Annotated in this window: 50 protein-coding genes and 1 pseudogene (1 of these 51 cut by a window edge); 30 read left to right on the forward strand and 21 right to left on the reverse strand. The window is 72.5% G+C overall.

Annotation, left to right across the window (positions count from 1 at the left end):
• Positions 1-397, reverse strand: the 5' portion of a protein-coding gene (locus ACZ6K0_RS01365) for a DinB family protein (RefSeq protein WP_469229112.1). It extends 137 nt beyond the left edge of the window; the window shows 397 of its 534 coding nt (coding positions 1-397); its start codon is at positions 395-397; the stop codon falls past the left edge of the window.
• A 600-nt stretch (positions 398-997) separates the two neighbouring features.
• Between ACZ6K0_RS01365 and ACZ6K0_RS01370 the strand changes: the two genes are divergently transcribed.
• A complete protein-coding gene (locus ACZ6K0_RS01370; RefSeq protein WP_469229663.1) occupies positions 998-1,783 on the forward strand; it encodes a class I SAM-dependent methyltransferase in 786 nt (261 codons plus the stop codon).
• A gap of 1 nt (position 1,784) precedes the next feature.
• On the opposite strand, the gene ACZ6K0_RS01375 is transcribed toward ACZ6K0_RS01370, so the two are convergent.
• Together ACZ6K0_RS01375 and ACZ6K0_RS01380 are read right to left on the reverse strand one after the other, a co-directional pair.
• Positions 1,785-4,193 carry an HAD-IC family P-type ATPase gene (locus ACZ6K0_RS01375; protein WP_469229114.1) on the reverse strand — a complete coding sequence of 803 codons (2,409 nt, stop codon included), beginning with the start codon at positions 4,191-4,193 and terminating at the stop codon, positions 1,785-1,787.
• Between the two features lie 229 nt (positions 4,194-4,422).
• A complete protein-coding gene (locus ACZ6K0_RS01380; protein WP_469229115.1) occupies positions 4,423-4,701 on the reverse strand; it encodes a DUF2530 domain-containing protein in 279 nt (92 codons plus the stop codon).
• 146 nt (positions 4,702-4,847) lie between these two features.
• On the opposite strand from ACZ6K0_RS01380, the gene ACZ6K0_RS01385 reads away from it, so the two are divergent.
• Positions 4,848-6,299, forward strand: a complete 1,452-nt coding sequence (locus tag ACZ6K0_RS01385) for an NCS2 family permease (RefSeq protein ID WP_376395990.1) — start codon at positions 4,848-4,850, stop codon at positions 6,297-6,299.
• Here ACZ6K0_RS01385 and ACZ6K0_RS01390 read toward each other — a convergent pair.
• Positions 6,269-6,574 (reverse strand): hypothetical protein, encoded by a 306-nt coding sequence (locus tag ACZ6K0_RS01390; protein WP_469229117.1) that lies wholly within the window; start codon positions 6,572-6,574, stop codon positions 6,269-6,271. The two genes, ACZ6K0_RS01385 and ACZ6K0_RS01390, sit on opposite strands and share 31 nt — an antisense overlap.
• 223 nt (positions 6,575-6,797) lie before the next feature.
• Between ACZ6K0_RS01390 and ACZ6K0_RS01395 the strand changes: the two genes are divergently transcribed.
• A complete protein-coding gene (locus tag ACZ6K0_RS01395) occupies positions 6,798-7,241 on the forward strand; it encodes a MarR family winged helix-turn-helix transcriptional regulator (protein WP_376395996.1) in 444 nt (147 codons plus the stop codon).
• A 27-nt stretch (positions 7,242-7,268) separates the two neighbouring features.
• On the forward strand, positions 7,269-8,606 hold the full coding sequence (locus tag ACZ6K0_RS01400; RefSeq protein WP_376395999.1) for an MFS transporter: 1,338 nt from the start codon (positions 7,269-7,271) through the stop codon (positions 8,604-8,606).
• A gap of 179 nt (positions 8,607-8,785) precedes the next feature.
• On the opposite strand, the gene ACZ6K0_RS01405 is transcribed toward ACZ6K0_RS01400, so the two are convergent.
• On the reverse strand, positions 8,786-9,286 hold the full coding sequence (locus tag ACZ6K0_RS01405; RefSeq protein ID WP_469229120.1) for a GNAT family N-acetyltransferase: 501 nt from the start codon (positions 9,284-9,286) through the stop codon (positions 8,786-8,788).
• 79 nt (positions 9,287-9,365) lie between these two features.
• Between ACZ6K0_RS01405 and thpR the strand changes: the two genes are divergently transcribed.
• The 4 genes and pseudogenes from thpR to ACZ6K0_RS01425 all read left to right on the forward strand — a co-directional run bounded on the left by thpR (position 9,366) and on the right by ACZ6K0_RS01425 (position 12,020).
• Positions 9,366-9,950, forward strand: a complete 585-nt coding sequence (gene thpR, locus ACZ6K0_RS01410; RefSeq protein ID WP_376396005.1) for an RNA 2',3'-cyclic phosphodiesterase — start codon at positions 9,366-9,368, stop codon at positions 9,948-9,950.
• Positions 9,951-10,143: 193 nt separating this feature from the next.
• Positions 10,144-11,133: an aldo/keto reductase gene (locus ACZ6K0_RS01415; protein WP_376396008.1), complete on the forward strand. Its 990-nt coding sequence runs from the start codon at positions 10,144-10,146 to the stop codon at positions 11,131-11,133.
• Between the two features lie 53 nt (positions 11,134-11,186).
• Positions 11,187-11,570: an IS5 family transposase gene (locus ACZ6K0_RS01420; protein ID WP_469229123.1), complete on the forward strand. Its 384-nt coding sequence runs from the start codon at positions 11,187-11,189 to the stop codon at positions 11,568-11,570.
• Positions 11,462-12,020: pseudogene (locus ACZ6K0_RS01425) on the forward strand (IS5 family transposase). Before ACZ6K0_RS01420 ends, ACZ6K0_RS01425 begins: the two are co-directional and overlap by 109 nt.
• Before the next feature lie 16 nt (positions 12,021-12,036).
• Here the strand turns inward: ACZ6K0_RS01425 and ACZ6K0_RS01430 are convergent.
• On the reverse strand, positions 12,037-12,567 hold the full coding sequence (locus ACZ6K0_RS01430) for a MarR family winged helix-turn-helix transcriptional regulator (RefSeq protein ID WP_376396011.1): 531 nt from the start codon (positions 12,565-12,567) through the stop codon (positions 12,037-12,039).
• A gap of 29 nt (positions 12,568-12,596) precedes the next feature.
• On the opposite strand from ACZ6K0_RS01430, the gene ACZ6K0_RS01435 reads away from it, so the two are divergent.
• Positions 12,597-13,016: a carboxymuconolactone decarboxylase family protein gene (locus ACZ6K0_RS01435; RefSeq protein WP_376396014.1), complete on the forward strand. Its 420-nt coding sequence runs from the start codon at positions 12,597-12,599 to the stop codon at positions 13,014-13,016.
• Positions 13,017-13,054: 38 nt separating this feature from the next.
• Here ACZ6K0_RS01435 and ACZ6K0_RS01440 read toward each other — a convergent pair whose 3' ends face one another.
• Both ACZ6K0_RS01440 and ACZ6K0_RS01445 read right to left on the reverse strand, forming a co-directional pair.
• Positions 13,055-13,741, reverse strand: a complete 687-nt coding sequence (locus ACZ6K0_RS01440) for a GDSL-type esterase/lipase family protein (RefSeq protein WP_469229125.1) — start codon at positions 13,739-13,741, stop codon at positions 13,055-13,057.
• Positions 13,742-13,906: 165 nt separating this feature from the next.
• Complete coding sequence (locus tag ACZ6K0_RS01445) at positions 13,907-14,758, reverse strand: alpha/beta fold hydrolase (RefSeq protein WP_376396024.1); 852 nt, start codon at positions 14,756-14,758, stop codon at positions 13,907-13,909.
• Between the two features lie 71 nt (positions 14,759-14,829).
• On the opposite strand from ACZ6K0_RS01445, the gene ACZ6K0_RS01450 reads away from it, so the two are divergent.
• A complete protein-coding gene (locus ACZ6K0_RS01450) occupies positions 14,830-15,828 on the forward strand; it encodes an SdiA-regulated/phytase-like domain-containing protein (RefSeq protein ID WP_376396026.1) in 999 nt (332 codons plus the stop codon).
• A 54-nt stretch (positions 15,829-15,882) separates the two neighbouring features.
• On the opposite strand, the gene ACZ6K0_RS01455 is transcribed toward ACZ6K0_RS01450, so the two are convergent.
• Positions 15,883-16,518, reverse strand: a complete 636-nt coding sequence (locus ACZ6K0_RS01455; RefSeq protein WP_469229128.1) for a peptidase inhibitor family I36 protein — start codon at positions 16,516-16,518, stop codon at positions 15,883-15,885.
• 214 nt (positions 16,519-16,732) lie between these two features.
• Here ACZ6K0_RS01455 and ACZ6K0_RS01460 point away from each other — a divergent pair, with 214 nt between their 5' ends.
• On the forward strand, positions 16,733-17,695 hold the full coding sequence (locus ACZ6K0_RS01460) for an AraC-like ligand-binding domain-containing protein (protein WP_469229130.1): 963 nt from the start codon (positions 16,733-16,735) through the stop codon (positions 17,693-17,695).
• Between the two features lie 94 nt (positions 17,696-17,789).
• Here the strand turns inward: ACZ6K0_RS01460 and serC are convergent, their stop codons facing one another.
• Positions 17,790-18,908, reverse strand: coding sequence for a phosphoserine transaminase (gene serC, locus ACZ6K0_RS01465; protein WP_376396035.1), 1,119 nt, complete (start codon positions 18,906-18,908; stop codon positions 17,790-17,792).
• A gap of 51 nt (positions 18,909-18,959) precedes the next feature.
• On the opposite strand from serC, the gene ACZ6K0_RS01470 reads away from it, so the two are divergent.
• Complete coding sequence (locus tag ACZ6K0_RS01470) at positions 18,960-21,734, forward strand: FAD-binding and (Fe-S)-binding domain-containing protein (protein ID WP_469229132.1); 2,775 nt, start codon at positions 18,960-18,962, stop codon at positions 21,732-21,734.
• A gap of 1,028 nt (positions 21,735-22,762) precedes the next feature.
• Positions 22,763-23,326, forward strand: a complete 564-nt coding sequence (locus tag ACZ6K0_RS01475) for a GNAT family N-acetyltransferase (RefSeq protein ID WP_469229134.1) — start codon at positions 22,763-22,765, stop codon at positions 23,324-23,326.
• Here ACZ6K0_RS01475 and ACZ6K0_RS01480 read toward each other — a convergent pair.
• On the reverse strand, positions 23,313-24,170 hold the full coding sequence (locus ACZ6K0_RS01480; protein WP_376396043.1) for a LysR family transcriptional regulator: 858 nt from the start codon (positions 24,168-24,170) through the stop codon (positions 23,313-23,315). The two genes, ACZ6K0_RS01475 and ACZ6K0_RS01480, sit on opposite strands and share 14 nt — an antisense overlap.
• A gap of 206 nt (positions 24,171-24,376) precedes the next feature.
• On the opposite strand from ACZ6K0_RS01480, the gene ACZ6K0_RS01485 reads away from it, so the two are divergent.
• The 3 genes from ACZ6K0_RS01485 to ACZ6K0_RS01495 all read left to right on the forward strand — a co-directional run bounded on the left by ACZ6K0_RS01485 (position 24,377) and on the right by ACZ6K0_RS01495 (position 26,008).
• The gene (locus ACZ6K0_RS01485; protein WP_376396174.1) at positions 24,377-25,312 is read left to right on the forward strand and encodes an EamA family transporter; all 936 of its coding nucleotides are present in this window, start codon (positions 24,377-24,379) and stop codon (positions 25,310-25,312) included.
• Positions 25,313-25,321: 9 nt separating this feature from the next.
• On the forward strand, positions 25,322-25,699 hold the full coding sequence (locus ACZ6K0_RS01490) for a VOC family protein (RefSeq protein WP_469229136.1): 378 nt from the start codon (positions 25,322-25,324) through the stop codon (positions 25,697-25,699).
• A 126-nt stretch (positions 25,700-25,825) separates the two neighbouring features.
• On the forward strand, positions 25,826-26,008 hold the full coding sequence (locus tag ACZ6K0_RS01495; protein WP_376396049.1) for a DUF1272 domain-containing protein: 183 nt from the start codon (positions 25,826-25,828) through the stop codon (positions 26,006-26,008).
• On the opposite strand, the gene ACZ6K0_RS01500 is transcribed toward ACZ6K0_RS01495, so the two are convergent.
• The 3 genes from ACZ6K0_RS01500 to ACZ6K0_RS01510 form a co-directional block, all read right to left on the reverse strand.
• A complete protein-coding gene (locus tag ACZ6K0_RS01500; RefSeq protein ID WP_469229138.1) occupies positions 26,005-29,976 on the reverse strand; it encodes a hypothetical protein in 3,972 nt (1,323 codons plus the stop codon). The genes ACZ6K0_RS01495 and ACZ6K0_RS01500 overlap by 4 nt on opposite strands.
• Positions 29,977-29,983: 7 nt before the next feature.
• Positions 29,984-30,298: a trypco2 family protein gene (locus tag ACZ6K0_RS01505; protein ID WP_376396055.1), complete on the reverse strand. Its 315-nt coding sequence runs from the start codon at positions 30,296-30,298 to the stop codon at positions 29,984-29,986.
• Positions 30,299-30,449: 151 nt separating this feature from the next.
• Positions 30,450-33,056, reverse strand: a complete 2,607-nt coding sequence (locus ACZ6K0_RS01510) for an FtsX-like permease family protein (protein WP_469229141.1) — start codon at positions 33,054-33,056, stop codon at positions 30,450-30,452.
• A gap of 296 nt (positions 33,057-33,352) precedes the next feature.
• Between ACZ6K0_RS01510 and ACZ6K0_RS01515 the strand changes: the two genes are divergently transcribed.
• The 6 genes from ACZ6K0_RS01515 to ACZ6K0_RS01540 all read left to right on the forward strand — a co-directional run bounded on the left by ACZ6K0_RS01515 (position 33,353) and on the right by ACZ6K0_RS01540 (position 41,106).
• Entirely contained in the window at positions 33,353-34,141 is a 789-nt protein-coding gene (locus ACZ6K0_RS01515; protein ID WP_469229142.1) for a TIGR03084 family metal-binding protein, read from the forward strand.
• The gene (locus ACZ6K0_RS01520; RefSeq protein WP_469229144.1) at positions 34,141-35,880 is read left to right on the forward strand and encodes an acyclic terpene utilization AtuA family protein; all 1,740 of its coding nucleotides are present in this window, start codon (positions 34,141-34,143) and stop codon (positions 35,878-35,880) included. Before ACZ6K0_RS01515 ends, ACZ6K0_RS01520 begins: the two co-directional genes overlap by 1 nt.
• Positions 35,877-37,475, forward strand: a complete 1,599-nt coding sequence (locus ACZ6K0_RS01525) for an acyl-CoA carboxylase subunit beta (protein ID WP_469229145.1) — start codon at positions 35,877-35,879, stop codon at positions 37,473-37,475. Before ACZ6K0_RS01520 ends, ACZ6K0_RS01525 begins: the two co-directional genes overlap by 4 nt.
• A gap of 40 nt (positions 37,476-37,515) precedes the next feature.
• Complete coding sequence (locus ACZ6K0_RS01530; protein ID WP_469229147.1) at positions 37,516-39,399, forward strand: acetyl/propionyl/methylcrotonyl-CoA carboxylase subunit alpha; 1,884 nt, start codon at positions 37,516-37,518, stop codon at positions 39,397-39,399.
• Complete coding sequence (locus ACZ6K0_RS01535; protein ID WP_469229149.1) at positions 39,396-40,529, forward strand: acyl-CoA dehydrogenase family protein; 1,134 nt, start codon at positions 39,396-39,398, stop codon at positions 40,527-40,529. Before ACZ6K0_RS01530 ends, ACZ6K0_RS01535 begins: the two co-directional genes overlap by 4 nt.
• A 97-nt stretch (positions 40,530-40,626) precedes the next feature.
• Entirely contained in the window at positions 40,627-41,106 is a 480-nt protein-coding gene (locus ACZ6K0_RS01540) for a hypothetical protein (protein ID WP_469229151.1), read from the forward strand.
• Between the two features lie 2 nt (positions 41,107-41,108).
• Here ACZ6K0_RS01540 and ACZ6K0_RS01545 read toward each other — a convergent pair whose 3' ends face one another.
• The 3 genes from ACZ6K0_RS01545 to ACZ6K0_RS01555 form a co-directional block, all read right to left on the reverse strand.
• The gene (locus tag ACZ6K0_RS01545) at positions 41,109-41,654 is read right to left on the reverse strand and encodes a hypothetical protein (RefSeq protein WP_376396078.1); all 546 of its coding nucleotides are present in this window, start codon (positions 41,652-41,654) and stop codon (positions 41,109-41,111) included.
• 113 nt (positions 41,655-41,767) lie between these two features.
• A complete protein-coding gene (locus ACZ6K0_RS01550) occupies positions 41,768-41,929 on the reverse strand; it encodes a hypothetical protein (RefSeq protein WP_376396080.1) in 162 nt (53 codons plus the stop codon).
• Positions 41,920-43,050 carry a glycosyltransferase family 2 protein gene (locus tag ACZ6K0_RS01555; RefSeq protein WP_376396083.1) on the reverse strand — a complete coding sequence of 377 codons (1,131 nt, stop codon included), beginning with the start codon at positions 43,048-43,050 and terminating at the stop codon, positions 41,920-41,922. The genes ACZ6K0_RS01550 and ACZ6K0_RS01555 overlap by 10 nt, the downstream gene beginning before the upstream one ends.
• A 482-nt stretch (positions 43,051-43,532) precedes the next feature.
• Here ACZ6K0_RS01555 and ACZ6K0_RS01560 point away from each other — a divergent pair, with 482 nt between their 5' ends.
• Genes ACZ6K0_RS01560 through ACZ6K0_RS01570 form a run of 3 tightly spaced genes read left to right on the forward strand, consistent with a single transcriptional unit; the run spans position 43,533 to position 46,422 of the window.
• Positions 43,533-45,125: an AMP-binding protein gene (locus ACZ6K0_RS01560; protein ID WP_469229153.1), complete on the forward strand. Its 1,593-nt coding sequence runs from the start codon at positions 43,533-43,535 to the stop codon at positions 45,123-45,125.
• Positions 45,122-45,856: an enoyl-CoA hydratase family protein gene (locus ACZ6K0_RS01565; protein WP_469229155.1), complete on the forward strand. Its 735-nt coding sequence runs from the start codon at positions 45,122-45,124 to the stop codon at positions 45,854-45,856. The genes ACZ6K0_RS01560 and ACZ6K0_RS01565 overlap by 4 nt, the downstream gene beginning before the upstream one ends.
• Positions 45,844-46,422 carry a TetR/AcrR family transcriptional regulator gene (locus ACZ6K0_RS01570; protein WP_376396092.1) on the forward strand — a complete coding sequence of 193 codons (579 nt, stop codon included), beginning with the start codon at positions 45,844-45,846 and terminating at the stop codon, positions 46,420-46,422. Before ACZ6K0_RS01565 ends, ACZ6K0_RS01570 begins: the two co-directional genes overlap by 13 nt.
• A gap of 74 nt (positions 46,423-46,496) precedes the next feature.
• Here the strand turns inward: ACZ6K0_RS01570 and ACZ6K0_RS01575 are convergent, their stop codons facing one another.
• Positions 46,497-47,450: an SMP-30/gluconolactonase/LRE family protein gene (locus ACZ6K0_RS01575; protein ID WP_376413583.1), complete on the reverse strand. Its 954-nt coding sequence runs from the start codon at positions 47,448-47,450 to the stop codon at positions 46,497-46,499.
• Positions 47,451-47,557: 107 nt separating this feature from the next.
• Between ACZ6K0_RS01575 and ACZ6K0_RS01580 the strand changes: the two genes are divergently transcribed.
• Positions 47,558-48,019, forward strand: coding sequence for an Lrp/AsnC family transcriptional regulator (locus tag ACZ6K0_RS01580; RefSeq protein WP_376413581.1), 462 nt, complete (start codon positions 47,558-47,560; stop codon positions 48,017-48,019).
• A 34-nt stretch (positions 48,020-48,053) separates the two neighbouring features.
• Here ACZ6K0_RS01580 and ACZ6K0_RS01585 read toward each other — a convergent pair whose 3' ends face one another.
• Positions 48,054-49,106, reverse strand: coding sequence for a M4 family metallopeptidase (locus ACZ6K0_RS01585; protein WP_376413579.1), 1,053 nt, complete (start codon positions 49,104-49,106; stop codon positions 48,054-48,056).
• Positions 49,107-49,489: 383 nt separating this feature from the next.
• On the opposite strand from ACZ6K0_RS01585, the gene ACZ6K0_RS01590 reads away from it, so the two are divergent.
• Positions 49,490-50,623, forward strand: a complete 1,134-nt coding sequence (locus ACZ6K0_RS01590; protein ID WP_469229158.1) for an isopenicillin N synthase family dioxygenase — start codon at positions 49,490-49,492, stop codon at positions 50,621-50,623.
• On the opposite strand, the gene ACZ6K0_RS01595 is transcribed toward ACZ6K0_RS01590, so the two are convergent.
• A complete protein-coding gene (locus ACZ6K0_RS01595; RefSeq protein ID WP_376413575.1) occupies positions 50,602-51,702 on the reverse strand; it encodes a citrate synthase 2 in 1,101 nt (366 codons plus the stop codon). The genes ACZ6K0_RS01590 and ACZ6K0_RS01595 overlap by 22 nt on opposite strands.
• 272 nt (positions 51,703-51,974) lie before the next feature.
• Here ACZ6K0_RS01595 and pdxH point away from each other — a divergent pair, with 272 nt between their 5' ends.
• Complete coding sequence (pdxH, locus tag ACZ6K0_RS01600) at positions 51,975-52,601, forward strand: pyridoxamine 5'-phosphate oxidase (RefSeq protein ID WP_376413585.1); 627 nt, start codon at positions 51,975-51,977, stop codon at positions 52,599-52,601.
• 376 nt (positions 52,602-52,977) lie between these two features.
• Complete coding sequence (locus ACZ6K0_RS01605; protein WP_469229160.1) at positions 52,978-54,321, forward strand: PAS domain-containing protein; 1,344 nt, start codon at positions 52,978-52,980, stop codon at positions 54,319-54,321.
• 27 nt (positions 54,322-54,348) lie between these two features.
• On the opposite strand, the gene ACZ6K0_RS01610 is transcribed toward ACZ6K0_RS01605, so the two are convergent.
• Positions 54,349-55,104: an SIS domain-containing protein gene (locus tag ACZ6K0_RS01610; protein ID WP_317598090.1), complete on the reverse strand. Its 756-nt coding sequence runs from the start codon at positions 55,102-55,104 to the stop codon at positions 54,349-54,351.
• 150 nt (positions 55,105-55,254) lie between these two features.
• Here ACZ6K0_RS01610 and ACZ6K0_RS01615 point away from each other — a divergent pair, with 150 nt between their 5' ends.
• Positions 55,255-55,944 carry a metal-dependent transcriptional regulator gene (locus ACZ6K0_RS01615; RefSeq protein ID WP_376413568.1) on the forward strand — a complete coding sequence of 230 codons (690 nt, stop codon included), beginning with the start codon at positions 55,255-55,257 and terminating at the stop codon, positions 55,942-55,944.
• The last annotated feature ends 46 nt before the right edge of the window (positions 55,945-55,990 follow it).

Below are 55,990 nucleotides of genomic sequence, written 5' to 3' on the forward strand. Positions count from 1 at the left end.
ACGGTGTCCGGGGGAGTGGCAGGCGCCGGTTCAGGTCCGGCAGGGCGGACACGACGGCTTCGGTCGTCTTCGCCGCCGCCGCGTACTCCTCCAGGAGTTCGGCGATGCGCTCGCCGTCGGCCATGCGGTATTGCTCCATGTCGAGCATGCCTTCCGGCAGCTCGCCGTCCCCCTTGGCGATGATCTGCGTCCAGACCTGCTCGCCGCGAGTGAGGTGCTTGACGATCCCGCCCAGGGTCAGTTCGCTCACGGTCGTGCGCTGCGCGGCCTGAGCGTCGCTGATGCCGCGCACCGTGATCAGCAGCAACTCCCGCTGCTCCGCGAGCGCACTGAGCAGCTCGCCGCGCTCGCCGTCGAGGGAAGGGGATGCGGTCGGGTTCTCTGAGGAAGTGGCCATGGACTGACGATAGGAAGCATGTAGGTCAGGGTGTGTCCTCGATCCCACTCCGGGCCGGTGACGTCACCCCACCGAGATTGACCAGCGGGGCCTGAATCCCGACCACCCACCGGCCGTCCCCCGCTAAGCCAAGCCCGACTGCCCCATCCAACAACCGCGCACCCCGAACCGACGGAAAGTGCCCACCCGCCCCCGCCGCAAGCCCAGCCCCCACCCACCGGCCCGCCACTCGCTCACGCAACCCCGGCCGATGCCCGGGGCCCCGGCGACTCCGGCCCCCGGACCGCCCTCCGAGAGTTGTTGCGCAGCTTCCGGCGCCGGGTCAAGGGTGGCCGAAGGCCATCGGCGGAGCCGACTTGCCCTTGACGCGGTGGTGGAAGCTGCGACTCTCGGAAAGAGGGCGGTCCCACCAGAAGCCCACCGGAAACTCCCGCCCCCAGAGCCCTGCGGGTGGCGCCGCGCTGACGTTCTCCCCTTCCGGTCCTGGCCCCCCGGTCCTGGCCCCCGCCGTGGCGCGCTCGGTCGGGCCGCGGTGGGGCGCGACACCCCTTCTGTCGGGTAGTGGCGCGGATTCGGCGCCGTTAGGGTGGCCGCGTGGAAATGGACGAACGGCTCCTTCACAGCTCGTCGTTCGGTGCCGCGGCAGCCGCGTACGCCGAGCATCGGCCGGACTACGCGCAGGACGCCGTGCGTTGGGCGCTTGAGCCCGCGCCCGGGGTGCGCGTGCTCGATCTCGGTGCCGGGACCGGCAAGCTGACCGCCACGCTGGCCGCGCTCGGTGCCGACGTCGTCGCGGTCGAGCCCGACCCGGCGATGCTGGCCGAGCTGCGCCGCACCCTGCCGGCCGTCCGCGCCCTGCCGGGCAGTGCCGAGTCGATCCAGCTGCCGGACGCGTCCGTCGACGCCGTGCTGGCCGGGAACGCCATGCACTGGTTCGACATGGCCGTCGCAGGGCCCGAGATCTCCCGGGTCCTCGCACCCGGCGGGGTCCTGGCCGGGCTGTGGAACGTCATGGACGACCAGGCCGAGTGGGTGGCCGGGCTCGCGCGGGTCAGCGGGAGCGCTGCCATCGGCCCGCGTGACACGCCCGCCAGTTGGCGGGCCGCGACCGCGGACATGCACCTTCCCAGGGTCAAGAGTGAGTCCGACGCGCCCGCTCTGTTCGGCTCGCCGCAGCGCGCCACGTTCCCGCACGGGCAGCGCCGTACCGCCGACTCCCTCGTCGCGACCCTCGCCACGCGCGCGGGCATGCTGGTCATGCCGGAAGAAGAACGCGAGGCCGCGCTCGGCCGGATCCGCGCATTCCTTTCCCGTAGGCCGGAAACCGCCGACGGCGAGTTCACCCTCCCGATGCTGACCGCCGTATTGAGGGTGCGGCGGATGTGACCTACACAGGGAACCTCTTGCTCACCCACCGGTAGGACAGCTCAAGCAGAGCCCCGCCCGCCGCCGCGATGACGACCGCCGCCCACGGCAGCGTCGTGCCCACCAGCTTCAGTGCGAAGAAGTCCTGGAGCCAGGGGACGACGAGGACGAGGAGGAAGGCGCCGGCCATGGTGGCGACCAGGGTGACGCGCCACCAGGTGTAGGGGCGGGCGATGATCGCGAGGACCCACATGGAGACGAGGAAGAGGGTGAGGGTGGCCGCGCTGGTCTCCGCCTCCAGGGCGCCCTCGCCGCTGTAGTGGTGGCGGGCGAGGAGGTACGTGGTGAAGGTGGCCGCCGCCGCGATGACGCCGCCGGGGATCGCGTACCGCATGACGCGGCGGACGAAGTGCGGCTTCGCCCGTTCCTTGTTGGGGGCGAGCGCGAGGAAGAAGGCGGGGACGCCGATCGTCAGGGTGGAGAGGAGCGTGAGGTGGCGGGGGAGGAAGGGGTACTCGACCTGCGAGCAGACCACCAGGACGGCGAGGAGGACCGAGTAGACCGTCTTGGTGAGGAAGAGGGTGGCCACGCGGGTGATGTTGCCGATGACCCGGCGGCCTTCCCCGACCACCGACGGGAGCGTCGCGAAGGAGTTGTTCAGGAGGACGATCTGGGCGACGGCCCGGGTCGCTTCCGAGCCCGAGCCCATCGAGACGCCGATGTCCGCGTCCTTCAGGGCCAGGACGTCGTTGACGCCGTCGCCCGTCATCGCGACCGTGTGGCCGTGGGACTGGAGCGCCGCCACCATGTCCCGCTTCTGCTGCGGGCTGACCCGGCCGAAGACCGCGTTCTCGTCGAGGACCTTCGCCATCTCCTCCCGGTCGGTGGGGAGCTCGCGGGCGTCGACGGTGTTCTCGGCGCCCGGCATGTCGAGTTTCCCGGCCACCGCGCCCACCGAGACCGCGTTGTCGCCCGAGATGATCTTCGTGGTGACGTTCTGGTCGGCGAAGTAGGCGAGGGTGTCGGCGGCGTCCGGCCGTAGCCGCTGCTCCAGGACGACGAGCGCGGTCGGGCGGACGTCGGAGGCCACCCCGGGGTCGTCGAGTTCGCGGGTCGTACGGGCGAGGAGGAGGACCCGCAGGCCCTGTTCGTTGAGGTGGTCGATCTCGGTGAGGGTCGGGTCCCCTGCCGTGAGGAGGACGTCGGGGGCGCCGAGCAGCCACGTCGAGTCCTCGCCGTCGCCCTCGCTGAAGGCCGCGCCGCTGTACTTCCGCGCCGAGGAGAAGGGGAGGGACTCCGTGCAGCGCCAGTCCACCGAGTCCGGGTAGGCGTCGATGATCGCCTGGAGGGAGGCGTTCGGGCGCGGGTCGGATTCGCCCAGGGAGCCGAGGACCTTGCGTACGTACGCCTCGTCCGAGCCGTTGAGGGGACGGAGCTCCGTGACGTCCATGCCGCCCTCGGTGAGCGTGCCCGTCTTGTCGAGGCAGACGACGTCGACGCGGGCCAGGCCCTCGATCGCGGGGAGTTCCTGGACGAGGCACTGTTTGCGGCCGAGGCGGATCACGCCGATCGCGAAGGCGACGGAGGTGAGGAGGACGAGGCCCTCGGGGATCATCGGGACGATGCCGCCGACCGTGCGGGCGATCGAGTTCTTGAGGTCGTTGTCCTTGACGACGAGCTGGCTGATGATCAGTCCGATCGCGGTCGGGATCATCATCCACGTCACGTACTTGAGGATCGTGGAGATGCCGCTGCGCAGCTCGGAGTGGACGAGGGTGAAGCGGGAGGCCTCTTCGGCGAGCTGGGCGGCGTAGGCCTCGCGGCCGACCTTGGTGGCGGTGAACGCGCCGCCGCCGGCGACCACGAACGAGCCGGACATGACCGGGGCGCCGGGCTGTTTCACGACCGGGTCGGCCTCGCCGGTGAGGAGCGATTCGTCGATCTCCAGGCTCTCGGCCTCGGCGACGACGCCGTCGACGACGACCTTGTCGCCGGGTCCGAGCTCGATCAGGTCGCCGAGGACGATCTCGGAGGTGGAGAGCTCGGCGGCGACCCCGTCGCGGCGGACGGTCGGTTTCGCCTCGCCGATGACGGCGAGCCCGTCGAGGGTCTTCTTGGCGCGGAGCTCCTGGATGATGCCGATGCCGGTGTTGGCGATGATCACGAAGCCGAAGAGGCTGTCCTGGATCGGCGCGACGATGAACATGATCACCCACAGCACGCCGATGATGGCGTTGAAGCGGGTGAAGACGTTCGCGCGGACGATGTCGGTGGTCGAGCGGGAGCTGCGCAGGGGTACGTCGTTGACCTCGCCGCGCGCGACGCGCTCGGCGACCTCGGCGGAGGTGAGCCCGGCCGGGCGGTGCACGACCGGGGGTTCCACCGCCTCGGTCTCGCCGCCGCCCGTGTCGATCTTCGCCCGCTGAGTCATGTTTTCGACGGTACGACCGGAATGGGCCGTTCACCTGCCGAGCAGGGCGAAGATCAGACCGGGGGAGGAGGGGAATCGTCCCCTGGGGGTAGGAGCCCGAGGTCGTCTCGGGGTTCTGGTCCGTCCGTGCGGCTTCCGCCTGCTCCGCCGACTCGGCCTGCTCCGTCGGCTCCGACTACTCGGTCGGCTCCGCCTGCTCCGTCGACTCCGCCTGCTCCGCCTACTCGGCCTACTCCGCCTGCTCCGTCGGCTCCGCCGCCCGTGCCGCCGCGTGCCGCTTGAGCGCCGCGTCCCGCCCTCGTACGTACCAGATGCCGATCAGGCCGAGCCCGGCGCCGGCCAGGCAGGTCCACACCCACCAGGTCAGGTCCCGGTCGTCGAACCAGCCGTAGAAGGGCACCTGGACGAGGAAGAGGACGAACCACAGGATCGTGCCGCCGGTGATGGTGGCGACGACGGGCCCTTCGAGGGGCTCGGGTGCCTCGTGCTTCGGTGTCCACTTCGCCATGGGCCTCAGTCTAGGTGGCGGGAAATCGTATCTACGCGCGGAGATAGACGCTCGCTCGTTCATGTGTTCATACTGAAACGGTTTGCCTCTGGCGGGTTTCCCTCGTATGAACCGCCAAAAAGGACTTCTTCCGAAGAGGAACCCCCATGAGCACCACGGCCACCGCCAAGGCCACGTCCCCCGAGCCTGCGCACTCTCCGGAGCCGCGCTCGGGCCTCGACCGCTACTTCCGGATCTCCCAGCGCGGCTCGACCGTCGCCCGCGAGGTCCGGGGCGGTTTCGCCACGTTCTTCGCGATGGCCTACATCATCGTGCTGAACCCGATCATCCTCGGCAGCGCCAAGGACATGTACGGGCACCAGCTCGACAGCGGCCAGCTCGTCACCGCGACCGTCCTCACCGCGGCCTTCTCGACGCTCCTCATGGGTGTCATCGGCAACGTCCCGATCGCCCTCGCCGCCGGCCTCGGCGTCAACACGGTCGTCGCGCTCCAGCTCGCGCCCAAGATGTCCTGGCCGGACGCCATGGGCATGGTCGTCCTCGCCGGCGTCGTCGTGATGCTGCTCGTCGCGACCGGTCTGCGCGAGCGCGTCATGAACGCCGTCCCGGTCGGCCTGCGCAAGGGCATCGCGATCGGCATCGGCCTCTTCATCATGCTCATCGGCCTCGTCGACTCGGGCTTCGTCTCCCGCATCCCCGACGCCGCGCACACCACCGTCCCGCTCCAGCTCGGCGGCGACGGGCACCTCACCGGCTGGCCGGTGCTCGTCTTCGTCCTGGGCACCCTGCTCACCCTCGCGCTGATCATCCGCAAGGTGCCGGGCGCCATCCTCATCTCGATCGTCGTCATGACGATCGTGGCGATGGTGATCAACGCGGTCGCGACCGTCCCGTCCTGGGGTCTGACCACCCCGGAGTGGCCGGGCAACCCGGTGGCCTCGCCCGACTTCGGCCTGGTCGGCGAGGTCAGCCTCTTCGGTGGCTTCTCGAAGGTCGGTCTGCTGACCGGCATCCTCTTCGTCTTCACCGTGCTGCTGTCCTGCTTCTTCGATGCGATGGGCACGATCCTCGGCGTCGGCGACGAGGCCAAGCTGATGGACAAGGACGGCAACTTCCCCGGCATCAACAAGGTCCTGCTCGTCGACGGCCTGGCGGTCGCGGCCGGCGGCGGCACCTCCGCCTCGGCCAACACCTGCTTCGTGGAGTCCACGGCGGGTGTCGGCGAGGGCGCGCGCACGGGCCTCGCCTCGGTCGTCACCGGCGGTCTCTTCGCGGTCGCGCTGTTCCTCACGCCGCTGGCGACGATGGTCCCGTCGCAGGCGGCCACGCCCGCGCTGCTCGCGGTCGGCTTCCTCATCCTGGCCGGTTCGATCAAGGACATCGACTGGAGCGACTACACCATCGCGGTGCCGGCGTTCCTGGCGATGCTGATGATGCCGTTCACGTACTCGATCACGAACGGCATCGGCATCGGCTTCATCGCGTTCAGCGTGCTGCGCCTGGCGGCCGGCCGGGGCCGTGAGGTCCCGGTGGCCATGTACGTCGTGTCGGCGGTCTTCGTCTTCTACTACGCGATGCCGGCGCTCGGCCTCACGTGACCGTCGGGCGACGGCTCGGGCGAAGGCCCGGCCGCGGCTGCGGCTCCGACGCCGGTTCCGACTTCGGCTCCGACGCCGGTTCCGGTTCCGGCTGACGCCTCCCCGTAGAACCTCTCCGTCTCGTCGACGGCGGTCTTGAACCGCTCGTCGAAATCCTCGCGAATGAGCGTCCGGACGACATAGTCCTGGACGCTCATTCCTCTTTTCGCGGCGTGACTCTTGAGCCGGTCGAGCAGCTCACCGTCGATGCGCAGGCTGAGCACTGTCGATCCCATGCCGTTCAGGGTCGGGGCATCCGGTGCCCCTTTGCGTCACTTTCCGGATCTGACTCACTCGTTTGGGTGATGCATGGATACCGAAGCGTGACCTGCTGGTAGAGGGGTGTCCCCCTCCCGTGTGACCCGCCGTGTGCCCGCCGCGTGACCCGCAGTGTGATCCACGCGACGTCGGCGCGTCCCGGTTGGTATTTAGGAAGAGTAATGAGTTAGGCTAACGAACATGCCTGACCTGTCCCACGGCACCGCCGAAGACGCCGCGGCCGTGAACGCGCTCCGCTCCTCCGTCATGCGACTGAGCCGACGCCTCAAGCACCAGCGCGTCGACGAGTCGCTGAGCCCCACCGAGATGTCGGTGCTCGGCACTCTGAAGCTCTGCGGCTCCGCCACCCCCGGTGAGCTGGCCCGCAAGGAGCACGTCCAGCCGCCGTCGATGACCCGCATCGTCGCGCTGCTCGAAGCCAAGGGACTGGTCCGGCTGGAGCCGCACCCCGACGACCGCCGGCAGAAGGTGGTCCGCCAGACCGAGCAGGCCGAAGCCATGCTCGAAGAGTCCCGCCGCAAGCGGAACGCCTGGCTGGCCATCCTCGCCGAGGGACTGGACGAGGACGAATGGGCCAAGCTTCGCGCAGCCGCCCCGGTCCTGGAGAAGCTCGCTCACCTCTGATCGACGCGCCAAGGAGGCGAACGCACTTTGAGTACGGGACCCGGAGCAGACTCCGCACCCGTCCATCAACCCACCCTCAAGACCCGTGGGCGGGGGGAAACCTTCTCCTCGCTCAAAATCCGCAACTACCGGCTGTTCTTCACCGGAGCCATCGTCTCCAACACCGGTACGTGGATGGCCCGCATCACCCAGGACTGGCTGGTCCTGAGCCTCACCGGCTCGGCCGCCGCCGTCGGCATCACCACAGCCCTGCAGTTCCTGCCGATGCTGCTCTTCGGCCTGTACGGCGGTGTCATAGCCGACCGCTACCCGAAGCGGCGCCTGCTCCTCTTCAGTCAGGCCGCCCTCGGACTGTGCGGCCTCGCGCTCGCCGTCCTCACCCTCTCCGGCTCCATCCAGGTCTGGCACGTCTACCTGATCGCCTTCCTCCTCGGCATGGTGACGGTCGTCGACAACCCGGCCCGGCAGGCGTACGTCGCCGAGATGGTCGGCCCCGACCAGCTCCGTAACGCCGTCTCCCTGAACTCGGCGAACTTCCAGTCCGCGCGGCTCGTCGGCCCCGCCGTCGCCGGTGTCCTCATCGCCGGAGTCGGCAGCGGCTGGGCGTTCCTCCTCAACGGCCTCTCCTTCGCCGCCCCGCTCGTGAGCCTCCTGCTCATGCGGACGAGTGAGCTCCACAAGGTGGAGCGCGCCCCGCGCGGAAAGGGCCAGCTGAGGGAGGGCCTGCGGTACGTGGCCGGGCGGCCGGACCTGATCTGGCCGATCGTCCTCGTGGGCTTCATCGGCACCTTCGGGTTCAACTTCCCGATCTGGCTGACGGCCTTCTCGGAGGAGGTCTTCCACGTCGGCGCCGGTACGTACGGCTTCCTCAACACCCTGATGGCGGCCGGCTCCCTCGTGGGCGCCCTCGCCGCGGCCCGTCGCGGATCGACCCGGCTGCGGATGCTGGTCGTCGCGGCGGCGGTCTTCGGCGTCCTGGAGATCGCGGCGGCCCTGTCGCCGGCGTTCTGGCTGTTCGCGCTGCTGCTCGTGCCGATCGGCATGATCGGCCTCACGGTCAACATCACCGCGAACTCGGCCGTGCAGATGGCGACCGACCCGGCCATGCGGGGCCGCGTGATGAGCCTCTACATGATGGTCTTCGCCGGCGGCACCCCGATCGGGGCCCCGCTCCTCGGCTGGGTCACCGACACGTACGGCGCCCGCGTCGGCTTCGCGACGGGCGGCGTGATCTCGCTGCTCGCGGCGGGCGTCATCGGCCTGGTCCTGGCGAAGGTCGGCGGCCTGAAGGTCGCCCTGGGCTGGCGCCACGGGCACCCGCAGGTGCGGTTCGTGGCGCGGGAGCGTCTGGTGACGGCCGCCTAGCCCTCGGGCGGGCGGCGGCCTGGGCGTGTGGGGTCCGGGGCCTGCGCCTGGGCCTCTGCGGGGGAGGGGGTGTCCGGACTGCGTCTCACCGCGCTTCGCGCGGGTTCACGACGCTCTTACGTCCGGACACCCCCTCCCCCGCTACGGCCCCGACCCCTCCCGCCGTCGCCGTCAGCGGCTCAGACCCGGCGCTCCAGCACCTGGCCCTGCCACTCGCCCACCGCGAACGGTTCGGTCCGGGTGAAGCCCTGGCCCTCGTAGTACGCGACGAGCCGGCCCTCGCTGCCCGCGAAGCAGTCCACCCGCAGCAGCGACACCCCCTGCCGCCGCGTCTCCTCCTCCGCGTGGGCGAGGAGCGCCGCCCCGACCCCGTGCCCGTGGAAGCGCGCGTCGGTCGCGAGCAGGCGGACGTACACCTCCGGCTCGTCCGCCGGCGGCACGTGCTTGCCCGGGTGCGGCGTCAGCGTCATCGTGCCCGCCGGTACGCCGTCGATCTCGACGATCCACGGATCGCCCTCGGCCATCGTGCCCTCGACCTGCTTCACCGCCGCGGGGCGGGCCGAGAACGGTTCCGTGCCCCACTGGGCGGTGATTCCCTTGCCGTTGAGCCACACCACGGCACTGTCCAGCACTGCGAGTATCGCGGGGAGGTCCTCCACCCCGCCCTTTCGGATCTTCATCCCCCAGAGGGTAGGGCCTGATCCGCCGGACGGGCCCGGCCGGACAGGCCCTGGTCGCCCGGCCTGCCAGACTCTTCCCATGAGGCTTTTCGCCGCCGTCCTGCCGCCCGCGGAGCAGCTGGCCGAGCTCGGACACGTCACGGACCGGCTGCACCGGCTGCCCGGGGCCGACGGGCTGCGCTGGACCTCGCGGCCCGGCTGGCACCTCACGCTCGCCTTCATGGGTGAGGTCGACGAGGAGCTGCTGCCCGAGCTGCGCGTCCGGCTCGCCCGGGCCGCGCACCGCACCTCGCCGTTCCCGCTGCGCCTCCACGGCGGCGGTCACTTCGGCCGCCGCGCCCTGTGGACGGGGGTCGCCGGGGACCTGGACGAGCTGCGGCTGCTCGCCGAGCGGTCCGACGCCGCCGCCCGCCGGGCCGGGGTCGCGATGGACGAGCACCGCCGCTACCAGGCCCATCTGACGCTGGCCCGCGCGCGGACGGACGCGGTCGACCTGCATCCGTACCTCGACGAGCTCCATGCCTTCGAGGGCGGCCGCTGGCAGGTGGCCGAGCTGGCGCTCGTCCGCTCGAACCTGCCGGTGAGCGGGGTGCGGGGCGAGCAGCCCCGGTACGAGCAGCTCGACGGCTGGCCCCTTGAGGGGCGGGAGGGGCGGTCGGGTTAACCTCGATGCGTGGACCCGAAGACCCGTAACCGAATCATGGCCGGCGCGCTCGTACTGATGTTCGCGATCATCGCGGTGGCGTCGCTGACCGGACAGTAAGCGCCTCGGCGAGCCCGGGCGGCACCGTTCGCCGCGTTCGCTCCATGGGAATCTCCTTGCTTCGAGCGGACTCGAAGCAGTTGGCTTGACCCCCATGGAGTACACGCAGCTCGGACGCACCGGACTCAAGGTCAGCCGACTCGTCCTCGGCACGATGAACTTCGGCCCGCAGACGGACGAAGTCACCAGTCACGCCATCATGGACGCCGCGCTGGACGCGGGGCTCAACTTCTTCGACACCGCCAATGTGTACGGCTGGGCGGAGAACAAGGGGCGGACGGAGTCGATCATCGGCTCCTGGTTCGCCAAGGGCGACGGCCGCCGCGACAGGACCGTCCTCGCCACCAAGGTGTACGGGAACATGGCCGCCGACGGCGACGCCTGGCCCAACCACGACAAGCTCTCGGCGCTGAACATCCGCCGCGCGGTGGAGGCCAGCCTCAAGCGGCTCGGCACCGACTACATCGACGTCTACCAGTTCCACCACATCGACCGCTCGACTCCCTTCGAGGAGATCTGGCAGGCGGTCGACGTCCTGATCCAGCAGGGCAAGGTGCTGTACGCCGGCTCCTCGAACTTCCCCGGCTACAAGATCGCCCAGGCCAACGAGGCCGCCGCCCGCCGCGGCTCGGTCGGGCTCGTCAGCGAGCAGTGCCTCTACAACCTCTTCGAGCGGCGCGCCGAGATGGAGGTCATCCCGGCCGCGCAGGAGTACGGCCTCGGGGTCATCCCCTGGTCGCCGCTCCACGGTGGCCTGCTCGGCGGCGTCCTGAAGAAGGAGGCCGAGGGCAAGCGGCGTACGGAGGGCCGCGCGGCCGCCACCCTCGCCGACCCGACGTCCCGCGCGCAGCTCCAGGCCTACGAGGACCTGCTCGACAAGCACGGCCTGGAGCCGGGCGAGACGGCCCTCGCGTGGCTGCTCACCCGCCCGGGCGTGACGGGCCCGATCGTCGGCCCGCGCACGCCGGAGCAGCTGACGAGCGCGCTGCGCGCCCTGGAGGTGGAGCTGAGCGAGGAGGTCCTGTCCGCCCTGGACGAGATCTTCCCGGGCCCGGGCCCGTCGCCGGAGGCCTTCGCCTGGTGATGCCCTCCTAGGCGGTGTCTTCAAAATGATCATCGCTGGTGGATCATGGTGTCGTGATACGTCGTCATGAGCTGTCCGATGCTGAGTGGGAGTTCGTTCGGCCGTTGCTGCCCGCGTCGTTGCGGGGGCGGAAGCGGCTGGATGACCGCAGGGTCCTGAACGGGATCGTGTGGAAGTTCCGAACCGGGACGGCCTGGCGGGACGTGCCCGAGCGATACGGGCCGTGGGCCACGCTGCACACCCGTTTTCGCAGGTGGGCGTCGGACGGGACGTTCGACCGGATGCTGCGGGCCGCGCAGGCAAAGGCGGACGCGGCGGGCGACATCGAGTGGCTGGTGTCGGTCGACTCCACGGTCGTCCGGGCCCACCAGCATGCGGCCGGGGCCCGAAAAGGGGGCTCCGCGACCCGGCCGTCGGCCGGTCCAGAGGCGGTCTGACCAGCAAGATTCACCTGGCCTGCGACGGGCGGGGCCGTCCGCTCGGCTTCGTCGTCACGGGCGGCAACACCAACGACTGCACCCGGTTCACCGCCGTGATGGAAGCGATCCGGGTGCCCCGGATCGGACCGGGACGACCCCGCACCCGGCCCGATCACGTCCTGGGCGACAAGGGCTACAGCTCGAAGGCGATCCGCGCCTGGCTCCGCCGCCGCGGCATACCGCACACGATTCCCGAGCGGGCCGACCAGGCCCGGCAACCGGGCCCGGCGAGGCAGCCGCGGTGGCCGCCCGCCGGCCTTCGACCGCGAGCTCTACAAGCACCGCAACGTCGTGGAACGCTGCTTCAACCGCCTCAAGCAGTGGCGAGGCATCGCCACCCGCTACGACAAAACCGCCCAGTCCTACGAAGCAGCCGTCACCCTCGCATCACTCCTGATGTGGGCGTGACATTTGACGACAGGCCCTAGGGCGCTCCGAGCCAGCTGGTGGCGTCCAGGCGGAACGCCGTCTCCGCGGGGACGACGTTCCGCAGGGCCGCTTCCATGTCCCGGACGCGGTCCGCGCCCAGGGTCGCGGCCCACTCCGCCCGCAGTTCGTCGAAGATCGCGGCGGAGCGGGCGAGGGCGTCGTACCCGCGGGGGGTGAGCCGGACGAGTTTGCGGCGGGCGTCGGCGGGGTCGTCGGCGCGTTCCGCGTAGCCGACGGTGAGCAGCCGGTCGACGGTCTTGCCCGCGGCCTGCTTGGAGACGCCGAGGCGGCGGCCGATGTCGCTCGCGGTGGCGCCGTCGACGCCGATGGCCTGCATGGCGAAGCCGTGGGCGGGACGCATGTCGGGGTGGCCCTCGGTGGCGAGGCGGGCGTGGAGCCGGTCGATGAGGGTGCGGAAGCCGCCGAAGAGGAGCAGGGGTAGCTCGAATCCCGGGCCGTCGGCCGGTACCCCCTTGCCAGTATCGACAACCTGGTTTACGTTTTCTCCAGCGACATGGTCAACCATGTTGTCCATTCTAGTCCGGGGGAACCGCCTTGTCCGCAACGAACGACATGTCCGCCCGTACCGCCGCCGCCGTCGCCCTCCTCAAGGAATCCCCGGAGACCCTCGACGGCTTCCTCAAGCTCAGCGCGATCTTCGAGTCCACCACCCTCGACCCGCACTCCCGCGAGACGGTCGTCCTCACCGTCGCCGAGCGGAACCAGTGCCACCTCTGCGTCGACATGCACGAGGCCAAGATGGCCGCCCTCGGCCCGGCCCCCGACGCCGAACGCCTCGCCGCCGTCCGGACGTTCACCCTCCGGGTGCTCGCCTCCTCCGGCGCGGTGAGCGACGAGGACCTCGCGGCCTTCGCGAAGGCCGGCTACACCCGCCGCAACGCCCTGGAAGTCGTCCTCGGCGTCGGCACGTACACCCTCTCCACCTTCGCGAACCGCCTCACCCGCGCGGCGTGACCCCTCAGGGGACGTGACCCCTCAGAGGGCGTGACCCCTCAGGGGACGTACGGGCCGCCCAGGCCCCACGCCTGGTGCATCGCCGTCGCGAAGGCGGCGGCCAGCTTGTGCTCGCCGGTCACGCCCGGGTGGGTGCCGTCGTAGGTGTCCGCGTGGATGTCGTACGACTCCGGGACCGTCGCCAGGAGCAGCGGCGAGGCCGCCGTGTCCAGGTCGGCGACCGCCTTCGCGAGGAGCTCGTTGAAGCGGGCGCACTCGGCGGCGAAGGGTGCGTCGTACTCGGCGCGGACGTTCGGGATGACCGGCAGGAGCACGGCCCGCACCCGCGGGTTCGCGGCGCGGGCCGCCGCGACGAACGCGCGGACGTTCTCCTCGGTCTGGTCGCTGTTCATGTAGAAGCCGAGGTCGATCAGGCCCAGGGAGATCAGCAGGACGTCCGCCCCCGTGGCCGTGACGGTCCCGCCGATCACCGGCGCCATGTGCAGCCAGCCCTCGCCCCAGCCCGCCAGATGGCGCCGGGCGGGGGCGGGGAAGGCGGGGTCGGCGTAGGCCTCGACGCCGTTGGGGTCGTCGGCCGCCGTCGGATCGTAGAGCCCGGTGCGCGGGCCGACGATCTCGTACCCGCCCGGGAGCGTCGCCTCCAGGTGCTGCCACATCCGGTGGCGCCAGGTCCAGTCGCCGACGCGTCCGATGGTCATGCTGTCGCCGACGAACAGAAAACGCATGGTCACATCATCGCGGACCGCTCCCCGGGGCGGCGACGTGATCCGGGACACGGCCCCGGCCCCGTACGCCTACCCGTACACCCACCCGTACGCCTACCCGTGCACCCACCCGTACGCCCCCCGTTCACCCAACTCCTACGCCTACCCGTACACCCACCCGTACGCCTACCCCAGGAAGCCGTCGACCGTCTCCGCGAACCACTCCGCGTCGTCGTGCCACGGGAAGTGCCCGCCCCCGGCCAGCACCGCGAGCGTGGCCTTCGGGAACAGCTCCGCGTACGCCGTGGCCGTCGGCACCGGCGTGTTCGCGTCGCCCTCCCCGGCGACGACGAGCACCGGCCGCCCGAACGCCCCGAACGCCGCGCGCGTCGCCTCCGGTTGGTACGCGCCCTCGCTTCCGAACACCCCCGCGGCCTGCCCGTTCCGCTGCCGGCCGCTCTCCGCGTGCCGCTCGCGCGCGGCCTCGTCCCACGTCCCGTGGAAGAACGGCGCGACCGCCTGGAACGTCTCGGCCGACCCGCGCCCCGCCGTCAGCTCCTCAAGCGCCGCGTACGCCGGACCGAACCACGGCTCGGCGCTCCGCAGCCGCGCCGCCGCGAGCCGCTCCTCGCCGGCCGTGTCGATCCCGACGGCCGCCGTGCCCGGGGTCACGAGGACCAGCCGCGCGACCCGCTCCGGGTACCGGGTCGTGTACAGCGCGGCCAGGTTCGCGCCCGCCGAGTGCCCGAGGAGGTCGACGCTGTCGAGCCCCAGCTCGATCCGCAGCGCCTCGACGTCCCCGACGAGCCGGTCGCAGCGGTACGAGGACGGGTCGTCCGGCACCGCCGAAGCGCCCGTGCCCCGCAGGTCCAGCCGGATCACCCGCCGGAAGGCGGTGAGCCCGCCCAGGTCCCCGAGATAGGCGGAGTCCTCCATCGGACCGCCGGGCAGACAGAGTAGCGGGGCGCCGGAACCGGGGAAGGAACCGGTGACGTGGTAGGCGAGTTCCGTGCCGTCGGGCGCGGTGAAAGTGGGCATGCGCGTGACCATGACAGCGGCTCCTCCGCTGGTCAAGCGGGTTTCCCCCGTCCCGTGGCAGGCTTGAGGCCATGCGAACTGCTCTGTGCGCCCTCGGCGCGGCGGCGGCCCTGGTGCTGCTCCCCGCCGGTCATGCCCGTGCCGAAGGGCAGGACCCCGACCGGGACTTCACGATCGCGGACCCCCGGATCACCGAGTCCAGCGGTCTCGCGGCGAGCCGCGCCCACCCCGGGATCTACTGGACGCACAACGACCAGGACGCGCCCCTGATCTACGGCATCGACTCCCGTACGGGCGAGACCGTCGCGACCCTGACGATGCAGGGCGTCGGCACGCCCCGCGACATGGAGGCGATCGCCGTCGGCCCGGACGGCGACATCTACGTCGGCGACATCGGCGACAACCTCGACGGCTCCTGGGACCACGTCTGGATCTACCGCTTCCCCGAGCCGAAGACCCTCAAGGACCAGAAGGTGGCGGCGAAGCAGTACGTCGTGAAGTACGCCGACGGGCCGCGCAACGCCGAGGCGCTGATGGTCCATCCGAAGACCGGCCGGGTGTACATCGCGAGCAAGAACCAGGACGGCGGCGGCCTGTACGCGGGCCCCGAGCGGCTCTCCTCGTCCGGGACGAACGTCTTCCGGCGCGTCGACGACGTGCCGTGGGTGACCGACGGCGCCTTCTCCCCGGACGGCGGCCGGCTCGTCCTGCGCGGCTACTTCAGCGCGAAGGAGTACGCCTGGAAGGACGGACGCCTCGGCGACGGCGGCACGGGCGTCGGGGCCCCCTTCCAGGGGCAGGCGGAGTCGGTGACGTACACGACGGACGGCTCGGCCTTCATGTTCGGCTCGGAGGGCGTGAACAGCAAGGTGGTGCGGGTCGACCGCGACACGGCCGACCGGCCGGCCACGGAGGAGCCGAAGACGCCGGGCGCCTCCGCCGCCCCGAGCACGCCCGCCACCGGCGACACCCAGGGCGGCCAGGGGAACGCGACCACCGGCTTCCTCGTCCTCGCGGGGGCCACCGTCCTCGTCCTCGGCATCAAGCGCCTGCTGCGGCGGGGGGACTGAGACCTGACGGGGACGGCTCCCGCGCCGCCCCCGCCGGTCCCGCTCACCCTTCGGTCAGCAGGGGCTCAGCCACCACACCCAGCCCCACGGGGCGTGCCGGTCCTCGCTGTACCCGCCGGGGGAGGTCCAGCCGAGGTTGACGTTGGCGTCGTAGAACTTGGCGTACAGGGTCGAGCGCTGGTTGTTGATCCACGACCCTGTCGTGGTCCAGACGATGCGGTTCAGGGTGTCGCAGTCGAAGAGGTTCATCTGGTCACCCGTGAAGTTCTCGTACTTGTACGCGCACACGTACGTGTAGGGGCAGCCGGCCAGCGCACCCAGCCCCGCGTTCGGGGCGGTGAGGTCGCGGGCCCGCTTCTCCCCGGGCAGCGTGAGCAGCAGCTCGCCGCCGCCCGCCAGGGTGATCTTGTTGGCGCCGACCTGGGTGCCGTCCGTCTGCGCCAGGTAGCCGTCGACCCGCTTCTGCAGGCTTCTCGCCTCCGCGCCGTTCAGCCCGGCGCTTCTGGCCTGCGCGGTGAAGCCCGTGCCGGCGTCGCTCGCGGCCCCGGCGGCCCCGGCGGCCCCGGCGGCGCCGGGTGTGGCCACGAGGGCCAGGAGGGCCACCACCAGGGCGGCGACGGCCTTCCCCCAACCGCCGGCCCGTAAGGACCCCTGCTTCCCCTGCTTCCCCTGCTTCCCCTGCTTCGTCACTGAGTCACCTCTGCTTCTCGTCCCCGCACGGTGCCGGGACGGGTCACCACTGTGCGGCGCGTGCTCCGTCCGCGTCGTTGGCATCGGGCGCAGTTTTGCGTCGCAGTGAGCGCAAAGGGCCGCTGGATTCAGGCGAGTTGACCGACATCCCGCTGTTCCGGCGTCCACCCGCACACCCACGATGGACGTGTACACATCACTGGGGGGTGAGGGTGTGAAGGCATCGGTCTCCACCGACAGCGTCAGCGCACGCGACGGCTACGAGTGGTGGGCCCACATGGTCGGCGACCTCATCATGCCGGTGTCGATCACCAGCCCGTACGCCGACCGCTTCCAGGGCTCCGCCACGGCGATCCGGCTGGAGGACACGGACCTCTCCTGCCTCGCGTTCTCCCCGATGTCCGCGCTGCGGGCCGCCGCCCACATCCGGCGCGCGGACCCGGAGCAGTACTTCCTCTTCCTCGTCCACGGCAGCCCCATCGGCATCGAGCAGTGCCGCAACAACTCCCTCCTCACCGCGGGGGACATGGCGATCTTCGACACCTCCCACCCCCTGAGCGGCGAGTTCCACGACGAACAGCGGCTCTCGCGGGTCAGCCTGCTACGGCTGCCCCGCGCCCAGCTGCCGCTGCCACAAGACCGGGCGGACCGACTCCTCGGCACCCCGCTGCCCGCGCGGACCGGCTCCGGGGCGCTGCTCGCCTCGTACCTGAACGGGCTCCGCATCCAGGCCGACCGGTGCGGGCCGGCCGAACTGCGCCGCCTGGGAGGCGTCGCCCTCGACCTGGCCGCCGCCTTCCTCGCCGCCGCGAGCGACAGCCCCGCCCCGCTGCCCGCCGAGACCCGGAAGCAGGTGCTGCGCGCCCGCATCCGCACCTTCATCGACCACAACCTGCCCGATCCCGAGCTCGGCCCGGCGGCCATCGCGGCACACCACCACATCTCCGTACGCCTGCTCCACCTGCTCTTCCGCGACGAGCCGGAGACGGTCGGCTCCACGATCCGGCGGCTCCGCCTCGAACGCAGCAGGGCGGACCTCGTCGACCCGCGCCTCGGTCACTGCGGGGTCGGCGAGATCGCGAGCCGCTGGGGCTTCCGGCACCAGGCGGACTTCAGTCGCGCCTTCCGTCGCGCGTACGGCATGGCGCCCAGCGACCACCGACGCGGGAGCCGCTGACCCCCGGGAACGCCGGAGGGCCCGGCGCGCCCGGGAACGCCGAAGGGCCCGGCGCGGACGATGTCCGACACCGGGCCCTCCTGCGTGCAGAAGATCAGAGCTTCTCGATCACGTAGTCGATGCAGGCGGTGAGCGCCCGCACGTCCGCCGGGTCGACCGCCGGGAACATCGCGATCCGCAGCTGGTTGCGGCCCAGCTTGCGGTACGGCTCGGTGTCCACGATCCCGTTGGCGCGCAGCACCTTCGCGACCGCCGCCGCGTCGACCTCGTCCGCGAAGTCGATCGTGCCGATGACCTGCGAGCGCTTCGCCGGGTCCGTCACGAACGCCGACGCGTACTTGGACTCCTCGGCCCAGCCGTACAGCGCGTCCGAGGACTCCTTCGTCCGGGCCACGGCCCAGTCGAGACCGCCCTGGCCGTTGATCCACTTCAGCTGCTCGTTGAGCAGGAAGAGGGTCGACAGCGCCGGAGTGTTGTACGTCTGGTTCTTCAGCGAGTTGTCGATCGCCGTCGGCAGCGAGAAGAACTCCGGGATGTGCCGGCCCGAGGCGTGGACCCGGGCGGCGCGCTCCAGAGCGGCCGGCGAGAAGGCCGCGAGCCACAGGCCGCCCTCGGCGGCGAAGGACTTCTGCGGGGCGAAGTAGTAGACGTCCGACTCGGTGATGTCGACGGGCAGACCGCCCGCGCCCGAGGTCGCGTCGACCAGGACGAGCGCACCCTCGTCGGCACCGGCGACCCGCTTGATCGGGGCGGCGACACCGGTGGAGGTCTCGTTGTGCGTGTACGCGTAGACGTCGACGCCCGCCTCGGCCACCGGCTCCGGGTGCGTGCCCGGGTCGGAGGAGATCACGGTCGGCTCGGCAAGCCAGGGAGCCAGCTTGGCGGCCTTCGCGAACTTGGAGGAGAACTCGCCGAAGGTGAGGTGCTGCGACTTGTTCTCGATCAGACCGTGGGTCGCGATGTCCCAGAAGGCGGTGGAGCCGCCGTTGCCCAGGATCACCTCGTAGCCCTCGGGCAGCGAGAAGAGGTCGGAGACGCCGGCACGCACTTCGCCGACCAGGTTCTTGACCGGAGCCTGGCGGTGGGACGTGCCGAGGAGAGAGGAGCCGGTCGCGGCCAGGGCGTCCAGCGCCTCCGTACGCACCTTGGAGGGGCCCGCGCCGAAACGGCCGTCGGCGGGCTTGATGTCAGCGGGAATCTGGATCTCAGCCACGAGGCGGAGAGTATCGGGTCGGGAAGGGCCCGGTCGCGGGATGTCCGCCGGATGAGACGAGGACTGAGACATCCTGGCCTTGTGGGAACACACGACGATCATGCCTCCGCCCTCGCCGCGGACCTGCGCGCAGCCGTCGCCGGAGACGTCGACTTCTCCGTCACGGCGCGGGCCCTGACGACCATGGACGCCTCCAACTACCGCCGCGTGCCGGTCGGTACGGTCGCGCCGCGCGACGCCGCCGACGTCGCGGCCGTCCTTGAGGTGTGCCGGGCACACGGCACGACCCCGGTCGTCGCGCGCGGCGGCGGCACGTCCATCGGCGGCCAGGCCACCGGTACGGGCGTGGTGCTCGACCTCACACGGCACATGGCCGGGCTCGTCTCCCTGGACCCGGAGGAGCGGACGGCCGTCGTCCGGCCGGGGCTCGTCCTGGACCGGCTGCGGGAGGCGGCACGGCCGTACGGGCTGACCTTCGGCCCCGACCCGTCCACGCACAGCCGCTGCACCCTCGGCGGCATGATCGGCAACAACGCGTGCGGGGCGCACTCGGTCGCCTGGGGGACCACGGCGGACAACGTGCGCTCGCTCGAAGTGGTGACGTATCGCGGAGCGGAGTTGACGCTGGGCCGGGACGGGCAGGGCGCGCCGCCCGGACTCCTCGACCTCGTCGACCGCCACCTGGCCCTGCTGAGGACCGGCTACCCGGCCGGCCTCCCGCGCCGGATCTCCGGCTACGCCCTGGACGCGCTGCTGCCGGAGCGGGGCGTGGACGTGGTCCGCTCGTTCTGCGGGAGCGAGGGCACGCTCGGGGTGGTGACGGAGGCGACCGTACGGCTCGTCCCGCTGCCGGCCGACCCGGTCCTCGTCGTCCTGGGCTACCCGGACGAGAGCGCGGCGGCGGACGCGGCGGCCGGGCTCCTGCCCTACCGCCCGCTGACCGTGGAGGGCATGGCCGCCGACCTCGTCCGGGGCGGGGCCGAGGGGCTGCCCCGGGGCGGGGCGTGGCTGTTCGTGGAGATGGACGGGGAGGGCCCGGCGCGGGGACTGGTCCGGGCGGCGGACGCGCTCGACTCCGCCCTGGTCCGGGACCCGGCCGGGCAGCGGGCGCTGTGGCGGATCCGCGAGGACGCGGCGGGGACGGCGACGCGGCTGCCCGGGGGCGGGGAGGCGTGGCCGGGGTGGGAGGACTGCGCGGTGCCGCCGGCCCGGCTGGGCGCGTACCTGCGCGAATTCCGCGCCCTGCTCGCGGACTTCGGCCTCCGGGGGATCCCGTACGGGCACTTCGGGGACGGCTGCGTGCACGTGCGGATCGACTTCGACCTGTGGACGGGGAAGGGGGTACGGGACTTCCGCCGCTTCTCGGAGGCGGTGGCGGACCTCGTGGTCGCCCACGGCGGCTCGCTCTCCGGCGAGCACGGTGACGGGCAGGCGCGGGCGGAACTGCTGCCGAGGATGTACGGGGAGGAGCTCGTCGGTCTCTTCGGCGCGGTGAAGGACGTGTGGGACCCGGACGGAGGCCTGAACCCGGGGATGCTGGTCCGCCCGAAGCCGCTGGACTCCGGGCTGCGCTTCGAGGGGCTGCCGCTGGTGGGCGTGGGCAGGGAAGCGGCGAGATGCGTGGGAGTGGCCAAATGCCGTGCCTCGGGCCCGAGTTCCGGCCCGACGGTCATGTGCCCGTCCTACCGGGCGACGGGGGAGGAGAAGCACTCCACGCGGGGGCGGGCGCGGCTGCTGCACGAGATGGCGCTCGGGGAGGTGATCACCGACGGCTGGAAGTCGGAGGAGGTCCGCGAGGCCCTCGACCTGTGCCTGTCCTGCAAGGGGTGCCGCAGCGACTGCCCGGTGGGCGTCGACATGGCCGCGTACAAGGCGGAGTTCCTGGACCGCCACTACGCGGGCGTCGCCGGCCGGTGGCGGCGACCGCGCTCCCACTGGACGATGGGCGGCCTGCCCCGGTGGCTGGACCTGTTCGGGCGGGGCGTGAACGCGGCGACGCGGCTGCCGTTCGCGGCGCGGCTGGCGGGGGTGACGCCGGAGCGGTCGATGCCGAGGGTGGCGGACCGGACGCTCGTGTCCTGGTTCGCCGAGCGCGGCTCGCGCCGCCCGCCGGCCCTGACCCTGTGGCCGGACACCTTCACGAACCACCTGGCCCCGGAAGTGGGCCGAGCGGCAGTACGCGTCCTGGAGGACGCGGGCCTGGGGGTGACACTCCCCCCGGGCCGGGTCTGCTGCGGCCTGACGTACGTGTCGACGGGCCGGCTGGGGGCGGCGCGCAAGGTGATGAGAAGGACGCTGGACGTGCTGGACCTCTCGGCCGGCCCCGGCCCGATCGTCGTCCTCGAACCCTCCTGCGCGGCGGCGCTCCGCACGGACCTGCCCGAACTCCTGCCGGACGACCCGCGGGCCGCCCGCCTCGCGGCCTCCGTCCTGACCTTCGCCGAGGCCCTGGAGACCCTGGCCCCCGACTGGACCCCGCCCCGCATCGACCGCCCGGTCAGCGGCCAGACCCACTGCCACCAGCACGCGGTCCTGGGCGACGGCCCCGACCGCCGCCTCCGTGCCCGCGCGGGCCTCACGGGCGAACTGTCGGGCGGCTGCTGCGGCCTGGCGGGCAACTTCGGCTTCGAACCGGACCACTACGAGGTCTCGGTAGCCTGCGCCGAGGACCAGCTGCTGCCGGCACTCCGCGCGACCCCGGACACCACAACCGTCCTGGCGGACGGCTTCTCCTGCCGCACCCAGATCGCCGACCTGACGCCCCGCAGGGCCCACCACCTGGCGGAACTCCTGGCGGAGGCCCTGGAACAGGGGGAGGGGCGCTAGGGGCGGGGGTTTCGGGCGGGCTTCTGGTGGGACCGCCCTCTTTCCGAGAGTCGCAGCTTCCGGCACCGCGTCAAGGGCAGGTCGGCTCCGCCGATGGCCTACGGCCACCCTTGACCCGGCGCCGGAAGCTGCGCAACAACTCTCGGAGGGCGGTCCGGGGGCCGGGGTCGCGGCGGGTCCGGGTATCGCTCAGGCCTCGTAAGCGGGTGACGGGCCGGTGGGTGGGGGCTTGGCTAGTGGCCGAGGCGAGTGGGCACCTTCCGTCGGTCCGGGGTGCGCGGTCGTTGAATGGGGCAGCGGGGCAAGGCTTGGCGGCGAACGCACGTCCCTCGGCTGGGATTCAGGCCCGGCTGGTCATTCCCGGTGGGTTGGGGCAGGCGAGCCGTGCATTACTACGAGTAAGGAGCCGGGAGGAAGTCTCAAGACGGGCATTTCGCCCATCGGGGGCTGGTGCGGGCCGACGAACTGTAGAGATTGCTCGAATTACCGAGGTTCGCGCCAGGAGTCTCCTGTCGGGCTACCTGAAGCCTGTTGTCCCGTCCCGCGCTCGTTTCTCCTGCGCCGCACCCTGGCCCGCAAGGCCTCTCACCACATCCGGGAATGACCAGCGGGGCCTGAATCCCGACCACTCGATGGACGTTCGCCGCTAAGCCTTGCCCGGCTGCCCCATTCAACGATCGCGCACCCCGAACCGACGGAAGGTGCCCACTCGCCCCCGCCGCAAGCCAAGCCCCCACCCACCGGCCCGTCACCCGCTCACTCCACCCCGGCCGATGCCCGGGCCCCGGCGACCCCGGCCCCCGGACCGCCCTCCGAGAGGTCATTCGCTCCTGGAGCCGCCGGGTCAAGGGTGGCCGAAGGCCATCGCGTAGCGACGCCGAAGGCGCCCTTGACGCGGTGGTGGAAGGTGCGACTCTCGGAGAGAGGGCGGTCCCACCAGAAGCTCGCCGGAAACGGCCATCCGTTGCCGGCTGCCTTTCGTGCCCTCGCCGGTGGCAGGCCCAGGACTCAGGGAGATCCCTTTCAGCATGCGCATCGACGACAACGGTCCCCCGGCCGCGCGCCTCGTCCTTCGTGAGCTGGAGGCCGGTGACGTATCCGCCGTGCATGACATCTACGGTTCCGAGCTCGCGACCGAGCACCTCAGTTTCGCCACTCGCTCGCTCGACGAGGTTCGGGGGGTCGTCGAGCGGTCGGTCGGTTCCGCGCGGGTCGTTCCTCGGGAGGAGTACGCCCTCGGGGTCGTCGAGCTCGCCACCGGCGGGCTCGTCGGGTTCGGGCGGCTCGCGGTGGATCCGCATCAGCAGCGCGCGGCGACCATGGGGTTCGCGCTGCGGCCCGAGTCGTGGGGTGTCGGGTTCGGGCGGGAGACCGTCGGGCTGCTGCTCGCCCTGGCCTTTGGGGAGCTCGGCCTGCACCGGGTGTGGGCCGCGCGGGCGCCCCTCAACACCGCCTCCGCGCGGACGCTCCTCGCCTCCGGCTTCGTCGAGGAGGGGCGGATCCGGGGGCACGTCCACGTCCGGGGTGCCTGGCGGGACTCGATCACGTACGGGATCCTCCGCGAGGAGTGGGAGGCGTTCAGCCCCCGCTGACGATCTCGCGGGCCATCGCGACCAGCGCGCCCGTCGCCGGGTGCGGGAAGGCGTCCCGCCAGGCCAGGACCACCGGCAGCGGCGGCGCGTCGGACAGCGGGCGGTAGGCGACGCCCGGGTGCGGGTGGAGCGCGGCCGTGGAGGCGGAGGAGACGCCGGTGCCGCGGCCCGCGGCGATCGCGGTGAGCCAGTCGTCGGTGTTGGCGACGGTCAGGGTGGCCGCCGGGCGGCCGCCGGCCGGCCAGAGCGCGAGCGTGGTCGTACCGGAGACGGTGTTGAGGATGATCGTCTCGGCGGCCAGGTCCCCGAGCGTGAGGCTGGGCCGGTCGGCGAGCGGGTTGTCGGCGGGCAGCGCGGCGACCCGTTCCTCCGTGGCGAGCTCCTCGGTGACGAGACCGGGCGCGTCGACCGGGCCCCTGAGCAGTGCCGCGTCCACCTCGCCGCGGGCGAGTCCGGCCGTGCGGTCGTCGATGCGGAGCAGTTCGAGCGGGGTCTCGGGGTGCTGCCGCTGCCAGCGCCGGAGCAGCGGGGTGGTGTACGGGCCGAAGGCCGACCAGGCGTGCCCGAGGCGCAGGGGGCGGTGGCGGAGGCGGGCCGGGTCGACGGCGGCGTCGAAGGCGGCGAGGGCGGCGGCGGCCCTGTCCTGGAAGGCGCGGCCTTCGGCGGTGAGGGCGAGGTGGTGGGTGGAGCGGTCGACGAGCCGGGCGCCGAGGTGGGCTTCGAGCGCGGCGAGCGTGCGGGAGACGGCCGGCTGGGTGAGGTGGAGCCGGGCGGCCGCCCTGGTGAGGCTGGATTCCTCGGCGATGGCGAGGAAGCAGCGGAGGTGGCGTAGCTCGATGCTCATGTCTTCGGAGCATAACCGCAGCGCAATCGGCATTTCCGGTGCCGCGCGGGGGCTCGTAGCGTGGGAGGGGATTACGGCGGGACGATACGGTGAGTTCATTGTGTTGGACTTGCAGTACAGTTCAATGAACCATTGACGGTGTGGTGCGATGTGAGTGGAGGAGTGGTCCGGTGAACAGTCCGGTCAAGGATGTGCCGGCGGTCGCCGTGACGGTCGAGCCCCAGCAGGTTCCTGCGCCCGGGAAGCTCGCGTTCGGGAAGCTCGCGTCCGGGAAGGGCGGTCGGCACCTCGGGCCCGTCGCCCTCGTCGTCGCGGGCGGACTCTCCGTACAGTTCGGCTCCGCCGTCGCCGTCCTCCTCATGCCCCGCGCCGGAGCCCTCGGCGTCGTCACCCTGCGGCTCGTGCTCGCCGCCGTCGTCCTGCTGGCCGTCTGCCGGCCCAAGGTCCGCGGCTACAGCCGCGCCGACTGGGGCACCATCGTCGCCTTCGGCACGGCCATGGCGGGGATGAACATCCTCTTCTACCAGGCCGCCGACCGGATCCCGCTCGGCGCCGCCGTGACCCTGGAGGTCCTCGGCCCGCTGATCCTCTCGGTGGTCGCCTCGCGCCGGCTGGGCAACCTGCTCTGGGCCGGGCTCGCCCTCGGCGGCGTCGTCCTGCTCAGCGGCGGCGGCTTCGACCGCCTCGACCCCGTCGGCGCCGCCTTCGCGCTCGCCGCGGGCGCGATGTGGGCCGCGTACATCGTCTTCAGTGCCCGTACGGGCCGCCGCTTCCCGCAGGCCGACGGGCTCGCGCTCGCCATGGCCTTCGGCGCCGTCCTCAGCCTGCCGCTCGGCATCGCGGAGGCGGGCGACAAGCTCCTCGTGCCGTCGACGGTCCTGCTGGGCCTCGGGGTCGCGCTGATGTCGTCCGTCCTGCCGTACACCCTCGAACTCCTCGCCCTGCGCCGCCTGCCCGCGCCCACCTTCGCGATCCTGATGAGCCTGGAACCGGCCATCGCGGCGGCGGCCGGCTTCCTCATCCTCAGCCAGGCGCTGTCCGTCGTCGACGCCCTCGCCATAGCCCTCGTCATCGCGGCGAGCATGGGCGCGGTCCGCACCCAGGTCCGCGCGGCCAAGCGGGCGGCGCAGGGCGCGCCTTAGACTCCGCGCGTGATCGCCGACCTGCAGTGCCTCGTCATCGACTGTCCCGTGCCCCGCGCCCTCGCGGAGTTCTACCGTTCCGTCCTCGGCGGGGAGATCGACCGGCCGGATCCCCGCTGGTCCCTCGGCGACGCCTGGTCGACGCTGCACACCCCCGGCGGGCTCGTCCTCTGTTTCCAGGGCGTCGCCGACCACCGCCCGCCGACGTGGCCGGATTCCGAGCGCCCCCAGCAGTCCCACCTCGACTTCGGAGTCCCGGACCTGGACGCGGCCCAGGAAGCGGTGCTCGCCCACGGCGCGACCGTCCTGGACGAGGGGGACGGCAAGCGGAGCTGGCGGGTGTACGCCGACCCTGCCGGGCATCCGTTCTGCCTGGTCCGGCACTGAGTCGCCGAGGGGTGCGGCGGGAGTGGCCCGATCCCTTTGATCTTTGTCTTCCGGCCTGTTTCGGGGGTGCGGGGGTGCCTCGGAGGATGAGGGGTGTCACCGGACGTACGAGGAGGGGAGCCGACCATGGCCCTGGAGATGCGAGACCGCTGTGAGCGCTGCGAGACGGCGACCCTGACCGTGGACGGGCCCGCCCGGATCTGTACGTACGAGTGCAGCTTCTGCGTGCCGTGCGCCGACGCCATGGACGACGTCTGCCCCAACTGCGGCGGTGAGCTCGTCCCGCGTCCGCGCCGGGCCCTCGCCTAGCCGGCGGACTGCGCGGGTTCGCCCTCGCGTGGCGCCGGAGGCTGTGGCGCCGGAGGCTGTGGTGCCGGAGGCTGTGGTGCCGGCGGGCGTGGTGCCGGAGGGTGTGGTGGCGGCGGGCCCGGGCGGGGCGGCAGCATGTGGGCGTCGATGTAGGCGAGGGCCGCCGTGTTCCGCTCGTGGACCGGCCAGGCCGCCACCCATGTCCGGAGCCGCGCGACGATTCGGGCCTGCTCCGCCGGGTCGTACCCGCCGCCGATGAGCAGCGCGTGAATGCGGCCGACGATGCCGTCGTTGTGGCGGAAGACCGTGGGGTCCATGGCGAACGGCAGCGCGATCCACCTGCGGATGCAGTCGTCGGCCCACGCCGCCCCGATTCCCGTACGGAACTGCTGGGACAGCGTGGAGACGAGGGCGTCGAGCACGCCGTTGACGTTCGACGGGGGCCCGTGCTGCTCGGCGTGGTCGAGGCAGAGCTCGACGGTACGGAGCCACTCGCGGGCCTCTTCCCACGTCGTGATGTACGGCCCCACCTGGAACGCGGTCCCCGCCATGCGGGGGACGAGGTCCTCGTTGTCGAGGTTGGTGCGGGCCCAGTGGAGCATGGCGCGGTAGATCGTCGGGCTCATCAGGCGCTGGCGCAGCACCCACTTGCTGAGGAACGTGAAGTCCTGCTCCGGCGTGTGGAGGCCCACCCACGTGTCGACCATCTCCCGTATCTCGGGGGGAGTTCCGCCGCGCGGCAGTTGCTTGAGGAGCGAGCCGAGGACGAAGTCGGCGTCCTCGTTGGTGTGGTTGGACGCGAGCCAGGTCCGTGCGGAGGCGACGGCCTTCTCCGCCACCTCCGGGTCGAGGTCCGTGCGGGCCAGCAGGAGCTTGAGGACGAAGTCGGCGTCGTGGGTGTCGGTGTGCCGTTCGAGCCAGGCGAGGGCGGCGGCGATGGCCTTCTCGGTCGCGTCCGCGTCCAGGTCGGTGCGGGCCTGGAGACGGTTGATGACGAAGCGGGCCTCCTGGCCGGCGGCGTGCTCGGCGAGCCAGGTGAGCGTCGCCGCGATCGCCTCCTTCGCCGCCGTACCGGGGTCGAGGTCCGTGCGGGACAGCAGCGGGTGGAGGACGAACCGCGCCTCCGATGCCGTGGTGTACCGGCGGAGCCACGTGAGGGCCGCCGCGACCGCCTCCTTCGCCGCGACCGGGGCGAGGTCGGTGCGGGACAGCAGCGGTTCGAGGACGAAGCCGGCCTCCTGGGTGGCGGTGTGCTTCTCCAGCCAGGTCAGGGCGGCGGCGACCGCCTTCTCCGCCTCGCCGGCGTCGAGGTCGGTGCGGGACAGCAGCGGGTGGAGGACGAACTGCGCCTCCTGCACGGCGGCATGGAGGGCGAGCCAGGTCAGGGCGGCGGAGACCGCCTGGCCCGTCTCGTCGGTGTCGAGTCCGGGGCGGTGCAGCACCGGGGCCAGGACGAAACTCGCCTGCCCGAGCTCGCCGTGCCGTGCCAGCCACGACCACACCGTGGGCAGCAGCAGCCGGGCACCCTCCTCGGGGAGGTGGTGGAGGCCCCGGTAGAGCAGGTGCCGGGCGGCGATGCGGCTGCCGAAGTCCGCGAGCCAGGGGCTGACGACCTGCGACCAGCACTGGACGGCCGAGATGGACCAGGGCGCGCCGGAGCAGACCGCGCCGAGGGCGTAGCTGCCGATGCCGGCGTCCTGCCGCAGGACGGCGCCGAGGGTGGTGGCGTGCTGGGTGAACCAGGCGTTCAGTACGGCGGAGACCGGGCCCGAACGGTCCGCGAGCGCGAGGTCGTTGACGACCCGCCCGAGGTTGAGCGCGGCGCGGCCCACCGCGCGGGGGCTCACGAGGCATCCGGCGAGCAGGGCGTGGGCGCCGTCGGTGTCCGGCGCCTCGTCCCGCTCGGGGAGGAGGACGGACTCGACGAGCTGGTCGGTGACGAGGTCGTGGGCGACGGACAGCGTGCCGTCGGGGTCGGTCTCCAGCCAGCCGAGGGAGAGGAGGGTGGCGACCACGTCCTCGGCGCGCGGCACGACGGTGTGGGGGGAGGCGGTGTGGGGGGCGGGGGCGTATGGGGCGGGGGCGTGCGGGGTGGCGGTGAATGGGGTCGGGGCGTGCGGGACCGGGGCGTGCGGGGTCGGGGTGTACGGGGTGGGGGCTTGCGGCACGGCGGTGTACGGGGCGGCGGCGTGCGGGCCTTGGGGGTACGGGCCTGGGGCGTGCGGCATGACGGCGTGCGGCATGACCGCGTGCGCTGCCGTGGCGCCCCCGGGCGCTGCGGGCCCGCCGGGAGTCGCAGGTACCCCAGGCATCCCAGGCATCCCCTGCACCCCCGCCATCCCCTGCGCCCCCAGCGCGCTCAGCGCCGCGCGGGCCGCTGCCGTCACGTCCTCGCGTGCCTGCGGGCACGCGGCCGTGGCCGCGGCGGCGGCGACGAGGGAGTGGGAGGCACGTACGGGGACGAAGGCGTGTTCGCGGCCCGGTACGGCCAGGTCGTCCTCGCCGAGGCGGCTCTTCAGCCAGCGGGGGATCTCCCCGCCCTCGCGCAGCCCCGTGGGCTCGGGCAGGCCCAGGCCCGAGGTGAAGCGCCGCTCCACCTCGCGGGCGACGAGCAGCGCGACGATCGGGCGGTGGCCGCAGATCTCCCGCATCCGGGCGATGCCGTACCGCTCCGTCGCCGCCGGGGCGAGTGTGCGCAGGGCGTTGTCGGCGACCTGTTTCTGGAAGTCGTCGTCCTGGCGCAGCTCCACCTCGTCGAACAGGTCGTGCAGCTGCCCCCGGTTCGCCTTCCGCAGCCAGCCGGGGCGTACGGACGCGAGGAGCGCGACGGGGATGTCGCGGCGGCGGGCCTCCGGGATGAGCCGGTGCCGCAGTGCCGGGAGGTCGAGCTGCGACTCGTTGAGGTAGTCGACGACGACGAGCGCCGGGGTCTGCTCCGCGCAGACCTGCTCGGCGATGACGTCGGTGACGGAGCTGTCCTCGCCCGGCAGGACGTGCAGGACGCGCCAGCCCGCTTCGAGGGCGATCCGGCCCACCTCGATGCCGGCCCGGGTCTTGCCCGTGCCGGCGGCGCCCACGAGCAGGACGCCCCGGTCGCCCGAGCCGACGAGCCGCACGAAGAGGTTGGCGGGCTCGGCCGGGTGGTCGGGTCCGGGGGAGACGAAGGAGAGCTGTTCGGAGGTGAGGTTCTTCTTGAAGTCACCGAAGCCGCTGACGAGTTCGTGCTGGGGGATGACCGCGCGCAGCAGCGGTTCCGGTTCGGGCGGTTCGTCGCCGAGGGCGACGGGCCGGGGTTCGTACCGCACGCCGCCCAGGGCGAGTTGGCGGCAGAGGTCCGGGTCGTCGAGGGCGTCGGCGATGGGCTCGGCCTCGGCGCCGGCGATGCCGGCGGCGGGCAGCCGGTGCGCCTGTACGCCGATGAGGAGACCGCCGGTGGGGGTGAGGAACGCGGCGCCGGACATGCCCCGCCAGGGGTCGGGGTCGCCGCCGCCGGGCGGGCGGGGCGCGGTCGTCGTGTACTGGAGGTCGAGCAGCCTCGACTTGAGGTTGGAGCCCAGCAGGACGAACCCCTCGGCCTGGCGGCTGTCCCGCCGCCGCAGGCCCGTGACGCCGGGTTCCTCGGGGCGGGTCGCGAAGGCGGGGAAGCCGATCCCGATGAAGGGCACGCTGCCGGCGCCGGGCGGCAGGGCGCCGAAGGACACCGGCTGGACGGTGTCGGCGGGGGCGTCGTCGAGGCGTAACAGGGCGAGGTCCCGGCCGTTCTTGCCGCGCCACACGGGTGTCGCGGACAGTGCGGTGTCGCCGCCGCCGAGGCGGACGGTGCACGTGCCGGGGTCGGGGTCCGGGCCGAAGAGGTGGTCCACGGTGAGGACGAGCCGGTGGGCGATGCGGTAACCGGAGCCGTACTCGGCCGTGCCGTTCCCCGTGACGACGACCTCGGCCACGCGGGCCGTGTCGGGTACGGTCACGGGCTGCTCAGCCGAGGCCGAGGAGGTCGGTCACGTCGTCGCCGGTGCGGACTTTCTGGCCGGTCGCCGCTTCCTCGGCGGAGAGCGTCATCCGGACGGTGTGCGTCTGGCCGCTCTTCGCGCCGGCCTTGCCGCCGAGCGAGACCACCCAGAACTTCATGCCGGCGTTGGCCTCGGCGGACTTCTCCACGGACACCTGGAGCTCCAGGTCGATGGAGTCGATACGGAACCTCACGTCCTCGTTCGCCGCTTCCAGCCGGGCGCGGCTGATCTCGGAGCGCAACGAGGCGAGCAGGTCGGCGAGTTCGATGTCCATGCTCATGGGACCCCCGTGGTCGTGCGAAGTGGTACCGGTCAAGTGTTGCAGAAGGGTGCGGAGTTCGGCAGTGGTCCGTCGTGTGCGGTGCGGTGCGGTGCCGCGATCGCGATCGCGAGCGCGGATCGTGGGGTCGTACGGTCACGACGTCGTACGGTCACGACGTCGACTGGAGTGCGTCCACCACCACCAGGCGGCGCACCCGGCGGGCCGGGAGGGCCGAGGCGGCGATGCCGGTGAGGAGGGTGGCCGCCAGGATGCCGAGGACCGTCAGGGCCGTACCGCCCGAGTGGGCGAGGATCTCCAGCGGGGAGACCGAGGTGAGGACGGAGCGGGCGGCGAGCGTGCCGTAGACGAGGCCGAGGACCGTACCGGCGAGCGCGCCGGAGAGGGCCAGGAGGACGGACTCCAGGGTGAGCATCCGGCGGAGCTGCTCGCCCGCGAGGCCGACCGCGCGGAGCATGCCGAACTCGCGGGTGCGTTCCTCGACGGTGAGCATCAGGGTGGCGGCGACGCCGAGCGCGGCGATGGCCATCGAGAAGCCGAGCAGTACGGTCACGACGACCATCAGCCGGTCCAGCATGCCCCGGACGAGCCGGGCGTCGGCGGTGGCGTCGGCGACCCGGAGGTCCGGGTGGGCGGCGAGGGCCTGGTCGATGGCGGCGCGGGCGGTGGCGTGGTCGGTGCCGGCGGCCGGGTCGACGAGGACGGTGGCGACGATGGCGGCGCCGGGTGCGAGCCGGTCGAGCGTGGCGGGGGTGACGTACACGGTGGCCTCGGGGGCGAGGTCCATGGGCAGCGTGGACCGGTGGGCGGCGAGGGTGGTGCCCTTAGCTGTGGCGGTGCCCTTCGCCGTGGTGGTGCCCTTAGCCGTGCCGGTGCCCTTAGCCGTGTCGGCGTCCCTCGTCGGGGTGGTGTCCTTCGCCGTCGCCGCGCCCTGCACCGTCACGGTGCCTTCCTTCACCAGCGTCAGTGCCTCTCCGTCCTTCAGGGCGCGGGCCGCCGCGACGCCCTCCGCCGCCGGGTTGAGGCGGGTCGGGTCGGCGGCGGCGATCACGGTGCTGCGGCCGTCGACGGTGAGGGTGGCCGTACGGACCGGGGTGGTGGTCAGTTCGGGCCGCTCGCGGAGGGCGGCGAGCGCGCCGGCGGGTACGGACTCCTCCTTCCCTCCGGACTCCCCGAGCAGGCTGAAGACGGCCGGCGTGCGGTTCGCGAGCATCGTCTCCAGGCCGCCGCTCGCGACCCCGATGGCGGTCACCGCGGAGACGGCGACGGTCACGCCGACGAGCATCGCGGAGGCGGCGGCCCCGGTCCTGGCCGCGTTGGCGCGGAGCTGCTGCACGGCGAGCTTCCCGGTGGTGCCGAAGGGGCGGCGCAGGCCCCGGCCGAGGAGGCCGACCAGCGGCGGCAGCAGGTGGCGGGCGTAACGGAGGACGCCGAAGAAGGTGAGGATCGCGCCGAGCGTCACGGCGAGCAGTGCGAGGGGCGAGCCGCCGAACGCGCCGAGTGCGAGCAGTCCCGCGCCGGTGACGAGGAACAGGACGGAGACGGCTTCGCGCAGGGGGCGGCTGCCGGGCTCGGGGAGCTGCGCGGCGCCGCTCGCGGCGAGCGCGGTCACGGGCGGGACGGCTGCGGCGGCCCGGGCGGGCTTGCGGACGGCCCACAGGGTGAGCAGGACGCCGAACAGCCCGGCGAGGAGGAAGGTGAGCCGGCCGGGAAGCAGCGAGACCTCGATGGGGCCGAGGCCCCCGAAGCCGTTCAGGAGGGCGGTGCCGAGGAGGCAGGCGCCCGCGCCGGCGGCGAGGCCGGCGGTGGAGGCGAGGACGCCGAGCAGCAGCCCTTGGCGGCGGATGACCCGGCGGACCTGCTCGCGGTCGGCGCCGATGCAGCGCAGCAGGGCGAGTTGGCGGGCGCGCTGGGCGAGGACGACGGAGAAGGTGTTGGTGACGACCATGCGGGCCACGGCCATGGCGATGAGGACGAACGAGAGCGCGGCGGTGAGGACGACGGCGTAGATCGTCCGGGCGCTCCGCACGGCGTTCTCGACGGCCCCGGCGTGGGTGTAGGCGGTGACTCCGCCGCCGATCGCCTTCTTGGCGGCGGTGGTCGTGGCACCGGCCGGCGTGCCGGGCGCCAGGTCGATGTCGAGGTGGGTGGTGCGGATCCCCGTCGCGTACGTCCGGGTCTCCGCGTACGGCACGCCGATCGCCGGCTGTGAGCCGAGCGCCTGGGACGCGGAGGTGTCGAGGAGCCCGGTGAGCCGGACGTCGGCGGTGCCGCCGGCGGCCTTCGTCAGCCGTACGGTGTCGCCGGGCGCCGCTCCGACGCGGCGCGCGGTGTCGGTGTCGAGGACGGCTTCGCCCGGCGCTTTCGGCCATTGGCCGCTGTCGAGGCGCTGCCAGCGCAGCGCGGGGTCGGCGGCGACGGAGGTGACGAGGGCGCGGTCGTCGAGGGGGCGCCCGGAGGGCAGCAGGACGTTGGCGTGGCCGACGAGCCGTTCGCCGACCTCGACGACTCCGGGCAGCCGTGCCGCCTTCGCCGCCGCTCCGGCGGGCATGGCGTCCGTCTCGGGGGCGACGACCTGGACGGGTGCCGTGCCGATGTCGGCGGCGGCGGACTGCTCGTACGACTGGACGAGCGCTCCGGCGCCGCCGACGGACAGGACCAGGAAGGCGACGCCGACGGCGACGGCGGCGCCCGTGAGGACCAGTTGGCGGAGCTGGGACCGGAAGTCCTTGACGGCGAAGGCGAGCAGTGACGACATGCCCTCCACGCTAGGAGCGGGTCGGTCGGGTTCTCGGCCCCATCAGGCAGGATTCGGGGTCGTTCCCGAGTCGTCCGCCGCGCGGCCCGCCGTACCTCTGAAGGATGACCCGCCGTTGGCAGGCCTGTACGTCACCGCCGTTCGCATCAATCAAAGCAAGCATGCTTGATTGTTTTCTGGTTCGCTGCCATGCTCCGGGGCACGCCGTCGTGCCGTCGTCGTGTCATCGCCGTGCCGTCGCCGCGCCGCCGTCGTACCGTCGCCGCGCCGTGGCCGTGTCCCGAGGGGAGCGCACCGTGTCCGATCCCGCCGTCGTCCTCGACGATCTGCGCGAGGAGAGCGAGGAACTCGACGTCCTCGTCAGCGAATTGAGCGTGGAGCAGTGGGGTGCGCCGACCCCCGCGCCCGGCTGGACCCTTGCCCACCAGATCGCCCACCTCGCCTGGACCGACCGGGCGGCCCTCCTCGCCGCCACCGACCCCGAGGCCTTCGCCGTCGAGGCCGGGAAGGCCCTCGCCGCGCCCGACCGCTTCGTCGACGAGGGCGCGGAGGAGGGCGCGAAGCTGCCGCCCGCCGAGCTCCTCGCCGCCTGGCGCGCGGGCCGCGAGCGCCTCCAGGAGGCCCTCCGCGCGGTCCCGCCCGGTGCCCGATTCCCCTGGTACGGGCCGCCGATGAGCGCCCCGGCCATGGCCACCGCCCGGCTCATGGAGACCTGGGCGCACGGCCAGGACGTCGCCGACGCCCTCGGGGCCGTCCGCGTGCCCACCGCCCGGCTCCGGCACGTCGCCTGGATCGGCGTCCGCGCCCGCGACTACGCCTTCCTGGTGCGGGGCGTCCCGGCACCCGCCGAGCCCTTCCGCGTCGAACTCGTCGGAGTCGACGGGGAGGTGTGGGCGTACGGCCCCGAGGGCGCGGCCCAGACCGTCACCGGCCCCGCCCTCGACTTCTGCCTCCTCGTCACGCAGCGCGTCCACCGCGACGACACCGCCCTCGTCGCGCACGGCCCCGACGCCGAGCGCTGGCTCGGCATCGCCCAGGCCTTCGCGGGCCCGGCGGGCACCGGCCGCACGCCCCGGGAGGCGTAGTGGTCCTCCGTATCGGCAACGCCTCCGGTTTCTACGGCGACCGCTTCGACGCCGTCCGCGAGATGCTCACCGGCGGCGAACTCGACGTCCTCACCGGCGACTACCTCGCCGAGCTGACCATGCTCATCCTCGGCCGCGACCAGCTCAAGGACCCGTCCGCCGGGTACGCGAAGACCTTCCTGCGCCAGATGGAGGAGGGCCTCGGCCTCGCGCACGAGCGCGGGGTCCGCATCGTCGCCAACGCGGGCGGCCTGAACCCCGCAGGACTCGCCGAGGCCCTGCGCGCCCTCGCCGCGAAGCTCGGCCTGCCGACCCGGATCGCCCACGTCGAGGGCGACCGACTCCCGTCACCCGACGGCGTGTTGACGGCCAACGCCTACCTCGGCGGGGCCGGTATCGCCGCCTGCCTCGCCGCCGGGGCCGATGTCGTCGTCACCGGCCGGGTCACCGACGCCGCCCTCGTCACCGGGCCCGCACAGTGGCACTTCGGCTGGGGCCCGGAGGAGTACGACAGGCTGGCGGGCGCGGTCGTCGCCGGGCACGTCCTGGAGTGCGGCACCCAGGCCACCGGCGGCAACTACGCCTTCTTCGCCGAGCACGACCCGGCCGCCCTGCGCCGCCCCGGCTTCCCGCTCGCCGAACTCCACGCCGACGGCAGCGCCGTCATCACCAAGCACGCCGGTACGGGCGGACTCGTCGACGTCGGTACGGTCACGGCCCAGCTGCTGTACGAGACGGCCGGCGCCCGCTACCCCGGCCCCGACGTGACGGCCCGGCTCGACACCGTACGGCTCACGCAGGTCGGCCCCGACCGCGTCCGGATCCACGGCGTCACGGGCGAGGCCCCGCCCCCCACGCTCAAGGTCGGCCTCAACCGGCTCGGCGGCTTCCGCAACGAGGTCGTGTTCGTCCTCACCGGCCTCGACGTCGAGGCCAAGGCGCGGCTGGTCCGCGACCAGACCGAGGACGCCCTGGAGCGAGCCGGCTCCCGGCCCGCCGAGGTCCGCTGGGAGCTGGTCCGCACCGACCGGCCCGACGCCGCCACGGAGGAGACGGCGAGCGCGCTGCTCCGCCTCGTCGTCCGCGACCCGTCCCCGGAGGCCGTCGGCCGCACCCTCACCGGCGCCGCGATCGAACTGGCCCTCGCGAGCTACCCCGGCTTCCACGTCACCGCGCCCCCCGGGAGGGGCGCCCCCTACGGCGTCTTCGGGACCGCGTACGTCCCCGCCGCCGACGTCCCGCACACGGCCGTCCTCCCGGACGGCACCCGCGTCCCCGTCCCCACCGCCGTGGCCGCCCCCGTCCCCGTCCCGCCGAACAGCGCGGACCTGCTCCCCGTCCCCGTCCCGCCGAACAGCGCGGACCTGCTCCCCGTCCCCGACCTCCCCCCGCCCCTCCCGTGCGACTCCACGCGTCGCGCCCCCCTCGGCCGGATCGCCGGCGCCCGCAGCGGCGACAAGGGCGGCGACGCCAACGTCGGGGTGTGGGTCCGCACGGAGGAGGAGTGGCGCTGGCTCGCGCACGCGCTCACCGTCGAGACGTTCCGCGAACTCCTCCCGGAGACCGCCGGCCTGCCCGTCGAGCGGCACGTCCTCCCGCACCTCAGGGCCCTGAACTTCACCGTCGCCGGAATCCTCGGCGAGGGCGTCGCCTCCCAGGCCCGTTTCGACCCCCAGGCCAAGGCCCTCGGCGAGTGGCTCCGCTCCCGGCACCTGGACATACCGGAGGTACTCCTGTGACCGTCCTCGCCTCCGCCCTCGACACCGGCGGACCCGAGTACCGAGAGCACCGCGCCGCGATGCTCGACAAGCTGACCGCCCTCGAAGCCGAGCACGCCAAGGCCCTCGCGGGCGGCGGCGAGAAGTACACGGCCCGGCACCGGGGGCGCGGCAAGCTCCTCGCCCGCGAGCGCATCGAGCTGCTCGTCGACCCCGACTCGCCGTTCCTCGAACTGTCGCCGCTCGCCGCCTGGGGCAGCGACTACCAGGTGGGCGCCTCGCTCGTCACCGGCATCGGTGTCATCGAGGGCGTCGAGTGCCTGATCACGGCCAACGACCCGACCGTGCGCGGCGGTGCCTCCAACCCGTGGACGCTGAAGAAGGCCCTGCGGGCCAACGAGATCGCGTTCGCCAACCGGCTGCCCGTCGTCTCGCTCGTCGAGTCGGGCGGCGCCGACCTGCCCTCCCAGAAGGAGATCTTCATCCCCGGCGGGGCGCTCTTCCGCGACCTCACGCGCCTCTCGGCCGCCGGCATCCCCACCGTCGCGGTCGTCTTCGGCAACTCGACGGCCGGCGGCGCGTACGTCCCCGGCATGTCCGACCACACCGTGATGATCAAGGAGCGGTCGAAGGTCTTCCTCGGCGGTCCGCCGCTCGTGAAGATGGCGACGGGGGAGGAGAGCGACGACGAGTCCCTCGGCGGCGCCGAGATGCACGCCCGGACGTCGGGCCTCGCCGACCACTACGCCGTCGACGAGGCGGACGCGCTCCGGCAGGCCCGCCGGATCGTCGCCCGCCTCAACCACCGCAAGGCGCAGGCCGATCCGCCGCTCGCGACGCCCCCGAAGTACGAAGAGGACGAACTCCTCGGGATCGTCCCCGGCGACCTCAAGACCCCCTTCGACCCGCGCGAGGTGATCGCCCGGATCGTCGACGGCTCCGACTTCGACGAGTTCAAGCCGCTGTACGGGACCTCGCTCACCACCGGATGGGCGTCCCTGCACGGCTACCCGGTCGGCATCCTCGCCAACGCGCAGGGCGTGCTGTTCTCCGCCGAGTCGCAGAAGGCGGCGCAGTTCATCCAGCTCGCCAACCAGCGCGACATCCCGCTGCTCTTCCTCCACAACACCACCGGCTACATGGTCGGCAAGGAGTACGAGCAGGGCGGCATCATCAAGCACGGCGCGATGATGATCAACGCGGTCGCGAACTCGCGCGTCCCCCACCTGTCCGTCCTCATGGGCGCGTCGTACGGCGCCGGGCACTACGGCATGTGCGGCCGGGCGTACGACCCCCGCTTCCTCTTCGCCTGGCCGAGCGCGAAGTCCGCCGTCATGGGCCCGCAGCAGCTCGCCGGTGTCCTGTCGATCGTGGCGCGGGCTTCCGCAGTGGCGAAGGGGCAGCCGTACGACGACGAGGCCGACGCCGGTCTCCGCGCGCTCGTCGAGGCGCAGATCGAGTCGGAGTCCCTCCCGATGTTCCTCTCGGGGCGGCTGTACGACGACGGGGTCATCGACCCCCGCGACACCCGCACGGTCCTCGGGCTGTGCCTCTCCGCGATCCACACGGCACCGGTCGAGGGCGCGCGCGGCGGCTTCGGCGTCTTCCGAATGTGAGGCACACCTTGATCACCTCCCTCCTCATGCGAGGCACACCTTGATCACCTCCCTCCTCGTCGCGAACCGTGGCGAGATCGCCTGCCGTGTCTTCCGCACCTGCCGTGAGCTGGGCATCTCCACGGTCGCCGTGTACTCGGACGCGGACGCCGACGCCCTGCACGTCCGGGAGGCCGACACGGCCGTACGGCTGCCGGGGGCGGCGCCCTCGGAGACGTACCTGCGCGGCGACCTGATCGTGAAGGCGGCGCTCGCGGCGGGCGCCGACGCCGTCCACCCCGGCTACGGCTTCCTCTCCGAGAACGCCGCCTTCGCGCGGGCCGTGACCGACGCGGGCCTGCTCTGGATCGGTCCGCCGCCGGAGGCGATCGAGGCGATGGCCTCGAAGACCCGGGCGAAGGAACTCCTGGGTGTCGAGCCCCTGACCGACGTCACGGCGTCCGACCTCCCCGTCCTCGTGAAGGCGGCGGCGGGCGGCGGCGGCCGGGGCATGCGGATCGTCAGAGAACTCGCCTCCCTCCCAGAGGAGTTGAGGGCGGCGTCCGCCGAGGCGGCGAGCGCCTTCGGTGACGGCGAGGTCTTCGTCGAGCCGTACGTGGAGAACGGCCGGCACGTCGAGGTGCAGCTCCTCTGCGACACCCACGGCACGGTCTGGGCGCTCGGCACCCGCGACTGCTCCCTCCAGCGCCGGCACCAGAAGGTGATCGAGGAGGCCCCGGCGCCCGGCCTGCCGGCCGCCCTGGAGGCCTCCCTCCTGGACACGGCCGTCCGCGCGGCGAAGGCCGTCGGGTACGTCGGCGCGGGCACGGTCGAGTTCCTGGTGGCGGACGGCCGGGCGCACTTCCTGGAGATGAACACCCGGCTCCAGGTCGAGCACCCGGTGACGGAGGAGGTGTACGGCGTCGACCTCGTCGCCCTCCAGCTCGCCGTGGCGGAGGGCCGGGAGCTGCCCCCCGAGCCGCCGGCCCCGCACGGCCACGCGATCGAGGCCCGCCTCTACGCGGAGGACCCGGCCCGGGAGTGGGCGCCCCAGACGGGTCTCCTGCACCGCTTCGAGATCCCCCGCGAGGGCCGCGTCCGGGTCGACACCGGGTACGTCTCCGGCGACGGCGTCGGCATCCACTACGACCCGATGCTCGCCAAGATCGTCGTCCACGCCCCCACCCGCGCCGAGGCCGCCCGCAAGCTCGCCCACACCCTGGAGCGGGCCCGGATCCACGGCCCCGCCACCAACCGGGGCCTGCTCGTGGCGTCCCTCCGCCACCCCGAGTACGCCTCCCCGGACGCGCTCGACACCGGCTTCTACGACCGCAACCTGCCCGCCCTGACCACCGCCCCGGAGGGCGAGCGGTACGCGGCCGTCGCCGCCGCCCTCGCCGCAGCCGCCGCGAACAGGTCCAGGTTCGGCGGTGGTTGGCGCAACCTCCGCTCCCAGGACGAGACGAGGACGTACGGGGAGCACGAGGTCCGCTACCGGCCGACGAGGTCCGGCGGCTTCGAGGTCACGGCCCCCGAGGGGGTACGGGTCGTGGCGGCGTCCCCCGGCCGCGTACGGCTCGAAGTAGCGGGAGTCGTCAGGGACTTCACGATCGACGCGTACGGCGACGGCGCCGTCCACTCGGGCCCCCACCGGCTGGCCGTCCGCCCCCGCTTCACCGACCCGAGCGAGCAGACCGCCCCCGGCTCCCTGCTCGCCCCCATGCCCGGCACCGTCGTCAGGGTCGCGGACGGCCTCGCCGTCGGCGACCGGGTCACCGCCGGACAGCCCCTGCTCTGGCTGGAGGCCATGAAGATGGAGCACCGCGTCACCGCTCCCGCCTCCGGCACGCTCACCGCGCTCCACGCCGCCCCCGGCCGCCAGGTCGAGGTCGGCGCCCTGCTCGCCGTCGTACAGACCGAAGCAACGGAGGAAGACCCCGTATGAGCACCGACATCGAGCCGCAGGAACACACCGAACTCCGCGCCGCCGTCTCCGCCCTCGGCCGCCGTCACGGCACCGGCTTCGACCGGGCCGCCCTGTGGGCGGAGGCCGGGAAGCTCGGCTACCTGGGCGTGAACCTTCCCGAGGAGTACGGCGGCGGGGGCGGCGGCATCGCCGAGCTGTCGATCGTCCTGGAGGAGACGGGCGCCGCCGGGGCCCCGCTCCTGATGATGGTCGTCTCGCCCGCCATCTGCGGCACCGTGATCGCCCGCTTCGGCACGGAGGAGCAGAAGCGGACCTGGCTTCCCGGCCTCGCCGACGGCTCCCGGACGATGGCCTTCGGCATCACCGAGCCCGACGCGGGTTCCAACTCGCACCGCATCACGACCACCGCCACCCGCACCGAGGACGGCTGGGTCCTCAACGGCCGGAAGGTCTTCGTCTCGGGCGTCGACATCGCCGACGCCACGCTCATCGTCGGCCGCACGTCGGACGCCCGGACGGGCAACCTCAAGCCCTGCCTCTTCATCGTCCCGCGTGACGCGCCGGGCTTCGGCCGCCGGCACATCGAGATGGAACTCGCCGCCGACGAGAAGCAGTTCGAGCTCACCCTCGACGACGTCCACCTCCCGGCGGACGCCCTCGTCGGCGACGAGGACGCGGGGCTCCTCCAGCTCTTCGCCGGCCTCAACCCCGAGCGGATCATGACGGCCGCGTTCGCGATCGGCATGGGCCGCCACGCGCTGGAGCGGGCGGTGGCGTACGCGAAGGAGCGCCAGGTCTGGAAGGCCCCCATCGGCGCCCACCAGGCCATCGCCCACCCCCTCGCCCAGGCCCACATCGAACTCGAACTCGCCCGCCTGATGATGCAGAAGGCGGCGAAGCTCTACGACGCGGGCGACGACGTCGGCGCGGGCGAGGCCGCCAACATGGCCAAGTACGCCGCCGCCGAGGCCTGTGTGAAGGCCGTCGACACGGCCGTCCACACCCTCGGCGGCAACGGCCTCACCAAGGAGTTCGGCCTGGCCCGGCTGGTCACCGCCGCGCGCGTGGCCCGGATAGCCCCGGTCAGCCGCGAGATGATCCTCAACTACGTGTCGAGCCACACCCTGGGGCTGCCCAAGTCGTACTGAGGTATGAGCGCGGATCTGGCTCCACGGTGCGACGACGGCGGCACCGTGGGGGCAGGAGAGTGCGGGACGTCAGCCCAGCGAGGGTGAGGAGCCCGAGATGTCCCCGACCGCCAGAACCCCTGTCCGTACCGCCGCGCGCGCGTTCCTCGCCCTCCCGTGCGGCCTGGCGGCGGTCGCGCTGACCCTGACGGGGCAGCGTGACCAGGCCGCCCGCCTGAGGAACCGGCTGACGCACGACGGGACCGGCGGCATGACCGGGGCCGGGACCGGTGCCGATGGCTGGACCGGCAGCCGGGTGCTCGGCCGGGCCGTGCTCGGGCTGCCGCTGGACGCGGCGGCCTTCGCACTCGTCGGGTACGCGCTGTTCAACACGGTCCGCAACCTCGGCTACCCGATCTGGTACCTGGACACCGACTACCACCAGGCCTGGGGCGGCCCGACGATGGCCGGCGTCTGGTCGGTCCACGCCGCCGGCTGGCTGCTGTGCCTCGCCGTGCTGCTCCACTGGCCGGTGCGGTGGCTGGCCCGCGGACAGTCCGCGCTGGACCGCCGCGCGGCGCGCACGGGCGCCCGGTGACGTCAGTCCACGCCGCCGCCGGCCACGGCATCGTCCGCTCGCCGCAGTTCCCCGCAGATGAGGACCATGATCGCCGCTCCGGCGAGCATGGTCCCGGGGATCGCCAGGGCGGCACCTTGGGTGCTCTCGCGTAACTCCGCGTACTCCTCGGCTCCGATCTCCACGGTGCCGCGGTGCCCCCGGGCCGTATCGAAGGCGTAGTGGCGGCCGTCGCGGGCCTCGGGGTCCTGGAGACTTCCTTCGCCCACGGTGATCGCGACGAAACTCACCAGCATCCCGGCCCCGAACAGCACCCCGGCTGTCAGCTGTACCCGGCTGGGCAGGCAGCGGAAGGCCGACCACTGGCGGCTGCGGTCGGCCCCGCTCGCCATCCCACGGAGGACGGCGGTGCCGATTACCGGGAAGAGGGAAGCGAAGCCGACTGCCGCCAGGGTCCGGGGCGAAGGCAGCGGAAGCCGCCCCGGCAGCAAAGTCAGCGCCGCCACCAGCAGCATCAGTGCGCTCAGCCCGCCCGCGAGCGCGGCATGGACCTTGAAGCTCGTTCGCATGGAGGCACAGTCGCGCCTACGCCCGCCCCACCGCACTGCCCGCGCACGGCAGTCTCGGCCCCCCTTTCCTGCCGGGAGTCACCGGTCCCGGGAGCCCGGGGCAGGCTCGTGGGTCAGCGGGGTGTGGACGAGCCACGGATCGCGCGCGCGTCGCGGCGGCGGCGGGGGAAGGCGGCGAGGTAGCAGACCAGGGTGAAGAGGAGGATGGAGAGGCTGACGGTGAGGCCGGCGAGGGCGAAGGGGCCGAGGTCGGCGAGGCTGCGGGTCAGGCCCATGTCGCGGTCCTCGCGGTGTAGGAGCGCCAGAGCGAGGTGCCCATCCAGTACGTGCGGATGAGCTGGAACACCAGCTCCGGAAGGAGGAGGGCGCAGGTCAGCATGGCCTTCCAGCCCAGGGGGGCGACCCGGACGGCGGAGAAGAGGGACGAGGCGAGCAGGATGATCAGCCAGAGCGGATCGCCGGCGCCCTCGCCGCTCGCCACGGCCTCGCTCACCCAGACGGACATCCAGGCGAAGCTGTAGGCGAAGCCGAGCAGGCCGAGCACGTACTGGACGATGGAGAGCCGGGTGTGCCGGGTCCAGCCGCGCTGCCGCATGATGTCGAGGGTGCCGCGGACCCAGCGTTCGCGCTGGCGCACGAGGTCACCGAGGCGGGGCATCAAGTCCGTGTAGGCGACGACGTATTGGTTGGCGGTCACGCGCCAGCCCGCCTCCTTCAGGGCGAGCGTGGTCTCGTAGTCCTCGACGAGGTTGCCGCTGTGCTGCCAGAAGACCTCGTCGCGGGCGTCGATGAGTTCCTGGAGGGCGGTGGCGCGGTAGAAGGACCCGGCGCCCGCCATGGTGTGCACGCCGCGGCGCGCCCGGGTGTGGGCGTACCGGCCGTACTCGATGATCTGCATGCCGGTCAGGAAGCGCTGCCAGGGGTTCGCCCACAGTCCGGTCCTGCCGTAGCAGGTGGCGCTGACGCCGCCGAGGGTCGGGTCGGACTCCATGACGTGGCGGGCGCGGGCGACGAACTCGGGGTGGAGGCTGGTGTCGGCGTCCATGACGAGGACGTACCGCGCGGTGTCGCTGAGCCGTCCGGTCTCCGCGCCGAGCCGGGCGAGCGCGTGGTTGAGGGCGCCGGCCTTCTTGTGCGGGTTGTCGGGGAGGTTCAGGACGCGGGTCGGCGGGTTGCCGGGCCGGGCGGCGAAGTCGAGGGCGGCCCGTTCGGTGCCGTCCGTCGAGTTGTTGACGACGACCACGATCAGGTCGGGCCGCCGGGTCTGGGTCGCGAGGGACTCCAGGGAGGAGAGGATCTCCGCCTCCTCGTTGCGGGCCGGGATCACGACGACGGTGTCGTGGAGGGCCGCTCGCGGGGCGGTGTCGGGAGGGGTGAGTAAGGCCGAAGCAGCCATGGGGAGGCTCCAGTTGGTCGTGGATCGAAAGGTCCAGCACACGACGCTGTGCACCTGGTTCACCGGGCTGAATCCATGATCACACATCGGGGTGACTTGGTCCGTACCTGTCCCGGTATGCAGGATCGTGGGGTCATACGGCGTTCTTTTTCCGGCAACTTCCTTGATGCGCCCAGGAGTTCGGACTGGGGAGGAAGGGGTGTTTTCGGGCGTCCCGTGCGGGGTGGCGCCGGAAACCTTTCGCTTCCCGTTCACCGCGCGGAATCACGCCCTGCGCAAGCGCCCTGCGCAAGCGCCCCGCGATCACCACCCGCGCCCGCGCCCCGCGATCGCGATCCCCGCCCCGCGATCACGCCCGCAAAATCATGCATGCGTGCTTGATTGTTCTTCCGGGTCCTGACAGGGTCTCCCCAAGTCGCACCGGTACCAGCGATCCTGGCGCTCGCCTTCCACCTCTCCCTCCCACCTCTCAGGGGGCTCGCATGGTGTTCCACAGCGCGTACGAGGACGTTCCGACCGTCTCCCTCGCCATCCACGACGCCGTGCTCGGCCGCGCCGCGGAGTTCGGCGACGCCCCGGCCCTGATCGACGGGGCCGGCGGGGACGGGGCGCTGACCCTCACGTACGCCCAGGTCGACGCCTTCCACCGGCTCGTCGCCGCCGGCCTCGCCGAAGCGGGACTCCGCAAGGGCGACGTGCTCGCCCTGCACAGCCCCAACACCGTGCTCTTCCCGATCGCGTTCTACGCCGCCACCCGCGCCGGCGCCTCCGTCACCACCGTCCACCCGCTCGCCACGCCCGAGGAGTTCGCGAAGCAGCTCCGGGACTCGTCCGCGCGCTGGATCGTCACCGTGTCACCGCTGCTCCCCGCGGCCCGCGCCGCGGCCGAACTCGCGGGCGGCATCGAGGAGATATTCGTCTGCGACCAGGCCGAGACGGAGGGCGTCCGCTCGCTCCAGTCCTTCCTGGCCGCCACCGGACCGGTCCCGGATCACCCGATCGACCCCGACGAGGACATCGCGGCCCTCCCGTACTCCTCCGGCACCACCGGCGTCCCCAAGGGCGTCATGCTCACCCACACGTCGATCGCCACCAACCTGGCCCAGCTGTCCCCGCTGGTCCCGATGGGCCCGGGCGACCGCATCCTCGCGGTCCTCCCCTTCTTCCACATCTACGGCCTGACGGCCCTCATGAACGCCCCGCTCCGCCAGGGCGCCACCGTCGTCGTCCTGCCCCGCTTCGACCTCGACACCTTCCTCGGCGCGATCCAGAAGCACCGCATCAACGGCCTGTACGTGGCTCCGCCGATCGTCCTCGCCCTCGCCAAGCACCCGGCCGTCGCCGCCTACGACCTCTCCTCCCTGGAGTACATCGTCAGCTCCGCCGCCCCGCTCGACGCGGCCCTCGCCGCGGCCTGCTCGGCCCGGCTCGGACTGCCGCCCATCCGGCAGGCGTACGGCATGACGGAGCTCTCCCCGGGCACCCACGTCACCCCGCTCGACGTCCCCAGCCCGCCGCCCGGCACCGTCGGCAAGCTGCTCCCCTCCACCGAGCTGCGGATCCTCTCCCTCGACGACCCGTCGCAGGACGCCGCACCGGGCGAGGCGGGCGAGGTCGCCATCCGGGGACCGCAGGTCATGAAGGGGTACCTGGGCCGCCCCGACGCCACCGCCGCGATGGTCGACGGCGAGGGCTGGCTCCACACCGGCGACATCGGGCGGGTCGACGACGACGGCTGGCTGTTCGTCGTCGACCGGGTCAAGGAGCTCATCAAGTACAAGGGCTTCCAGGTCGCCCCGGCCGAACTCGAAGCCCTCCTCCTCACGCACGACGGCATCGCCGACGCCGCCGTCATCGGCGTCACCGACGCCGAGGGCACGGAGATCCCCAAGGCCTACGTGGTCCGCCAGCCCGCCACCCACACCGCGTCCGGCCTCACCTCCGAGGACGTCGTCGCGTACGTCGCCGAACGCGTCGCCCCGTACAAGAAGGTCCGCAGCGTGGAGTTCGTCGAGAGCATCCCGCGGGCGGCGTCCGGCAAGATCCTCCGCAGGGAATTGAGGGACCGCGCATGACCCCGTCCACGCCCCTGGTCGTCGTCACCGAAAAGCGCGGGATCACCACCCTCGCCCTCGACTCCCCGGCCACCCGCAACGCCCTCTCCACCCGCCTCGTCACCGAACTCGCCGACGCGCTCACCGCCTGCGGCAAGGACCCGGCGGTCCGGGCGGTGGTCCTCACCCACACCGGCACCACCTTCAGCGCGGGCGCCGACCTGAAGGCCCCGGCCAGCCCGTACGCCTTCGTGGACCTGCTCCGCCAGCTCGTCGAACTGCCGAAACCCGTCGTCGGCCTGGTCACGGGCCACGCCAGGGCCGGCGGCCTCGGCCTGCTCGGCGCGTGCGACATCGTGATCGCGGGGGAGGCCGCGGACTTCGCACTCACCGAGGTACGGATCGGGGTCGCGCCGGCGGTCATCTCCCTCACCCTCCTCCCGAAGCTCGACCCGCGCGCCGCCGCCCGCTACTACCTGACGGGGGAGCGCTTCGGCGTCGCCGAGGCGATCGCCATGGGCCTGGTCACGGCCCCCGCCACCGCACTCGACGGCATCCTCGACGCCTTCCGCGCCGGCTCCCCGCAAGGCCTGCGGGAGGCGAAACGGCTGGTCACCGCTAGAGTCCTGGAAACCTTCGAACGCGACGCGGAGGACCTGGTGCAGAGGTCGGCCACGCTCTTCGCCTCCGCCGAGGCGCGCGAAGGGATGACGGCCTTCCTCGAACGACGGGACCCGGAATGGCGGCTGTGACCGCACCCAAGCAGGACAGGAGCCGCGCCACCCGGCAGCGGCTCCTGGAGGCCGCCGTGGCCTGCCTGGCCGAGCGCGGCTGGGCGGGGTCCACCGTCGCCGTCGTCGCCGAACGGGCCGGTGTCTCCCGGGGTGCGGCCCAGCACCACTTCCCGACCCGCGAGGACCTCTTCACGGCGGCCGTCGAGTACGTCGCCGAGGAACGCTCGCAGGCCCTGCGCGCCCTGCCGTCCCGTGACCGCCACGAGGCCGTCGCGGCGCTCGTCGACCTCTACACCGGGCCGCTGTTCCGGGCCGCGCTCCACCTCTGGGTCGCGGCCTCCGACGAGGCCCAGCTCCGGGACCGCGTTACCGAGCTGGAGGCCCGCGTCGGCCGCGAGTCCCACCGGATCGCCGTCGAGCTCCTGGGCGCCGACGAGTCCCGCCCGGGCGTCCGCGAAACGGTCCAGGGCCTCCTCGACATGGCCCGCGGCCTGGGCCTCGCCACCCTCCTGACGGACGACCGCGCCCGCCGGGAACGGGTCGTGGCCCAGTGGGCGCGGCTGGTGAACGAGGCGCTGGCGTAGGGGCCGAGGCCCTAGGGAGTCAGGGGCTAGGGGTCAGGGGCTAGAGGGCCAGGTAGCCAGGGCCTGTCCAGCCCCTAGGGCCTGTCCAGCCAGGGGCGGCGGCCCGGGCCCGTCGGGTGGGTGCCCGTGGCGCCCATGACCACCGAGTACAGGCTGGTCTCCGCGGTGATGAAGAGCCGGTTGCGCTTGGCGCCGCCCCAGGAGATGTTGGCGACCGCCTCGGGGACGTTGAGCCGTCCGATCAGGGTGCCGTCGGGGTCGTAGCAGTGCACCCCGTCGTTCATCGCGGCGGCCCAGAGCCGGCCGGCGTCGTCGAAGCGGAGGTTGTCGAAGCGGGCGTTCTCGCGGGTCGACGCGTCGGCGAAGACCTTGCCCTCGGACAGCGTCCCGTCCTCGCGTACGTCGAAGACCCGGATGAAGCCGGCCCGGGTGTCGGACACGAACAGCTGCCGCTCGTCGTGCGAGAAGACCAGCCCGTTCGGCGCGGCGAAGCAGTCGGCGACCAGCCGCACGTCACCGGTGGCCGGGTCGATGCGGTAGACGTTGTTGGCGCCGATCTCGCTCTCCGCGCGGTAGCCCTCGTAGTCGCTGGTGATGCCGAAGTCCGGGTCGGAGAACCAGATCGAGCCGTCGGACTTCACCGCCGCGTCGTTCGGGCTGTTCAGTCGCTTGCCGTTCCACCGGTCCGCCAGCACGGTGACGGTGCCGTCGTGTTCGGTGCGGGTCACGCGGCGGTTGCCCTGCTCGCAGGTGATCAACCGGCCCTCGCGGTCGAGGGTGTTGCCGTTGGTGTGCCCGGCGGAGCGGCGGAAGACGGCGACGGCGCCCGTCTCCTCGTCCCAGCGGAGCATCCGGTCGTTGGGGATGTCGCTCCAGATCACCTGCCGCCAGGCGGGCACGTAGATCGGCCCCTCGGCCCAGCGGCAGCCGGTGTAGAGGACCTCCAGCGCGTCGTCGCCGTTCATGCACCGCCCGGTACGGAACCGGTCGTCGAGCATCTCGTACAGCCCAGGGAGCTCGCTGGTCATGGAGCCCGTCCCTTCCCACCCACATCGTGTACCGAACAGGATCTGGTCTATGGGGAAGATTGCAGGATGAGCTACGGTCAATGCAAGAAGATCGCGAATGGAGAGTTGTGGATCACGTAGATCGCGCCCTGCTGGCGCAGCTTCAGCAGGACGCCACCCAGTCCTACGCCGCCCTGGGCCAGGCCGTCGGCCTCTCCGCCGGCGCCGCGCACGAGCGCGTGCGCAAGCTGCGGGAGCGCGGCGTCATCCGGCGCACCGCCGTCGACGTGGACCCGGCGGCGGTGGGCGGCGCCGTCCTCGCCTACGTGATGGTCGACTCGACCGCCTGGATGGGCGATTCGGCGCGGGACTTCGCCGCGCTCCCCGAGATCCTGGAGGCGCACATAATCGCCGGCAGCGCCTCGGTGCTCGTGAAGGTGAGGACGGCGACCACCGAGCAGCTCCAGGACGTGCTGCGCCGGATCTACGCCATCGAGGGAGTCAGCGGGACGCAGGCCACGGTGGTCCTGGAGACCTTCTTCGAACGCCCGGTCGACCCGCAGATCACCGGGGGGCCGGAGGCGCTTTAGCGCGCCGCAGCCCCCCGCGATCAGAGCACCCGGATCACACCCCCGGGATCTCCCGCGCCCGGAACGCGTCCCGGACCGCCGCCGCCGCGCTCTTGCCGTACATCCGTTCCGCCGTCGCGACCGTCGTCAGTGCCGCGTCGCGGAAGCTCGTGTCGGGTGCGAAGCCGAACTGGGCGTTGACGATGATCCGGTCGGCGGTCCGGGCGCCGAGCGCGGTGCGGATGTCGAGGAGCGCACGGGACCAGATCTCGCCGTCCGCGTGGACCTCGCCCTCCCGGTCCGCGTACGTCTTCGTCCCGTCGATCCGCCGGAGGCAGTGCGGCGCCGCGCTGTAGCCGGTGGAGTCCCAGTCGCCGACGCAGGCCGTGTCGGCCTTGACCGGCCAGCCGTACTTCGCGGCCGCGTTGGTGCCGACCTCGACGGCCAGGTAGTCGCCGAAGGCCTCGCCGATCGCTCCGGACTCGGCGTTCGTGCCGAAGCCGGGGACCTGGGCGTCGTGGACGGCGTGGCCGTACTCGTGGACGATCACCTCCGCGTCCTCGGCGTCGTCGACCCCGCCCTTGCCGAAGCGGATCTCGTCCTTCTTGTCGGTGAAGAAGGAGTTGTCGGCGCCCCACTGGTTGAGGCGGACCGGCTGCACCCGGTCGTTCGCGCCGGGCAGCTCGGTGCCGAAGCCGAGGCCCTGGAGGTACTCCTGCGCCTCGTTGACCCAGAAGTACGCCATGACCTGCTCGAACTGGTCGTCGGAGCGGTCGTACGAGCCGGCGGCGGCGACGGTGGCGGGCTTGCCCGTCTCGGAGCGGACCGCGGCCCACTTCCCGGACAGGCCGCCGCTCGCGTCGAGGTTCCGCAGCGTGACGGTGGCGTAGGCGGAGGCGGGCACGTCGCTCGCCGCGTCCTTGTGGTCGGCGAGGGACTGGTCGCCGGAGGACTGCACCGGGTTCACCATGAAGACCCGGGCCTGCGGCAGCGCGGCCGCGGCGGCCCCCGGGGACGGGAGCAGGGCGGCGGCGGCCGTGCCGGCGACGGCGATCGCGGCGGCCAGGCCGCGGGAGGTGCGGCGGGTGCGGCGGGTGCGGGGAGTCATGGACATCCTCCTGCGATGGGGTGCTGCGACGGGAAGGTTGGCATGCGCGTGACATGCGTGGCGGTGATCTTCGCGTACGCCCACCGTTTTGGCCAGAGTCCGGAAAGCACGCAAGCCAGGACCGGGAGCGTGACGCGGACCACACCCCGCGGCGGCCCGCCGCAGTACGCTGTTCGCATGCCTTCGCTCGTACGCCGTCGCCACGTGGACTTCGTCCGCGTCACGAGCATGAGCTGTCGCCGCTCCGCCTGACCCCCTGACCCCCGGGCGCCACACCTCGCCCCCGGGTCCCTCGCTCAGAGCCCAAGCCCGACCGGCACCCGTGGCCCCCGCCCCACCCCTGGCGGCCGCCCGGGCACCCCGTAGACCCCGCGGACGCACTCATGACTCGCAGCTCGTACTCCCTTCAGCAGCCGAACCGCAGCGCGCGCTCCCACGAGCCGGTGGACGGCTCGCGGATCCACCCCACCTACGCCTCGCAGCTCCCGATCGTCGACCTCTCCGCCGCCGACCGAGGCCCGCAGGCCCGCCGCCTGCTCCACGCGCAGCTGCACTCCGCCGCCCACGACGTCGGCTTCTTCCAGCTCGTCGGGCACGGCGTGACCGAGGCCGAGACGCGGGCCCTCACCTCCGCCATGCGCGCCTTCTTCGCGCTGCCCGAGGCCGACCGGCTGGCCCTCGACAACATCAACTCCCCGCACTTCCGCGGCTACACCCGCATCGGCGACGAGCGCACCGCCGGCGCCCGCGACTGGCGCGACCAGCTCGACATAGGCGCCGAGCGCCCCGCGCACGTCCCCGCGCCCTGGGAAGCCCCGTACTGGTGGCTCGAAGGCCCCAACCAGTGGCCGGCCGCGCTCCCCGAGCTGCGGACCGCGGCCCTGCACTGGATCGACCGCCTGAGCGCGGTCGCCGAGCGACTGCTCCACGAGCTCCTGACGTCCATCGGCGCGCCCGCGGACTTCTACGACGACATCTTCGGCCCGCGCGCCCACCCGCACCTCAAGCTGGTGCGCTACCCGGGCAGCAGCGGCGAGGGCGACGACCAGGGCGTCGGCGCGCACAAGGACTACGGCTTCCTGACGCTGCTGCTCCAGGACCAGGTCGGCGGGCTCCAGGTCCAGCGGGAGGACGGGGACTTCCACGACGTGCCGCCGCTGCCGGGCGCCTTCGTCGTCAACCTCGGCGAGCTGCTCGAAGTGGCCACGAACGGCTATCTGATCGCGACGAACCACCGGGTGGTCTCCCCGCCCGGGGCGACCGAGCGGTACTCCGTCCCGTTCTTCTACAACCCGCGGCTGGACGCCCGGATCGCGCCGCTGACCTTCCCGTACGCCTCCGCGGCCCCGGGCGTCACGGCCGACCCGGCGAACCCGCTGTTCGCCGAGTACGGCCGGAACGAACTGAAGGGCAAGCTCCGGGCCCACCCGCTGGTGGCGGCCCGCCACCACGCGGACCTGCTGCTGCACCCGGAGGCGTACCCCGCAGAGGCGACTCAGCCGGCGATGTCGGCGTAACCCTCGATCGAGCGCGGGTCCCGCTGGCCGGGGCCCGTGTAGCGGGCCGACGGGCGGACGAGACGGCCGGTGCGCTTCTGCTCCAGGATGTGCGCCGACCAGCCGGCCGTACGGGCGCAGCTGAACATCGACGTGAACATGTGCGCGGGGACCTCGGCGAAGTCGAGGACGATGGCCGCCCAGAACTCGACGTTCGTCGCCAGGATCCGGTCGGGGCGGCGGTTGTGCAGCTCTTCCAGGGCGGCCTTCTCCAGCGCGGCGGCGACCTCGTAGCGCGGGGCGTCCAGCTCCTTGGCGGTCCGGCGCAGGACGCGGGCGCGCGGGTCCTCGGCGCGGTAGACGCGGTGGCCGAAGCCCATGAGCCGCTCGCCCTTGTCGAGGGCCTGCTTCACGTACGCGGTGGCGTCGCCGGTCCGCTCGATCTCCTCGATCATGCCGAGGACGCGGGAGGGCGCGCCGCCGTGCAGCGGGCCGGACATGGCGCCGACGGCGCCGGAGAGCGCGGCGGCGACGTCCGCGCCGGTGGAGGCGATGACGCGCGCGGTGAACGTGGAGGCGTTCATGCCGTGCTCGGCGGCGGAGGTCCAGTAGGCGTCGACGGCCTTGACGTGCTTCGGGTCGGGCTCGCCGCGCCAGCGGATCATGAACCGCTCGACGACGGACTGCGCCTTGTCGATCTCGCTCTGCGGGACCATCGGCATGCCCTGGCCGCGCGCGGACTGGGCGACGTACGAGAGGGCCATGACGGCGGCGCGGGCGAGGTCGTCGCGGGCCTGCTCGGCGGAGATGTCGAGGAGCGGCTTGAGGCCCCAGACGGGCGCGAGCATCGCGAGCGCGGACTGCACGTCGACCCGGATGTCACCGGAGTGCACGGGGATCGGGAACGGCTCGGCCGCCGGCAGACCCGGGTTGAAGGCGCCGTCGACGAGCAGGCCCCAGACGTTGCCGAACGAGACGTGGCCGACGAGGTCCTCGATGTCGACGCCTCGGTAGCGGAGGGCGCCGCCCTCCTTGTCGGGTTCGGCGATCTCCGTCTCGAACGCGACGACTCCCTCGAGCCCGGGTACGAAGTCGGACATCAGGCGGCTCCTCTATCGATGATCGATCAACCGTGCGGTGGTCGATGGTGGGGAATCAACAGTCATCCAGCGGAAGAGTCTGTACGGTTCCGATGATGCGGGGAAGCGTGACATCCGGCACACTGCGCCGATTCGGCGAGAGAGGATTAGGGCCGGGCGGTGCCGGGCAAGCTCAGGTGCTGCGGCAGGATGACCTCGTGACCGATCCCGTGTACGACGCCACGAACGATCCCGTGACCGATCCCGTGAACGACGCCCTGGATCCCGCCGACATGCGCGAGCAGTACCGCACCACGGAGCTGTCCGTCTCGGACCTCGCCCCCGAGCCCATCGCGCAGTTCTCCCGCTGGTTCAAGGAGACCGCGGAGAACCCGGCGATCCACGAGCCGAACGCGATGGTCGTGTCCACCGCGACCCCCGACGGCAGCCCGTCCTCCCGGACGGTCCTGCTGAAGCACTACGACGCGGCCGGCTTCGTCTTCTTCACCAACTACAGCTCCCGCAAGGGCGAGGAGCTGGCGGCCAACCCCCGGATCGCGCTGCTCTTCCCCTGGCACCCGCTGGCCCGCCAGGTCATCGTCACCGGCCGCGCGGTCCGCACGGGCCGCGACGAGACTGTCGCCTACTTCCGCACCCGCCCGCACGGCTCCCAGCTCGGCGCCTGGGCGAGCCACCAGTCCTCGGTGATCGCCTCCCGCGAGGAACTCCTCACCCGCTACGAGGAACTGGAGACCCGCTACCCCGAGGGTGAGCAGGTCCCGGTCCCGCCGGAATGGGGCGGCATCCGGGTCGTCCCGGACACGATCGAGTTCTGGCAGGGCCACGAGAACCGCCTCCACGACCGCCTGCGCTACGTCCGCGAGGACGAGACCTGGCGAGTGGAACGCCTCGCTCCCTGAGCGCCGGAAAGCACCGGAAAGCTCTGGAGAACCCCGGAGGCCCCGGAAAACGCAGACGATCCGTGAGCCTTGGTCCCGTCCGCCTAGGTTCGGACAGGAGCCGGTCGGACTGACCGGCGACTCACGGGTCGGGTGACTGCGGTGGTGTTCGGCAGACAGGCCTGCCGAGGTGCACAGTGTGCGACTGGCAGGCCTTAGCCCGCAGTCACCTCACGAGTCCGAAAAGAAACCATGTCTTCGGATCACCTCCTTTCGCGTGTACCCACACCCTAGGAAGCGCCCCCCGCGCCCCTCAACCCATTTATTCAATTCGCGGAAGCGGGGTGTGCTCTGTGTCACGTTCCAGTTGAATGGGCGCAGCATGGGGGGGACCGGGATGAGTGCTTTCACGGGGGCCGCGAGTGATACCGCCTCCGTTCCGGGGGCCGGGGCCGATCTGTTGGCCGCGTTGCTCGACGGGATGGACGCGGCGCTCTGCGCCCTGGACGCCGACGGGACGATCACACACTGGAACCGCGAGGCCGAGCGGATCCTCGGCTGGTCCGCCGGGGAGGCCGTCGGGCGGCGCGGGTTCGGGGGGTGGGCGGCGCGCAGTGCGGACGCCGAGGAGATCCTCGGGCGGCTGATGGGGGTCATGAAGGGCCCCGGCCGGCAGGTCCACGAGCTGGCGCTGCTGCGCAAGGACGGCGGGCGGGTGCTCGTGCGGAGTCAGGCCGCCGGGGTGCGCGGTGCCGACGGCGCGCCTGCGGGTGTCTACTGCGCGTTCAGCGAGGTCCACGTACAGCTCGATCTGGAGCGTTCGGTCGCCCTGAGCGAGGCCCTCTTCGAGGACGCCTCCTGGGGTGTCGTGCTCGTCGACGCCGACCTGCGCCCCGCCGTCGTCAACGGCCACGCCGCCCGCGCCTTCGGTACGGGTCGTACGGCCCTGCTCGGGCGTCCCCTCGGCGATGTCGTCGTGCACGGCGCCGAGGAGCTGGAGGGCGCGCTCCTGCACGTCCTGGCGGAGGGCACGCCGCCCGCGCCCGCCGAGGTGTGGGTGACGCTGCGGACCGCGTCGGGGGAGCAGCGCCGGTGCTGGCGCAGCGGTTTCCTGCGGTTGTCCTCGCCGATGGCGGAGGAGCCGGTGCCGCTGGGGGTGGCCTGGCTGTTCCAGGACGTGACGGACGAGCGGCTCGCGGTGCGCGAGGCGGACCGGCTGCGGTTCCGGTGGAGCCAGCTGCACCGGGCGGGCGCGGCGGCCTCCGAGTGCGAGGACCCGGAGGAGGCGGTGACGGTCCTGCTCGACTTCTCCCTGGCCGGTTTCGCGGACCACGCCCTCGTCGACCGGGTCGTGGGGGAGCGCCGCCTGACCCGCGCCCTGGCCACCCCGCCCGGCGCCCCCGGCCCGTCGTCGCCGGTCGTGGGCGGCGGCATCCCGCTGCGGTACGGGCCGCGGCATCCGGCGTTCCAGGCGTGGGACCGCGCGGGCTCGGTGCGGGCGAGCGCGGGCCGTACCGCCGAGGTGTGGGCCGAGGCGCACCAGTGGCCCGGGGACGCGGCCCACGCCCTGTGCGTGGTCCTGCGGACCCGGGGCCGGACGCTCGGCGTCCTGACGTTCCTGCGTGCCGCGTGCCGCCCGGGCTTCGAGCGGGAGGACGTGACGTACGCGGAGACGGTGGCGTCCAGGGTCGCGGCGGAGCTCGGCGCCGGCCTCGGTGGCGGCGTACTCGCGTTGGAGTGACGGCCGCCGACCCCCGACCCGTACGGCTCAGTGCCGGAAGAAGATCCGGTCGCCGTACTCCGTCATCACGCGGCCGTTCCACTCGTGCCCGCCGTCGACGTTCCCGGAGCGCAGCAGCGGCGGCTCGATGCCCCGGCGTACGAGCTCCTCGGCCGCGGCGGCCATCGTGGCCTGCATGAGCGCGCTGGTCACGACGGTCGACGCGGGCGCGAACGGCGCCTCGATGCCCTCGTGGGTGAGCTCCGCGTCGCCGATGGCGATCCTGGAGTCGAGGACGATGTCGCAGTGGTCCTTGAGGTACGACCCCGAGACGTGCCGCGACTTCGTCTCCGTCGCGTATGCCACGGAGGTGACGCCGATGACGGTGAGGCCGAGCGCGCGGGCGTTCATGGCCATCTCGACGGGCAGGGCGTTGCGCCCGGAGAGGGAGATGATGATCAGGACGTCCCCGGCCTTGGCGGGGGAGGAGTCCAGGACCGCCCCGGCGAGGCCGTCGACGCGCTCTAGGGCCGAGCCGAGCGTGGCGGGCATGACGTCGACGCCGACGACGCCGGGGACGGCGAGGAGGTTCATCAGGGCGAGGCCGCCGGCCCGGTAGACGACGTCCTGCGCGGCGAGCGAGGAGTGGCCCGCGCCGAAGGCGAAGAGCCGGTTGCCGTTCGCGACGGCCTCGGCGATCGCGGCTCCGGCGGCGGCGATCTCTTCGGAGTCCCCGTCTCGGACCTGCTGGAGCAGCCCGATCGCGGCGTCGAAGAACTGTCCGGCCAGCTTGCTCTCGCCCATCGTGGCGGCTCCTTCTCGTCGTGGTCGCGGCTCACGGTGCGGTCTGGACCATTGCTCTGTCAATACCGCCTCACCCGTGTGCGGCCCGGTTGTCGGTGCGATGCGTCAGAATTGGGGCAGGGCCAGCGCACGACTCATCGAGGGGCACGTATGTCCGGACTGATCGACACAACGGAGATGTATCTCCGCACCATCCTCGAGCTTGAGGAGGAAGGTGTGGTCCCTATGCGTGCCCGGATCGCCGAGCGGCTCGATCAGAGCGGCCCCACGGTGAGCCAGACAGTGGCCCGGATGGAGCGCGACGGCCTGGTGGCCGTGGCGAGTGACCGCCATCTGGAGCTGACGGAAGAGGGCCGTCGTCTCGCCACCCGCGTCATGCGCAAGCACCGGCTCGCCGAGTGTCTGCTCGTCGACGTGATCGGCCTGGAGTGGGAGCAGGTCCACGCGGAGGCGTGCCGCTGGGAGCACGTGATGAGCGAGGCCGTGGAGCGGCGGGTCCTGGAGCTGCTGCGTCACCCGACGGAGTCGCCGTACGGGAACCCGATCCCGGGCCTTGAGGAGCTGGGTGAGAAGGCGGAGGCCGAGGCCTTCCTCGACGACTCGATGGTCTCCCTCGCCGACCTGGACGCGAGCGGCGGCAAGACGGTCGTCGTGCGCCGGATCGGCGAGCCGATCCAGACGGACGCCCAGCTGATGTACACGCTGCGGAGGGCGGGCGTGCAGCCCGGTTCCGTGGTGTCGGTGACGGAGTCGCCGGGCGGTGTCCTCGTGGGCAGCAGCGGCGAGGCCGCCGAGCTGGACGCGGACGTCGCGGCGCACGTGTTCGTCGCGAAGCGCTGAGGCTGTACGGAGCATCTGAGCATCTGAGTACGCGTACGGAGACGAG

Source organism: Streptomyces sp. NPDC042346 (genome assembly GCF_055581845.1).

Coding starts and splice junctions, on each gene's coding strand:
- ACZ6K0_RS01555 (WP_376396083.1), bottom strand. CDS start 43,050: ATGGCTGCTTCGGCCTTACTCACCCCTCCCGACACCGCCCCGCGAGCG.
- ACZ6K0_RS01375 (WP_469229114.1), bottom strand. CDS start 4,193: ATGACTCAGCGGGCGAAGATCGACACGGGCGGCGGCGAGACCGAGGCG.
- ACZ6K0_RS01615 (WP_376413568.1), top strand. CDS start 55,255: ATGTCCGGACTGATCGACACAACGGAGATGTATCTCCGCACCATCCTC.
- ACZ6K0_RS01605 (WP_469229160.1), top strand. CDS start 52,978: ATGAGTGCTTTCACGGGGGCCGCGAGTGATACCGCCTCCGTTCCGGGG.
- ACZ6K0_RS01610 (WP_317598090.1), bottom strand. CDS start 55,104: ATGGGCGAGAGCAAGCTGGCCGGACAGTTCTTCGACGCCGCGATCGGG.
- ACZ6K0_RS01540 (WP_469229151.1), top strand. CDS start 40,627: ATGTCCCCGACCGCCAGAACCCCTGTCCGTACCGCCGCGCGCGCGTTC.
- ACZ6K0_RS01470 (WP_469229132.1), top strand. CDS start 18,960: ATGAGACGAGGACTGAGACATCCTGGCCTTGTGGGAACACACGACGAT.
- ACZ6K0_RS01445 (WP_376396024.1), bottom strand. CDS start 14,758: ATGCCCACTTTCACCGCGCCCGACGGCACGGAACTCGCCTACCACGTC.
- ACZ6K0_RS01545 (WP_376396078.1), bottom strand. CDS start 41,654: ATGCGAACGAGCTTCAAGGTCCATGCCGCGCTCGCGGGCGGGCTGAGC.
- ACZ6K0_RS01405 (WP_469229120.1), bottom strand. CDS start 9,286: ATGAAGATCCGAAAGGGCGGGGTGGAGGACCTCCCCGCGATACTCGCA.
- ACZ6K0_RS01370 (WP_469229663.1), top strand. CDS start 998: ATGGACGAACGGCTCCTTCACAGCTCGTCGTTCGGTGCCGCGGCAGCC.
- pdxH (WP_376413585.1), top strand. CDS start 51,975: ATGCGCGAGCAGTACCGCACCACGGAGCTGTCCGTCTCGGACCTCGCC.
- ACZ6K0_RS01390 (WP_469229117.1), bottom strand. CDS start 6,574: ATGGGATCGACAGTGCTCAGCCTGCGCATCGACGGTGAGCTGCTCGAC.
- ACZ6K0_RS01385 (WP_376395990.1), top strand. CDS start 4,848: ATGAGCACCACGGCCACCGCCAAGGCCACGTCCCCCGAGCCTGCGCAC.
- ACZ6K0_RS01585 (WP_376413579.1), bottom strand. CDS start 49,106: ATGACTCCCCGCACCCGCCGCACCCGCCGCACCTCCCGCGGCCTGGCC.
- ACZ6K0_RS01510 (WP_469229141.1), bottom strand. CDS start 33,056: ATGTCGTCACTGCTCGCCTTCGCCGTCAAGGACTTCCGGTCCCAGCTC.
- ACZ6K0_RS01430 (WP_376396011.1), bottom strand. CDS start 12,567: ATGGTTGACCATGTCGCTGGAGAAAACGTAAACCAGGTTGTCGATACT.
- ACZ6K0_RS01480 (WP_376396043.1), bottom strand. CDS start 24,170: ATGAGCATCGAGCTACGCCACCTCCGCTGCTTCCTCGCCATCGCCGAG.
- ACZ6K0_RS01575 (WP_376413583.1), bottom strand. CDS start 47,450: ATGACCAGCGAGCTCCCTGGGCTGTACGAGATGCTCGACGACCGGTTC.
- ACZ6K0_RS01590 (WP_469229158.1), top strand. CDS start 49,490: ATGACTCGCAGCTCGTACTCCCTTCAGCAGCCGAACCGCAGCGCGCGC.
- ACZ6K0_RS01395 (WP_376395996.1), top strand. CDS start 6,798: ATGCCTGACCTGTCCCACGGCACCGCCGAAGACGCCGCGGCCGTGAAC.
- ACZ6K0_RS01505 (WP_376396055.1), bottom strand. CDS start 30,298: ATGAGCATGGACATCGAACTCGCCGACCTGCTCGCCTCGTTGCGCTCC.
- ACZ6K0_RS01495 (WP_376396049.1), top strand. CDS start 25,826: ATGGCCCTGGAGATGCGAGACCGCTGTGAGCGCTGCGAGACGGCGACC.
- ACZ6K0_RS01560 (WP_469229153.1), top strand. CDS start 43,533: ATGGTGTTCCACAGCGCGTACGAGGACGTTCCGACCGTCTCCCTCGCC.
- ACZ6K0_RS01380 (WP_469229115.1), bottom strand. CDS start 4,701: ATGGCGAAGTGGACACCGAAGCACGAGGCACCCGAGCCCCTCGAAGGG.
- ACZ6K0_RS01570 (WP_376396092.1), top strand. CDS start 45,844: ATGGCGGCTGTGACCGCACCCAAGCAGGACAGGAGCCGCGCCACCCGG.
- thpR (WP_376396005.1), top strand. CDS start 9,366: ATGAGGCTTTTCGCCGCCGTCCTGCCGCCCGCGGAGCAGCTGGCCGAG.
- ACZ6K0_RS01550 (WP_376396080.1), bottom strand. CDS start 41,929: ATGGGCCTGACCCGCAGCCTCGCCGACCTCGGCCCCTTCGCCCTCGCC.
- ACZ6K0_RS01595 (WP_376413575.1), bottom strand. CDS start 51,702: ATGTCCGACTTCGTACCCGGGCTCGAGGGAGTCGTCGCGTTCGAGACG.
- ACZ6K0_RS01450 (WP_376396026.1), top strand. CDS start 14,830: ATGCGAACTGCTCTGTGCGCCCTCGGCGCGGCGGCGGCCCTGGTGCTG.
- ACZ6K0_RS01535 (WP_469229149.1), top strand. CDS start 39,396: ATGAGCACCGACATCGAGCCGCAGGAACACACCGAACTCCGCGCCGCC.
- ACZ6K0_RS01440 (WP_469229125.1), bottom strand. CDS start 13,741: ATGCGTTTTCTGTTCGTCGGCGACAGCATGACCATCGGACGCGTCGGC.
- ACZ6K0_RS01475 (WP_469229134.1), top strand. CDS start 22,763: ATGCGCATCGACGACAACGGTCCCCCGGCCGCGCGCCTCGTCCTTCGT.
- ACZ6K0_RS01415 (WP_376396008.1), top strand. CDS start 10,144: ATGGAGTACACGCAGCTCGGACGCACCGGACTCAAGGTCAGCCGACTC.
- ACZ6K0_RS01565 (WP_469229155.1), top strand. CDS start 45,122: ATGACCCCGTCCACGCCCCTGGTCGTCGTCACCGAAAAGCGCGGGATC.